The 57,671-nt window shown below is 33.6% G+C and carries 52 protein-coding genes and 1 tRNA gene (2 of these 53 cut by a window edge); 19 read left to right on the top strand and 34 right to left on the bottom strand.

Annotated features, from left to right (window positions below; all coding sequences use genetic code 11):
• The 6 genes from DM397_RS21490 to DM397_RS21465 form a co-directional block, all read right to left on the bottom strand.
• Window positions 1–604, bottom strand: the 5' portion of a protein-coding gene (locus DM397_RS21490) for a cyclase family protein (RefSeq protein WP_111379602.1). 146 nt of this gene lie to the left of the window's left edge; the window shows 604 of its 750 coding nt (coding positions 1–604); it begins with the start codon at window positions 602–604; its stop codon lies beyond the left edge, outside the window.
• 54 nt (window positions 605–658) lie between these two features.
• Complete coding sequence (locus DM397_RS21485) at window positions 659–1,036, bottom strand: GxxExxY protein (RefSeq protein ID WP_111379600.1); 378 nt, start codon at window positions 1,034–1,036, stop codon at window positions 659–661.
• A gap of 119 nt (window positions 1,037–1,155) precedes the next feature.
• Complete coding sequence (gene hemW, locus DM397_RS21480; RefSeq protein ID WP_111379599.1) at window positions 1,156–2,286, bottom strand: radical SAM family heme chaperone HemW; 1,131 nt, start codon at window positions 2,284–2,286, stop codon at window positions 1,156–1,158.
• A gap of 54 nt (window positions 2,287–2,340) precedes the next feature.
• Window positions 2,341–2,712, bottom strand: a complete 372-nt coding sequence (locus tag DM397_RS21475; RefSeq protein ID WP_111379597.1) for a four helix bundle protein — start codon at window positions 2,710–2,712, stop codon at window positions 2,341–2,343.
• Window positions 2,713–2,820: 108 nt separating this feature from the next.
• Window positions 2,821–3,375, bottom strand: coding sequence for a crossover junction endodeoxyribonuclease RuvC (ruvC, locus tag DM397_RS21470; protein WP_111379596.1), 555 nt, complete (start codon window positions 3,373–3,375; stop codon window positions 2,821–2,823).
• 5 nt (window positions 3,376–3,380) lie between these two features.
• Window positions 3,381–5,144 (bottom strand): WG repeat-containing protein, encoded by a 1,764-nt coding sequence (locus tag DM397_RS21465; RefSeq protein WP_142479075.1) that lies wholly within the window; start codon window positions 5,142–5,144, stop codon window positions 3,381–3,383.
• A 103-nt stretch (window positions 5,145–5,247) separates the two neighbouring features.
• Here DM397_RS21465 and DM397_RS21460 point away from each other — a divergent pair, with 103 nt between their 5' ends.
• Both DM397_RS21460 and DM397_RS21455 read left to right on the top strand, forming a co-directional pair.
• Entirely contained in the window at window positions 5,248–6,192 is a 945-nt protein-coding gene (locus DM397_RS21460) for a lysylphosphatidylglycerol synthase transmembrane domain-containing protein (RefSeq protein ID WP_111379593.1), read from the top strand.
• Complete coding sequence (locus DM397_RS21455) at window positions 6,189–7,292, top strand: glycosyltransferase family 2 protein (protein ID WP_111379591.1); 1,104 nt, start codon at window positions 6,189–6,191, stop codon at window positions 7,290–7,292. Before DM397_RS21460 ends, DM397_RS21455 begins: the two co-directional genes overlap by 4 nt.
• A 94-nt stretch (window positions 7,293–7,386) precedes the next feature.
• Here the strand turns inward: DM397_RS21455 and DM397_RS21450 are convergent, their stop codons facing one another.
• Window positions 7,387–7,872, bottom strand: coding sequence for a hypothetical protein (locus DM397_RS21450; protein WP_111379590.1), 486 nt, complete (start codon window positions 7,870–7,872; stop codon window positions 7,387–7,389).
• Between the two features lie 154 nt (window positions 7,873–8,026).
• Between DM397_RS21450 and DM397_RS21445 the strand changes: the two genes are divergently transcribed.
• Window positions 8,027–8,527 carry a DUF456 domain-containing protein gene (locus tag DM397_RS21445; RefSeq protein ID WP_111379648.1) on the top strand — a complete coding sequence of 167 codons (501 nt, stop codon included), beginning with the start codon at window positions 8,027–8,029 and terminating at the stop codon, window positions 8,525–8,527.
• 284 nt (window positions 8,528–8,811) lie between these two features.
• Window positions 8,812–9,414 (top strand): DUF937 domain-containing protein, encoded by a 603-nt coding sequence (locus DM397_RS21440; protein ID WP_008466405.1) that lies wholly within the window; start codon window positions 8,812–8,814, stop codon window positions 9,412–9,414.
• A 63-nt stretch (window positions 9,415–9,477) separates the two neighbouring features.
• Here DM397_RS21440 and DM397_RS21435 read toward each other — a convergent pair whose 3' ends face one another.
• The 7 genes from DM397_RS21435 to DM397_RS21405 form a co-directional block, all read right to left on the bottom strand.
• Entirely contained in the window at window positions 9,478–10,386 is a 909-nt protein-coding gene (locus DM397_RS21435) for a pseudouridine synthase (protein ID WP_111379589.1), read from the bottom strand.
• A 200-nt stretch (window positions 10,387–10,586) separates the two neighbouring features.
• Window positions 10,587–11,543, bottom strand: a complete 957-nt coding sequence (locus DM397_RS21430; protein ID WP_111379587.1) for a geranylgeranylglycerol-phosphate geranylgeranyltransferase — start codon at window positions 11,541–11,543, stop codon at window positions 10,587–10,589.
• A gap of 62 nt (window positions 11,544–11,605) precedes the next feature.
• Window positions 11,606–12,196, bottom strand: a complete 591-nt coding sequence (locus tag DM397_RS21425; protein WP_111379586.1) for a DUF502 domain-containing protein — start codon at window positions 12,194–12,196, stop codon at window positions 11,606–11,608.
• 74 nt (window positions 12,197–12,270) lie between these two features.
• Complete coding sequence (locus DM397_RS21420) at window positions 12,271–13,209, bottom strand: mevalonate kinase family protein (protein ID WP_111379584.1); 939 nt, start codon at window positions 13,207–13,209, stop codon at window positions 12,271–12,273.
• Between the two features lie 3 nt (window positions 13,210–13,212).
• Window positions 13,213–13,518, bottom strand: coding sequence for a type II toxin-antitoxin system RelE/ParE family toxin (locus DM397_RS21415; protein WP_111379583.1), 306 nt, complete (start codon window positions 13,516–13,518; stop codon window positions 13,213–13,215).
• The gene (locus DM397_RS21410) at window positions 13,518–13,730 is read right to left on the bottom strand and encodes a hypothetical protein (RefSeq protein ID WP_239457891.1); all 213 of its coding nucleotides are present in this window, start codon (window positions 13,728–13,730) and stop codon (window positions 13,518–13,520) included. The genes DM397_RS21415 and DM397_RS21410 overlap by 1 nt, the downstream gene beginning before the upstream one ends.
• 36 nt (window positions 13,731–13,766) lie before the next feature.
• The gene (locus tag DM397_RS21405) at window positions 13,767–14,849 is read right to left on the bottom strand and encodes a diphosphomevalonate/mevalonate 3,5-bisphosphate decarboxylase family protein (RefSeq protein WP_111379580.1); all 1,083 of its coding nucleotides are present in this window, start codon (window positions 14,847–14,849) and stop codon (window positions 13,767–13,769) included.
• A 253-nt stretch (window positions 14,850–15,102) separates the two neighbouring features.
• Between DM397_RS21405 and DM397_RS21400 the strand changes: the two genes are divergently transcribed.
• Window positions 15,103–15,579 (top strand): TspO/MBR family protein, encoded by a 477-nt coding sequence (locus DM397_RS21400; protein WP_111379578.1) that lies wholly within the window; start codon window positions 15,103–15,105, stop codon window positions 15,577–15,579.
• 4 nt (window positions 15,580–15,583) lie between these two features.
• Here the strand turns inward: DM397_RS21400 and DM397_RS21395 are convergent, their stop codons facing one another.
• From DM397_RS21395 to DM397_RS21325, 15 genes are all read right to left on the bottom strand, one after another.
• Window positions 15,584–16,339, bottom strand: coding sequence for a hypothetical protein (locus DM397_RS21395; RefSeq protein ID WP_111379576.1), 756 nt, complete (start codon window positions 16,337–16,339; stop codon window positions 15,584–15,586).
• 82 nt (window positions 16,340–16,421) lie between these two features.
• Complete coding sequence (locus DM397_RS21390) at window positions 16,422–17,090, bottom strand: MBL fold metallo-hydrolase (protein WP_111379575.1); 669 nt, start codon at window positions 17,088–17,090, stop codon at window positions 16,422–16,424.
• A 61-nt stretch (window positions 17,091–17,151) separates the two neighbouring features.
• On the bottom strand, window positions 17,152–17,733 hold the full coding sequence (locus DM397_RS21385; protein WP_111379573.1) for a Crp/Fnr family transcriptional regulator: 582 nt from the start codon (window positions 17,731–17,733) through the stop codon (window positions 17,152–17,154).
• A gap of 23 nt (window positions 17,734–17,756) precedes the next feature.
• The gene (locus DM397_RS21380; protein WP_111379571.1) at window positions 17,757–19,124 is read right to left on the bottom strand and encodes a YncE family protein; all 1,368 of its coding nucleotides are present in this window, start codon (window positions 19,122–19,124) and stop codon (window positions 17,757–17,759) included.
• 72 nt (window positions 19,125–19,196) lie between these two features.
• Window positions 19,197–20,270 carry a hypothetical protein gene (locus DM397_RS21375; RefSeq protein ID WP_111379570.1) on the bottom strand — a complete coding sequence of 358 codons (1,074 nt, stop codon included), beginning with the start codon at window positions 20,268–20,270 and terminating at the stop codon, window positions 19,197–19,199.
• Window positions 20,271–20,330: 60 nt separating this feature from the next.
• The gene (locus DM397_RS21370) at window positions 20,331–20,978 is read right to left on the bottom strand and encodes an HAD family hydrolase (protein WP_111379568.1); all 648 of its coding nucleotides are present in this window, start codon (window positions 20,976–20,978) and stop codon (window positions 20,331–20,333) included.
• 6 nt (window positions 20,979–20,984) lie between these two features.
• Window positions 20,985–22,193, bottom strand: a complete 1,209-nt coding sequence (locus tag DM397_RS21365) for a BaiN/RdsA family NAD(P)/FAD-dependent oxidoreductase (RefSeq protein ID WP_111379566.1) — start codon at window positions 22,191–22,193, stop codon at window positions 20,985–20,987.
• Between the two features lie 157 nt (window positions 22,194–22,350).
• The gene (locus tag DM397_RS21360) at window positions 22,351–23,028 is read right to left on the bottom strand and encodes a glycerophosphodiester phosphodiesterase (RefSeq protein WP_111379565.1); all 678 of its coding nucleotides are present in this window, start codon (window positions 23,026–23,028) and stop codon (window positions 22,351–22,353) included.
• Between the two features lie 184 nt (window positions 23,029–23,212).
• Window positions 23,213–24,874, bottom strand: coding sequence for an alpha-amylase family glycosyl hydrolase (locus DM397_RS21355; protein WP_111379563.1), 1,662 nt, complete (start codon window positions 24,872–24,874; stop codon window positions 23,213–23,215).
• A 107-nt stretch (window positions 24,875–24,981) separates the two neighbouring features.
• The gene (locus tag DM397_RS21350) at window positions 24,982–26,847 is read right to left on the bottom strand and encodes a glycoside hydrolase family 13 protein (protein WP_111379561.1); all 1,866 of its coding nucleotides are present in this window, start codon (window positions 26,845–26,847) and stop codon (window positions 24,982–24,984) included.
• Window positions 26,848–27,020: 173 nt separating this feature from the next.
• Complete coding sequence (locus DM397_RS21345; RefSeq protein ID WP_111379560.1) at window positions 27,021–29,135, bottom strand: glycoside hydrolase family 97 protein; 2,115 nt, start codon at window positions 29,133–29,135, stop codon at window positions 27,021–27,023.
• A 26-nt stretch (window positions 29,136–29,161) separates the two neighbouring features.
• Window positions 29,162–31,465, bottom strand: a complete 2,304-nt coding sequence (locus tag DM397_RS21340; protein WP_111379558.1) for a glycoside hydrolase family 65 protein — start codon at window positions 31,463–31,465, stop codon at window positions 29,162–29,164.
• Between the two features lie 139 nt (window positions 31,466–31,604).
• Entirely contained in the window at window positions 31,605–32,258 is a 654-nt protein-coding gene (gene pgmB, locus DM397_RS21335) for a beta-phosphoglucomutase (protein WP_111379557.1), read from the bottom strand.
• Between the two features lie 18 nt (window positions 32,259–32,276).
• Entirely contained in the window at window positions 32,277–33,632 is a 1,356-nt protein-coding gene (locus DM397_RS21330) for an MFS transporter (protein WP_111379555.1), read from the bottom strand.
• A gap of 175 nt (window positions 33,633–33,807) precedes the next feature.
• The gene (locus DM397_RS21325; RefSeq protein WP_111379553.1) at window positions 33,808–34,839 is read right to left on the bottom strand and encodes a LacI family DNA-binding transcriptional regulator; all 1,032 of its coding nucleotides are present in this window, start codon (window positions 34,837–34,839) and stop codon (window positions 33,808–33,810) included.
• 236 nt (window positions 34,840–35,075) lie between these two features.
• Between DM397_RS21325 and DM397_RS21320 the strand changes: the two genes are divergently transcribed.
• The 4 genes from DM397_RS21320 (at window position 35,076) to DM397_RS21305 (ending at window position 43,497) form a co-directional block, all read left to right on the top strand.
• Window positions 35,076–38,057: a SusC/RagA family TonB-linked outer membrane protein gene (locus DM397_RS21320; RefSeq protein ID WP_111379552.1), complete on the top strand. Its 2,982-nt coding sequence runs from the start codon at window positions 35,076–35,078 to the stop codon at window positions 38,055–38,057.
• 36 nt (window positions 38,058–38,093) lie between these two features.
• Window positions 38,094–39,701 (top strand): RagB/SusD family nutrient uptake outer membrane protein, encoded by a 1,608-nt coding sequence (locus DM397_RS21315; RefSeq protein ID WP_111379550.1) that lies wholly within the window; start codon window positions 38,094–38,096, stop codon window positions 39,699–39,701.
• A 24-nt stretch (window positions 39,702–39,725) separates the two neighbouring features.
• Complete coding sequence (locus DM397_RS21310) at window positions 39,726–40,541, top strand: SusE domain-containing protein (protein WP_111379549.1); 816 nt, start codon at window positions 39,726–39,728, stop codon at window positions 40,539–40,541.
• A 79-nt stretch (window positions 40,542–40,620) separates the two neighbouring features.
• Window positions 40,621–43,497, top strand: a complete 2,877-nt coding sequence (locus tag DM397_RS21305) for an alpha-amylase family glycosyl hydrolase (RefSeq protein WP_111379547.1) — start codon at window positions 40,621–40,623, stop codon at window positions 43,495–43,497.
• Between the two features lie 110 nt (window positions 43,498–43,607).
• Here DM397_RS21305 and DM397_RS21300 read toward each other — a convergent pair whose 3' ends face one another.
• A complete protein-coding gene (locus DM397_RS21300; protein WP_111379546.1) occupies window positions 43,608–43,841 on the bottom strand; it encodes a DUF6814 family protein in 234 nt (77 codons plus the stop codon).
• 10 nt (window positions 43,842–43,851) lie between these two features.
• Window positions 43,852–45,345 carry an MFS transporter gene (locus DM397_RS21295; RefSeq protein WP_111379544.1) on the bottom strand — a complete coding sequence of 498 codons (1,494 nt, stop codon included), beginning with the start codon at window positions 45,343–45,345 and terminating at the stop codon, window positions 43,852–43,854.
• A gap of 111 nt (window positions 45,346–45,456) precedes the next feature.
• On the opposite strand from DM397_RS21295, the gene DM397_RS23835 reads away from it, so the two are divergent.
• A complete protein-coding gene (locus DM397_RS23835) occupies window positions 45,457–45,630 on the top strand; it encodes a hypothetical protein (protein ID WP_185957083.1) in 174 nt (57 codons plus the stop codon).
• Between the two features lie 78 nt (window positions 45,631–45,708).
• Here DM397_RS23835 and DM397_RS21290 read toward each other — a convergent pair.
• A tRNA-Phe gene (locus DM397_RS21290) sits at window positions 45,709–45,781 on the bottom strand.
• 99 nt (window positions 45,782–45,880) lie between these two features.
• Between DM397_RS21290 and DM397_RS21285 the strand changes: the two genes are divergently transcribed.
• The 7 genes from DM397_RS21285 (at window position 45,881) to DM397_RS21255 (ending at window position 52,817) form a co-directional block, all read left to right on the top strand.
• On the top strand, window positions 45,881–46,615 hold the full coding sequence (locus DM397_RS21285) for a type III pantothenate kinase (protein WP_111379646.1): 735 nt from the start codon (window positions 45,881–45,883) through the stop codon (window positions 46,613–46,615).
• Window positions 46,608–47,837, top strand: a complete 1,230-nt coding sequence (locus tag DM397_RS21280) for a hypothetical protein (RefSeq protein WP_111379543.1) — start codon at window positions 46,608–46,610, stop codon at window positions 47,835–47,837. The genes DM397_RS21285 and DM397_RS21280 overlap by 8 nt, the downstream gene beginning before the upstream one ends.
• Before the next feature lie 51 nt (window positions 47,838–47,888).
• Window positions 47,889–48,446, top strand: a complete 558-nt coding sequence (gene lptC, locus DM397_RS21275; protein WP_111379541.1) for an LPS export ABC transporter periplasmic protein LptC — start codon at window positions 47,889–47,891, stop codon at window positions 48,444–48,446.
• 4 nt (window positions 48,447–48,450) lie between these two features.
• Window positions 48,451–48,645 carry a hypothetical protein gene (locus tag DM397_RS21270; protein WP_111379539.1) on the top strand — a complete coding sequence of 65 codons (195 nt, stop codon included), beginning with the start codon at window positions 48,451–48,453 and terminating at the stop codon, window positions 48,643–48,645.
• Window positions 48,646–48,647: 2 nt separating this feature from the next.
• Window positions 48,648–49,904, top strand: coding sequence for a hemolysin family protein (locus DM397_RS21265; RefSeq protein ID WP_111379538.1), 1,257 nt, complete (start codon window positions 48,648–48,650; stop codon window positions 49,902–49,904).
• A gap of 107 nt (window positions 49,905–50,011) precedes the next feature.
• Window positions 50,012–52,111 carry a peptidylprolyl isomerase gene (locus tag DM397_RS21260; protein WP_111379536.1) on the top strand — a complete coding sequence of 700 codons (2,100 nt, stop codon included), beginning with the start codon at window positions 50,012–50,014 and terminating at the stop codon, window positions 52,109–52,111.
• Window positions 52,112–52,376: 265 nt separating this feature from the next.
• A complete protein-coding gene (locus DM397_RS21255) occupies window positions 52,377–52,817 on the top strand; it encodes a hypothetical protein (protein WP_111379534.1) in 441 nt (146 codons plus the stop codon).
• An 18-nt stretch (window positions 52,818–52,835) separates the two neighbouring features.
• Here DM397_RS21255 and DM397_RS21250 read toward each other — a convergent pair whose 3' ends face one another.
• Window positions 52,836–53,744, bottom strand: a complete 909-nt coding sequence (locus DM397_RS21250; RefSeq protein ID WP_111379645.1) for a GYDIA family GHMP kinase — start codon at window positions 53,742–53,744, stop codon at window positions 52,836–52,838.
• Window positions 53,745–53,838: 94 nt separating this feature from the next.
• On the bottom strand, window positions 53,839–55,152 hold the full coding sequence (locus DM397_RS21245; protein WP_111379533.1) for a hydroxymethylglutaryl-CoA reductase, degradative: 1,314 nt from the start codon (window positions 55,150–55,152) through the stop codon (window positions 53,839–53,841).
• Window positions 55,153–55,332: 180 nt separating this feature from the next.
• Here DM397_RS21245 and DM397_RS21240 point away from each other — a divergent pair, with 180 nt between their 5' ends.
• Together DM397_RS21240 and DM397_RS21235 are read left to right on the top strand one after the other, a co-directional pair.
• Complete coding sequence (locus tag DM397_RS21240) at window positions 55,333–57,504, top strand: S9 family peptidase (RefSeq protein ID WP_111379531.1); 2,172 nt, start codon at window positions 55,333–55,335, stop codon at window positions 57,502–57,504.
• A gap of 39 nt (window positions 57,505–57,543) precedes the next feature.
• Window positions 57,544–57,671 carry the 5' portion of a peptide MFS transporter gene (locus DM397_RS21235; RefSeq protein ID WP_111379529.1) on the top strand. The gene runs 1,549 nt beyond the window's last position, so the window shows 128 of its 1,677 coding nt (coding positions 1–128); its start codon is at window positions 57,544–57,546; its stop codon lies beyond the right edge, outside the window.

Below are 57,671 nucleotides of genomic sequence, written 5' to 3'. Positions count from 1 at the left end.
TTAGATTTACAGTGTCTTTTACGTTCCAAAATGCTTTATGAGCCAATAATTTTCCTTCATCATGTTCTTTATCAACACTTGGAAGATCAATTAGTAAATGTTGAATTTCGCTTTCGCGGATGAAAATCGCAGCCTCTTCAGACAAATACGGCGGATTGGTATTGGAATATTTTCTTGATTTCTTTTCTTTTTGATTTGGAAGTGTGCGAATTATTAAGGCTTCAATTTTATTATTTACTAAAGCTGAAACTTGTTCTTGCGTAATCACAAAATCATCTCCAATTCTTTCAGGTTCAACTGTAATCAGTTTGGCAAAAAAGAAAAACTGTTTCAAAGATTGATTAATGCTATAAAAATCATTGGTAATATGCCCGAGACATTCCGTATGCGTTCCATGCCCATGCGGATTGAAGAAAATATTATTGAAATTAGTAGATGATTTTCCTTCCGAAACTTTACCTATCCAGTCGCCAAAAACTACTGGTTCAATAACGGGTTTTTCGATGTACCACGCAATTGGGTTTTCGTCAGTATTAGTTAATGGAATAGAGATATCGATTGGTTTAGATAAGTCGATTTCGAAGTTGTTGATTTTTGCTATCATGTTGATTTAACCGCAAGGGGCGCTAAGATTTACGTAAAGTTCGCAAGGATTTTATTAAAGATTGTTTGCTATTCTTTTAACTCCATGTTTTAGTAATGCAACATTAAAATTTATTAATAACCCTAGTTTGCAATTTGTTAATTTTAAGTAAGTCAATAGTTGAGCAAAATGAACTTCATTTAGACAATCTACAGACTTTATTTCCAAAATTAGTTTATTTTCCACTAAAATATCTAATCTATAACCAACATCTAATTTTACTTCTTCGTAAATTAATGGTAAAGCCTTTTGTTTTTCAACTGTCAAGTTAAATTTTTTCAACTCATAAAATAGACATTCTTCATAAGCACTTTCTAAAAGTCTAGGTCCTAAAGTTTGATGAACCTTCAAAGCCGAATGAAATACAATTCGAGATAAATCATTTTCTGACATAAAATCAATATTTAAAAGGTCAAATATAATGTTTGAAATTTAAATTATAATTTTATTCTTACAAAAAAAACAACAAATCGCGTTCTTTGCGTAACCCTTAGCGAACCTTGCGGTTAAACTTAAGGAGCCAGATAAAATAAATCTGAAGCAATTCCATCCGTTAAAAATTTTCCTTTTGGAGTTGGTTTTAAAATGTTGTTTTCGATCGAAAGTAAATCGTCGTTTAAGAATTTTTGAGATTGTTCCAATAAATATTTCAAATATTCTGACCCAAATTCCTTTTCAATTCTTTCTAAAGAAACGCCCCAAATCGTTCGTAATCCGGTCATAATATATTCATTATAACGATCTGAAATGGTTAAGACTTCTGTTTCAATAGGAAGTTCGTCGTTTTGAATTGCTTTCAAATACAGAGAATTATTTGCAATATTCCAGCCTCTTTTTTCGCCATCATAACTATGTGCCGAAGGCCCGATTCCGATATATTTTTTCCCCAGCCAATACGCCGAATTGTTTTTAGAGAAATAATTCTCTTTTCCAAAATTGGATAATTCGTAATGTATAAAACCGTTTTTCTGAAGCATTTCAACCAAAATCATAAAATGATTGGATGCTACTTCATCTTGCGGTTCAGCAATTTTTCCTGTTTGAATTAATTTGCTTAAAGCTGTTTTCGGTTCAACCGTCAAAGCATAACTCGAAATATGCGGAATACCAAAATCTAAAGCCGTTTGAATATTCTGTTTCCACATTTCGTCACTCATTCCTGGAATTCCGTAAATCAAATCCAATGAAATATTATCAAAATATTTTGTTGCTTCTTCCAAACATTTTTTGGCTTCCGCCGAATTATGAGCGCGATTCATCATTTTTAAATCGTCTTCATAAAAAGACTGAATTCCGATGCTCAGACGATTTATTGGACTTTGGGATAATTCTAAAATTCGTTCAGCAGATAAATCATCTGGATTGGCTTCAAGCGTAATTTCAGGATTTTCGACAACCTTATAGTTTTTATAAACTTCTGAAATTAAAAAGTTGATTTCGTCATTCGATAAAACCGAAGGGGTTCCGCCGCCAAAATAAATGGTTTCTACAATCTCATTCGCAAATTCGTTTTTGCGTATAGCGATTTCTTTAGCCAAAGCCAAAACCATATCGTCTTTCTTTTTCATCGAAGTAGAAAAATGAAAGTCGCAATAATGGCAAGCTTGCTTGCAGAATGGTATGTGAATGTAGATGCCGCTCATTTTTTTAGTGTTCAGTGTTCAGAATATTAGTGTTCAGATTTTAGTGATCACTGATCACTCTTTTCTGACTCCAAACTTCTCTGGGTTTAAAAGCATATAGTTTAATAATTTACCTATTTCAATACTTTCGGATAAAAGTTCATCATAAGTTTCATTTGAAATATATTTACAAGCAAAAGCAAATTCCAGCCAAGTTTGTGTTTCAGAATTTTCACCATCAGAATCGGTTAATTTGCTGTAAAAATGTTTTGGATAGATACGTTTTCTATAAGCTTCTGCAATAGTTACAGTAACACTTCTGGATGAGCGTCTAATTTGATCGGTTAATGAATAAGTTTCTTCTTTAGGAAACTGTTTTGTAATATTAAATATCTTCATTGCTAAAGAAAAAGATTTTTTGTAAGCTAATAAATCTTGAAATCTCATTATATTTTTTTAATCACAACGAAATATTTGTAAGAAAATTATCTTAAAACAAGATTGTTTTTTGGCAAGATCTGAATTAACTGATCACTAAAAACTGAACACTGAACACTACTTCTTAACTCGATCCTCGTTTTGTTTCACAAAAGCTTCCCAGCCCGAATAACTTTTTCCTGCGACAACTTTCCCAGAATTAAAGTGATGGCAAACTGCAGCTGCCAAACCGTCTGTGGAATCGAGATTTTTTGGTAATTCTTTTAAACCCAAAAGCTGTTGAAGCATTTTAGCAACTTGTTCTTTGCTGGCATTTCCGTTTCCGGTAATCGCCATTTTTATCTTTTTAGGCTCGTATTCTGTAATTGGAATTCCTCGCGAAAGTCCTGCTGCCATTGCAACACCTTGCGCGCGTCCTAATTTCAACATCGATTGTACATTTTTACCAAAGAAAGGAGCTTCAATAGCGATTTCGTCTGGACAATGCGTTTCGATTAATTCGATCGTTCGCTCGAAAATGATTCTTAGTTTTTGGTAATGATTGTCATATTTGGAAAGCTGCAATTCGTTCAATTGCAGAAATTCCATTTTTTTATTGATTACTTTAATCAATCCAAAACCCATAATTGTGGTTCCGGGGTCAATACCTAATATGATGCGTTCTTGTGTCAATTTTTTTAATTGTAATAATAAGAGAATTTATTTTCTACTTCATTTTTGGGAAGATCCGATTTAATTACTTCATTTTTATCATTTATTATCGAATATTTTCCATTCTTCAAGACGTAAAATTCAGTTTCTTTTTTCTTTGAAAAGAGACTCGGCTCCAAATAAATTTTTTCATATGCAAAAGGAATTATCTGTTTGTTTTGAATCGTAACAACACCGTATTTACCATTTTTAGATAGAATAATTATTTTATCACTATCATAAAAAAGACTGTCATAGATTACTGGGATAACGGTTTTTCCTTCTTTAGTAATTAAACCTTGTTTTTTATCTTTTGTTACGAAATGAAAGTTCGAGCCGGGACCATATTCTACCCAATTTGACATTTCGGTATACTGAAAAGGAATAATAATTCCACCCAATCTGTCTATAACACCATATAAACCATTCTGCTTGGCAATAAATTTATTAATCTGGTCATAAAAACAGGGTTGTAAATCTTGATAATCAAAATTTATCATTGTTTTTAATTCTTTATTAATAATTCCAACCTTACCATTTTTCTTTATGATATAAAAAGCTAAATCCCGACTATTTTGCTCGATTTCTTCGTTGTCAATAGGATAAGTGATTTTGTTGTTCAAATCAACAAGGCCAAATTTACCCTTATGTTTTACGATTGCATTGTTATTGCTTCTGAAATCTCGAAATTCATCGTACATAACAGGAATTACTAATTCTCCTTTGGTATTAATTGCGCCATATTTTCCATTTAAGTCCTGAATATGATAAATTTTTTGAGTCTTATTTCCTAATGATGCATGATCAAATGAAAAGTCTTTTATCTTGTCATAAATTTTCTTTCCATTCTTATCAAGTAAAATCAAATAATTACCCTTTTTTGCAAGAAAAATTTCAGATTCACGATAAGATTCTTCGGGATGTTCTATTGTGTCGTATTCAGTTTTTACAACTTCTTTTCCAAATTCATCAATGATGCCATATTTTTGATTTTTTGAAACGATTGCTATTCTATTTGAATTGAATCTGTCACCAGTTTCATATTTTCCAAACGCAACTACCTCTTTTAAATTTTTATCCAAATAACCAATTTGTCTATTTTTTCGAACTAAAATCAAACCATTTTTCCAGAACGTATCTTTATAATTGAAACTTGTTGCAGCAATTTCATCATAAATAAAATCTGTTTTTTGTTTTCCGAAAGAATCAAAAAAAGCCCATTTTCCTTGTTTCTTCACAGTGACTAAACTGTCAAGAATAACTTGATTTGCGTTTTGATATAAAAGTGGAATTATTTCCTTCCCTTTTTTATCAATAAAACCATAAAGATCATTTTTCTTCACTAAAGCCAAGCCATTTTTACGGAAAAAAGTTTCATTTTCAAATTGAATCGGAATTACAATTTTTCCTTTTCGATTAATAAAACCAAATTTTCCGTTCTTTTTTGCACAAGACAATTCCTGTGAAAAAACAGTTAAATCATCATATTCAAAAGGAACAAGTATATTTTCGTGAATATCAATATAACCGTATTTAGTTCCTTTGTTGGCATAAATCATCCCTTTTTCATCAATTGGATTTAGAAATTTATATTTTCCTAGGGGAATAACAACGTTCCCTTTACCATCATTATATCCCCACGAATTTTGCCCCATAATTCGTTCGTACAATTTCGTAGAATTGTTCTCAATCTTACTGCATGACGTTATTAGCAATAAGAGAAAGCCTAATATGATGCGTTCTTGTGTCAATAGATTGTTGTTTCAAGTTTAAAGTTTCAAGTTAGAAAATTGACTCATTTTCTAATTGGCACATTTTCATTGCCACATTATCAAATTGATTTACTTTTGCGGCATGATTTCAATTCCTCACAAAGCTAAGCAATTCCTAGTTCTTCTGGCCAAACTTTTAATTGTTGGCGGTGCATTTTATTTTATTTATAATCAGCTCGCAAACAACGACAAATTAGATTGGCAGAAGTTTATTGTTCTGTTCAAGAAAAACCAATCAGTTTTGGGAATTTCGTTTATCTTGCTTTTGAGTATTTTGAATCGTTATTTCGAGATTTTGAAATGGCAAAATTTAGCACAGGTTATTCATAAAATCTCGGTTTATGAAGCTACAAAACAGGTTTTAGCGGCTTTGACAGCTGGAATTTTTACGCCAAATGGAGTGGGAGAGTATGCGGGGAAAGCTTTGTATTACCCAAAATCTGAAGCTAAAAGAGTTGTTTTCTTAAACTTAATCTGCAACGGAATCCAGATGATTTTGACTATCATTTTTGGGATTTTCGGACTACTGTATTTTAATGCTGAATTCAATGTAATTACAACCAAAACGGTTCTGATTCTTTTTGGTGGATTTGCACTGATTTTAATTCTATTATTCTCCATTAAAAAGATAAAAGTAAAAGGATATTCAATCGAAAAACTGATTCATAAAATCAATGAAATTCCGAAATCGATTCATCAGAAAAATATCTTTTTAGGAATTTGCCGTTATTTGGTTTTCTCGCATCAATATTACTTTTTGTTTTTAGGTTTTGATGTCGACTTGCCTTATTTGACTTTAATGGCGGCGATAACATCGGTTTACTTTTTGGCTTCGTCTTTACCGACATTTCAGTTTTTAGACTTTGCTGTAAAAGGAAGTGTAGCAATATATTTCTTGGGGATTTTGGGTGTCAACGAATGGATTGTAATTTTCATCAGCACTTTAATGTGGTTTTTGAATGTTGTTTTACCAGTTGTTTTAGGAAGTTATTTTGTACTGAATTTTAAAACCAAAACAGCAGAATGATTTTCGGATTGTTCGCAATATTAGCCATTTATATTGTTAGCATTTCTCTGCTGATTTATGGCTTTTTCAAAGTGAAAAAACATCAGAAAACAGATTTAGAACCGAAGACCAGTTTTACCATTATAGTTCCGTTTCGGAATGAAGAAGAAAATCTGCCTATACTTTTAGAGAGTTTTTCAAACTCAAATTACCCAGCAGATTTATTTAAAGTGATTTTGGTTGATGATGCTTCAATTGAAAAGTTTCAGGTTTCAAGTTTCAGGTTTCAAGTTTCAATAATTGATAATATTAGAACTTCCAGTTCTCCCAAAAAGGACGCCATTACAACGGCAATGCAGCATGTAAAAACCGATTGGGTTATTACAACCGATGCTGATTGTATTGTTCCTGAAAACTGGCTTTTGACTTTTGACAATTACATTCAACAGAATAAAGTTTCTATGCTAGCGGGTGCTGTAACGTATCAATGTGAAAACTCATTTTTAGATCATTTTCAGCAATTGGATTTAACGAGTTTGCAAGGTGCAACCATTGGAAGTTTTGGTTTGAATAAAGGATTTATGTGCAACGGAGCCAATTTTGCATACACGAAATCATTGTTTGAAAGCTTAAACGGCTTTGAAGGAAACGACAAAATTGCCAGCGGAGACGATGTGTTTTTACTTCAGAAAGCAACTGAAAAATTCCCTGACGAAGTTCATTATTTAAAAGCTCAAGAAGCAATTGTAGTTACAAAACCAGCTGAAAATTGGAAAGCATTATTTCATCAAAGAGTGCGCTGGGCTGCAAAAACAAGTTCGTACAAAAGCGCTTTTGGAAAGTTTTTAGGACTTATTGTTTTCTTCGGGAATCTAACTTTGGTTATTTGCTTTTTCTTATTTCTTTTTGGAGTTCTAAGTTATCCGATTCTAGTTTTATTTGCCTTTTTAAAATTTATAATCGATTTTGGTTTGCTTTCTGTAACCAATCAATTTTTGACAGAAACACGAGTTAAAAGTCTTTTATTGAGCAGTTTGTTTTATCCATTTTTTAGTTCTGCAGTAGCATTCTACAGTTTGTTTGGTTCCTATGAATGGAAAGACCGACACTTTGTAAAATAAATTAACCATTTAAGTTATATAAGAAATTTAAGTTAAGCGAAGCGGTAAACACATCCCAATTTTAAATGAACTTACATTACTTATATGGTGTAAATTATTTATCGTCTTTTGCTTTTAGAATAACAGGCAGGATAAATTGTGTTTTTACTGGAATTCCACGTTTTATTGCGGGATTTACTTTCGGGAAATCAACTAGACGGGCATGTAGGATACTGTCAATCTTTATGGTGTCGTAAGCCACAGAGTCTTTTGGAAACTGAGGTTCAAACTTCATGGTTGAATTTGGGAAAACAGTTACTTTCACCTCAATAGTATCCAATTCTGGATATAATATAGACAGAGTATCAACGTTTAGTTTTTCTTGTATAAGACTTGACATGACCTCAAAAAAGCATTGCTGGCGCAGTTTTTTATCGGCAATTTTATCGCAATTAGGAACAGAAGGATATTCGTCAACTTCTTTCCAATTAATTGATTTTAGCTCTTTTTGAAGTAACTCTTTTTCAGACGGAACCTGCTTCTCAAAATATTGACAAGAATTAAAAAGAATACATATAAAAAAAGGGAAAAACTGCCTCAAAGTTTTAAAATTGAATGAATGAACAAAAATACGATTTTTTTTGCGAAGCTTGCCGATGTTTGTGAATCTTCAATACTTTAAAGATACATATTTTAAGGTTTGTGAAGAAAAAAATAAAGTAGTAATTTGTAAAAATAAATTGATAAAAATGAATTTGGATTTACTTTTAGTTTTGTTGGGTTTTATATGTGTAATTGTTGGTGTTTTTGGGAGTTTTCTTCCTGTTTTGCCTGGATTATCAAGCTGCTGGGTAGGGCTTTTATTGCTGTACCTTACCAAGGCAGTAGAGAACAACTATTGGATTTTAGGAATCACTTTTGTTTTGATGGTCACGATTACAATTTTGGATTATGTGATTCCATCTAAGGGAACCAAAAAGTTTGGAGGAAGTTCATATGGAGTCTGGGGAACCAATATTGGTTTGATTGTTGGGATTCTGGTGCCTATTCCGTTTGGAATTATCATTGGACCGTTTGTCGGAGCGCTCGTAGGCGAGTTATTATACGATTCTCAAAATCATAAACGTGCATTAAAAGCAGCCACGGGTTCTGTTCTCGGATTCTTGGCTTCGAGTTTTGTGAACTTCTTTTTCTCAGTAATTTATCTCGGGATTTTTCTGACTATCCTCTGGCAAAATAGACAGCTTATTTTCTAAATGGTAATTTTGACCTTAAGCTTTTTCTTATATTTTTGATTTTTTTAGAGAAACTCTTAAAATTTTAAAAATAAGTTTTGTATCTTATAAGTTACGCTAAGCTTTATATTTCCTCATTTTCCTATTTTTTAAGGCTAAATGCTTGAAAATCGACCACCTAAATTTTTAACTTAATTTTTGGAAATGTTAAAATATTTTATATTTTTATCACGATAATCGATAAAAAGCCTCACTTTATCGGTTATTTTAAACAAGTATAAATAATCATTTTTTAAGTTATGAGTATGACCCCAAACCTACAAATTGAACTTAGACGCTTTATTTCTTCTAATGTTGTCTCCAAGTTAAACAAGTTTTATTTTGAAAATGATGCACTTTTAATCAAGGGAATAGACGTCTCGATCGGCACAATTTTGATGGGACTCTACAACAAAGCCGAAGAATCTGATTTTTACTCCGAAATTGTTTCACTAATCCAAGAAGATTCCACTTTTTACCAAGAAGTAGATTTTAATGCAGGCAGAATTTTATCAGTCGATGACTGTTACCGTTTAGAAGGCAATGTTTTGCTAAAAGAATTGTTCTCTAACAAAAAAGGCAGAATTTCAGAAATGGTTTCTAACGAAGTTGGCATTAAAAGCGAAACAGCCAGAGAAATACTTAACTTTTCAGCATTACTTGTAATGTCTTATTTAAGATATAATCTTCAATTAATAGAAAGTTTAAAACTCCTTTTAGAAGATCAAAAAAGAGATATTTTAAACAGCATTCCGCCCGGAATCAAAATCATCCTAGGTTTTTCAAATTACGAAACAGTAGAAGATAAAAACCAATCTATCGGAAGATCTATTTTTACCCTTTTCGGACATAATTTCTTTAGTTTTTAAAAATAAAAAATCCCATTTTCAAAAGAAAACAGGATTTAGTTATGACTTAAATTTGAAAAATGCTTATGTGTTTTTCAAATTGATAATTTCTTGATCGGTCAAAAAGCGCCAGTTTCCGCGAGGAAGATTCTTTTTGGTCAATCCAGCAAACGAAACACGGTCAATTCTTAAAACATTATATTCGAAAGATTCAAAAATAGAACGCACCACTTTTACGTTAGCAGTACGCAATTTAAGACCAACTTCGCTTTTTGGTTCGTTATCAATATAGCTTACTTCTTCAACAAAAACGCGGTGTCCGTCAAGAACAAGACCTTTGCTGATTTTTTCTAAATCTTCAAACTTCAAGTTTTTATCTAAAGATACCTGATAAATCTTAGACGATTTCTGATTCGGCAATGTAAATTTACGAATCATATCAGTGTCATTTGTAAACAATAGCAAACCGGTTGTATTCTTGTCCATTCTTCCTACAGCAGCAATTTTTGCATTTGTAGCACCACGAACAAGTTCTAGAACGTTACGATATTCCTGACCTTCATCAAAGGCAGTTGTAAAGTTTTTAGGTTTGTTCAATAAAATATATTCTTTCTTTTCGGGAGTTAATGTAACACCGTCAAAGTTTACAACATCATTTAGTTTTACCAAATAACCCATTTCTGTCACTACAGTACCGTTAACTTTTACGTTTCCAGACTGAATGTAAATGTCGGCGTCACGACGAGAACAAACGCCAGAATTAGAGATGTATTTGTTAAGACGAATTTCATCTGAAGCCTTTTGTCTCTTAGCCGGCTGATTTTGTTTTCTAAATTTTTCAGCAGCAGCTTCCTGAGCAGCTTTAACTTCAGGTTTTACTTTTTTAGGCCCTTGCGCGCGCTTAGCCATAGGAGGTTTTGGCTTGTTAGAGTTTGGTCGTGAGCTGTTTGGTCTCGATCCGCCTCTTTTATTGTTGCCTTCCTTGTTGTTCATAGAATCATTAATTTGTGCAAAGATAGTTTTTTCCTGCTAATAAATCTTAAGTTCAATGTTCTTAGATTAATAGCGTTTTATTTTAAGATGTTCAGGAGCAATACAATTGGCTTTTTTTTAAATGGATTATTTCACGAGTTACACAAAAAGACTTTGCGAATCTTCGTGAAATTCTTTGTGAATCTCTGTGGAATAAAAACTTAATAATTAGAAATCAATTCGCGACCATGCCATAAGACGCTCGGATTAATAAGAACAATACAGCAAACGCCTGATACAATCAAGAATTTAAGAACATTATGAAGTCTTAAGTACTGCTCTTTAGAGTCAGATTTCCATAAATAGATCAAGAAAAAAAGTAGGATTCCAAAACAGACATAAAAATAAATGTCCATATAACCCACATCATAAATGTTAACCAAAACATATACAGGTAAAATGGTTAACAAAGTCAAAAGCGTTATAATTTGCTTAGAAATTTTTTCTCCGTATAAGACGGGAATCGTTCTATAATCACTTACCAAATCGCCTTTGAGGTTTTCTAAATCTTTTATCATTTCGCGAATCAATAAAAGAAGAAACAAAAAAACCGCATGTGCCGAAATTACCACAAAATGGCTCATGTGATTCTCAATTTCTTCAAACGAAATCTTATTATAGAAATAAAGTAAAATGGCAAAAAACGGCGTCACAGCAAGCAATGCAGACATTAAATTCCCAACAATCGGATACTTTTTAATTTTATGAGAATAAAACCAAATCATGAAAATGTAAGCAGAAAAGAACAAAAAAGCTCTCCATGAAACTATAAAAGCCATTAGAACAGCAAGAAAATTCAAACTGAAATAAACGTTCAATTTGGTCTTCTGACTTACCAAACGATCCAGCATCGATTTATTTGGACGATTAATCAAATCCTTCTGACTGTCGTAAAAATTATTGATGATATATCCTGACGCGATCGTAATAGCCGATGCGAATACAATTAAAAATAAATGAAAATCAAGTAAGATATCTAGCGCTCTAATTTCTGGAGCCAAAATAAAAATAGCCGACAAGTATTGGGCTAAAACAATGATCGGAATATTGTAACCTCGAACTACAGAGAACAGACTAACAATTTTCATTACTAAAAGTTTTTGCTGTCTGCTTAACATAGATGATAGGGTGGTATTGATTTGATTTAGGGAAGTTAAAGTATATTTTTTGATTTTAAAAACTAGAGTTTGTTTTTTAACAATTCTTGAGACCCGTAACCTAATTTTCGAATACAGGCCAAAGCTTGCTTTTGTGTAATATCGATTTCTGTAATATCTTTTTTGTCCACAAAAACCACCGATCCACTCCACGGATTTGGAGCATCGGGTATAAAAACTGTAAATTTTTCATCACTGACTTGCTCTATTAAAAAAGCAAATTGCAAACCAGCATCAGTAGGAACTAAAATTACTTTTAAATCGTCTTTAGATTCTAAACCTAATATATTTTCATTCATGCTTTTCATAAATGAATAGCCAGGAACAAAACTTAAAATTCCATCTTCTAATTTCTGAACTAACTTTTCAGCGGCTGTAGTTTTTGCCAATAATCCAGCAATAAAACAAATTAGGATTATAATAAATATTCCAACAAGCTCCTGAATTGCAAGTCCTAAAACGCTTACTTTTGGCAAAGTGCTTACAAGTGGCAGTGTGGTTTTTTGCACAAGTCCATATCCTTTTTCCAAAACAATTAATAGTACAACTAACGGTACTAAAAATAGAATTCCTCCTAAAAAAGTTGCTTTGAGAATCTTTAAAATACTTTTCATAGGCAATAATTTTTTAGGATTAGATGTTTAGGAAATGGTATTCAATAAATAGCAGTATTTTAAGAGGTTTAACTTTAGAACTGGTAAACTACTTCTAATTTATAGTCTTTCAAGGATGCTTTAGCTCTTTCTAAATCTTCGGTAAAACCTAGAATGTAACCGCCACCGCCAGAACCACAAAGTTTTAAGTAATAATCGTTTGTGTCAATTCCGTGTTGCCAAATTCCGTGAAACTGTTCTGGAATCATTGGCTTAAAATGGTTTAAGACAACTTTAGAAAGCTTTTTAGTATTGGTAAACAAAGACTTCATGTCTCCATGTAAAAAGTTCTCTACGCAAGCATCTGTATATTTCACAAACTGATTTTTAAGCATTGCACGGAAACCTTTATCTTTTAAGTTTTCCATAAAAATGCTAACCATTGGAGCTGTTTCTCCAACAATTCCTGAGTCTAACAAAAACACAGCACCTTTTCCGTCAAAACTTTGAGTCGGAATTCCAGTTGCTTCAATGTTATCTTTTGAATTAATCAGGATTGGAATACTCAAATAGCTGTTTAAAGGGTCTAAACCAGAACTTTTTCCGTGGAAAAAGCTTTCCATTTGAGAAAATATATTTTTTAAGTGTAATAATTTTTCACGAGTCAGATTCTCCAGAACAGTGATTTTGTTGGTCGCATATTTATCGTAAATAGCAGCAACAAGTGCACCGCTGCTTCCAACACCATACCCTTGCGGAATACTAGAATCGAAATACATTCCAGTTTCAACATCGTTCTGAAGTGTTTCTAAATCGAAAGTAACCAATTCTGGCTGCTGTGTATGCAATACTTCAAGGTAAGAAGCAAAACTTCTTAAACTTCTGTTTGATGAAATCGCTTCTTCTGTAGGCTCTTCAGATTTTTTTAAAGCGCCATTGTAAAAGTTATAAGGGATAGAAAGTCCTTTAGAGTCACGGATAATTCCGTATTCTCCAAAGAGTAATATTTTTGAGTAAAATAGTGGTCCTTTCATGATTTATTTAATGTCTTTCTTTATTTTATTTGGGTTTTGTCTGGTGTCGAAAAATGCAATTATTTCAATTCTTTTTGTGTTGAATTTATAATAAATTGTTGTTTGTTTTGACAAGACACATTTTCTATAATTTTTATTTAATTCCGATTTAGGGAAAATTTCAGGATCAATTTGTATTAGATAAATTACTTTGTCGAGATTTGATATAAATTTATTTTTTATTCTTTCAGACCATCGGTTTTCTAAATATTCAAATAATTCAGATAATTTTTTTTCGGCATTTTGTGAAAAAACTATTGTTCTTTTCATTAACGAAATTTTTTCATCATTTCTTCATACTCAACAAATTCACCACGTTCAATTTGTCTTTCTCCTTCTTCAATTTCCGCCTTTTGCTCGTCGGTCAAATCATCCCACCAATCTTTCTGTTCTTTTTTGAAAATTTTTCGAATAGATTTTATGATGTTAGGATTTTCTGTTTCAGCTAAAAGCTTTATCAGTTCTAATTTTTCTAATTGCATGTCCATAACCAAAAATTTAACTAAAGATACGCAAAATTATAATGCAATCGCACCGTGTCCAATTTTGTCGCAAATGTATTGACTATTCTGACAAAATACAACTAATTCGTCTTGAATAAATTGAAGTACTTTTTCTGTAACGTTTTCGGGATAAAGTGCATGCACATTTGCTCCAGCATCAAGCGTAAAACACACAGGAATCTGAGTTTCATTTCTAAATTTCCAGATTGCATTTATGATTTGCAGCGTATTTGGCTTCATTAAAATGAAATATGGCAACGATGTCATCATCATGGCGTGTAGCGTTAATGCTTCACTTTCTACAACTTTGATGAATTCGTCTAAGTTTCCACTTTCAAAAATGGCAATTAATTTATCTAGATTTTCGTGTGCTTGTGTAAAACGTCTTTCAGCATAAGGATGATTGTGCATTAAATCGTGTCCAACGGTGCTAGAAACTTGTTTTTCGCCTTTATCAACCAATAAAATAGTGTCTTGATAATTCTTGAAATTTTCATGAATCGTATACGGAAATTCTACTCCAAATAAATCCGTACTTCCCTCAATATTTTCCTGATTTCCCCAAACGACAACATTTCCTTTTACGCTTCGGCAAGCACTTCCAGAACCTAAACGAGCCAAAAATGAAGCTTTCTGATAAAAATATTCGTCAGTCATTTCAGGATTCAGTTGTTTTTCTAAACTCATAAAATTCATTGCCAAAGCTGCCATTCCAGAAGCTGAAGAAGCAATTCCCGAACTGTGCGGAAATGTATTCTGAGTATCAATTGTAAAATGATAGTCTTTCAAAAACGGCAAATAAACCTCAACTCTTTCTAAAAACTTCTGAATCTTTGGTTTGAAATCTTCTTTTGGCTTTCCTTCAAAAAGTAAATCAAAAGAAAAAGCATTTTGGTTTGCTCTTCTTTCAAAAGCCAATTTCGTAATCGTTTTACAATTATTCAAAGTAAAACTTACAGAAGGATTTGCTGGAATCTGGTTGTCTTTTTTTCCCCAGTATTTCACTAACGCAATGTTGCTTGGAGCGCTCCATTCAAAGTTTCCGTTTTCGATTGTTGAAGTATATGGATTTGGTATAAAATCAGCTGCTGTTAACATGAATTATAAAATTTTGGCAAAGATAACTTTTTCATTTTTTCACCATGTAAGTTATATAAGAAATTATAAGCACGGTTTACTAAAAATGAACTTTGACATGATTATCATCCTGAGCGGAGTCGAAGGCTTATGAATTGGAAAGGGCTTCGACTCCGCTCAGCCTGACACAGAATTAAATCCTTCAAATGAACTTATATAACTTATATGGTTTAAACTTTTCTTTTGACTATTTTTGAATCCAAAATTAGAATTCATGAATAAGTTCGTAAAAATCGCTATAGCTTTAGTAATTTGTTTAACAGTAGGATATTCTGCCGGAGTAGTTACAAAACCTAGTATTGAAACTTGGTATATAATGCTAGAGAAGCCAGTTTTTAATCCGCCGAATTGGGTTTTTATGCCAGTTTGGACAGTGATTTATATTCTAATGGCAATTGCAGTTGCGTTGGTTTGGGACAGAATAAAAGAAAATACAGAAGAAGTTAAAAAAGCATTGCTGTTTTTTATTATTCAATTAATTTTAAATTCAATTTGGTCGTATTTATTCTTCGGATTAAAAAATCCGATGTTAGCTTTAATCGAAATTGTGCTTTTATGGCTGATGATTTATGAAACGTATTTGAAATTCGTCAAAATCAATAAAACTGCAGGTTATTTATTGATTCCATATTTAGCTTGGGTTGGATTTGCGACTGTTTTGAATGCTAGTATTTGGTGGTTAAATAAGTAGTTTTTTAATTTTTAATCTCCGTTTTCAGTTTCTTAAATTCTTCATTTTTAGCATATAAAAAATCCATTGTATAAAGTAGATTTTTTTGTTTTAGAATAATTTCAGATTGCGGATCGGCGGAACAAAATTCTAGAAAAAGAGCCTTTTCATTTGGATTTAATTTTAAGTCTTTTGTAAAGAAATCCAGAGGACAGGTTGCTTCCGCAAATGTTTTGAAATCTAATTCGGGAGTTTTCTTTTTAGGCTTTTTATTGCTGTTTTCTTCCTTTTTAAACAAACCTAAAAGACCTGCTCCCATAGTACCAAAATTCATTCCATTTGAAATGGTGCCATCATAAACGCCAGTATATTTCTGTAAATTACGGGAAGCTTTTATTAATGCAATCGAATCTGAAACTTCTTGTGTCATACTTACATGGGGAAATTTTATAGTTGTAATTAAAACTTCATCCAATTCTTCAGGTTTTAGAATCATATTTACAATAATATTGTTCTGATCTATATTTTCCTGAGAAATTTTTAGTCTTTTAAAAAAGTAATCTTTAGAGAAAAACAACACACTATCTTGTGGTCGTACCAGAATCGAAAATTCGCCAAGTTCGTTTGTTCTCGTGCTGGTCTTGGCAGTTTTATTAATTACTTCTACTTTATTGAGCGGAATATTCTGTGAAAGAACTTTTCCGTTTAATAATTTTTCATTTTGAGAAATACTAAGCTGATAGGTGAAAATAGAAATTGTGGTAAGTAATTTTACTCTCATATAGGATTAATTAGTTGAGAGTAAAATTATTAGAATAGTCTTAACGAAAACTTACAGAACATGTAAATTCTTGTTAATAAAATTACCTGATGTTTTGGGTAAATTTTTCGAATTCGCCATTACGAAACAAAACAGGTCCGTGACCAAAACACAGTATTTTTGGTTTTAGAAAAGCTAGTTTTTGAATGGATTTTCTATTGGTTTCTTTATCAGCGGTAAACAAATTCGGAGGTTCATGCAAACCGACTTTTGTTGTTAGAAGATTCATATTGGTCATAACATCTCCAACAATTAAAACGCCATCTTTTTCTCTAAAAAATGAGATGTGACCCCGTGAATGTCCTGGAGTTTCAATAACCGTGAATCCGCCAATTTGATCGCCTTCTTTTAAAGTATGAGAAACAAAATGTCCTTTTCCTGCCCAGAAGTTTTTCTGAAATTTTGAAATTAAATGATTCGGGTTTGGGTATTCTGTGACTACATTTCCGTTTTCGGCAAACTCTTTTTCGGGTTCACTGCATAAAAGCGGAATGTTTAAAGTTTCGCAGATTGTTTTGCTGCTTCCCTGATGATCGGCATGTGCATGGGTTAAGACATGTTTACTAATTGGTTTCTCGTTTAATGCTTTAAAAATTGTATTTGCAGAACTACGAATTCCAGCATCAATCAAAACATCTTCAATTAGATAACAATTAATGGCATTTCTTGGAAACAAAGGAATCTGGTAAACGTCTTTGGCAATATTCTTCATCTTTTTCAAATTTTATTTTGACAAAGATTCGAATTCCGTTTTTCAACTCACTTGATAAATGTTAAGAAATGTCCTGACGGATTCTGCTCAATGATTCGGGCGTAATGCCGAGAAAGGAAGCGATGTAAATTAAAGGTGTTCGCTGCATTATTTTGGCTGGAGCCGATGATAAAAAAGTCTGGTATTTTTCTTTGGCTGGAATCATTTGTAATTTTAAAACTCTGTCTGCCATGCAGAGGTAATTCTGTTCGGCGAGAATTCTTCCAACACGTTCCCAATTTGGAATTTCGTTATACAAAAACTGCATTTTCTCGAAAGTGATAGAAAGGACTTCGCAATCTTCAATACATTGAATATTTTCAAAAGAAACCGATTGATTTATAAAACTGGAATACGAGGCAATAAAACCTTCATCACAGCTTAAATAAGTGGTAATTTCTTTTCCGTCTTTGAGATAATAAACACGAGCAAGACCTTCGACAATAAAGAAAATCTTGTTGCTAGTTTTTCCCATCGACGAAAGGTATTCTTTGGCATTGAACTTTTCATATTTAAAACAAGAAGTAATTGCCTCCATTTCATTTTCAGAAAAAGAGGCAATTGCTAAGATTTGTTTTTGTAATAAAGAATATGTTGATTTCATTTACGCTTAAACGTAATTGATTATTATTCTATATTTATTTTTTCAATTGCCCATTCTTTGGCTAAACCTGCTCCGGTTGCTTTTACAATTACAAATAAATTATTTCCAGCAGAATTACTAAATACAAAATAGGGTTCTGCATCGTAAAATACTTTATTCGATTCACTTTTTGATACAAGAAACTGCTCTAGCGGAATCTTGCTTTTAAAGCTAAGATTGGAGTCATTATAAACATAAATATTAGGAAGTTTCTTTTGATTCCAATTATCATCAGCTACAAGTAATAGATAGAGATTGTTTTTTACTGATGAATGATCTAACCATTGAATAGGTGTGTATGGGTTCGTTTCAGTAGTGATTGTGCCATTATATAACATATCCTGACTTCTAAGTTCAGAAGTTTTAAAAACGGTTTTTCCTCTCGTAAATATTCTATTTCCATCTTCAGAAAACCATAGGTTTCCGTTCATAATATAATCTCCATGATAGGGAGAATCGTAGCTGTATTCTGCATTTCCATTTTGAATGTCATATTTCTCTATATCCATTGGTGATAAGTTATTTTCTGCTCCATAAATATATTTACCTGAAGGGTGTAATCGCGCTTTATTTCCTTCGTAAATTCTTTCACCAATGTGTTCGTATTCATTATCGGTTGTCAAGCTTAAATTTATGGATCTTATAAAAGTCGATTGACCTTTGGCAGGGAAAACATATGCCCATTTATTGTTTCCAAGTACAATATCATTTGCGTAACAAGATACTGGATATGTTTTTATAATAGTTTTGTTGATTAGATTGATATAAGAAATATATCGATCATGTCCGGTTACTGCGGTTTTTCCATCAGGAGATATTGAGACACATGTTGGGGCATATGGTAAAGTTATACTTTCAATTGAACCTGTATTTGCTGATAAAATATTTACAGCAGAAGGACTTGCGGAGACATATACAAGCTGATTGGTAACTTTAGAAAATTCTGCATCAACAACATCAGAATTTAAAGTTACTTTCTGCTCTACAAAATTGGTTACACTTACAACTATAGAATCTTTTTTATTATTGATATTTAGATATAATTTTGAATATGATTTGCCATTTGGTAAGTTTTGTTTATCAACAGTAACCGTAATTTCATCATGATTTAGTGAAGTTACAGCTCCTTCTTTTTTAGAAAGCGCAACATAGTTTTTTGAACTTGTTATGGTATAATTTAAAGCTGTTTCTCCTTGATTTTCAATATTAAGGACAAGTTTGTTATTGAAAATAGTAAAATTTAATGTGTCTGGTACTGAATAATTTGCTTCTTTGTTTTTTTCGTTTGAATCATTATTAGAACATCCAACAATGGTTGACAATATTATTAATGATAAAATAATTTTTTTCATAATTTTTAATAGTGTTTTAGAACTATAGTATAATGGAAATAATTAAGAGGTTTTAATTAAAAGAAATAGTGATTAGTTAATATTGATTTTTTGAATTGCCCATTCATTAACCAAATCAGAATCAAGTGCCTTTGTTATTACAAATAGATTTTTTCCAGTTGAGTTGCTAAAAGCAAAATAAGGCATAGCATCAAAAGTTTCTACATTGTTTCTTCCCGTTTGATTGAAATATTTTTCCAATTCAAGTTTATTTACATAACTAAGATCTGCATCGTTAAAAACATAAATGCTATTCGATTTAATTAAATCCCATTGATCGCCACTTGAAAAGATTACATATAATTTTCCTTTTAAAGAAGAATGATCAAGCCAATCAATCTTGTAATTATTTTCTGAAGGAATTCTGCCATTATATACCCCATCTAAACTATTAAGTTCAGAGGTTTTTAAAACACTTCTTTCTCTAGTAAAAAGTCTATCGCCGTTTTCTGAAAACCATATGCTTGGAATAGTGTAGTTTTCTTCTTCAAAGTTAGATTCGTATCTATCATCGATATCTCCATTTTTAATTGTTAGACGTTGAACTTGCCCTCTTGATAGTGGACTTTGCATGTAAATATAATTACCTGAAGGATCTAACCGTCCTTTAGCTCCAGCGTGTAATTGATTGTATATACTTATGGGCATTTCATAATTATATTCCAAATTCATGTTAACACTTTTTATGTATGTCCATTGATCTTTTTCAGGAAAAACATACGCCCATCTATTTTTTCCAAGAACAATATCAAGTGCAGAGCAAGAAATGTTGTAGGTTTGGATTATGGATGGATTTTTTAAATTAACATGTGTGATGTGGCCATCATGACCTACAACAGCTGTATTGCCATCTTGCGAAATAGAAATACATGTTGGGGCATAAGCCAATGAAATTTTTTGAAATGTTTCGGTGTTGGAGTTAAAAATGTTTACTTGAGAAGGATTTGATGAGATAAAGACTAATTGATCTGTCTTTTTGGAATATTCAGCATCTATAACATTCGTTTTTAATATTATTTTTTCTTCTTTATTTTTTGGAGAATCGTTGTCGTTTTCACAACTATAAATTGTAAACAAAAGTATAGCTGCTAATAATATTTTCTGCATTTTTTTTGTAAGTTTTGCCCTGTTTTTGGAGGCAAATATATACAAGTCTTTTGTAAATAACTATAGAATTGCAATTAATTCAGAGGCATTATTAATAACCGCTTTTGCGCCACTGTTTTTCAATTCATCTTCGGTTCTATAACCCCAAGTTACGCCAACAGGAAACATATTAGCATTTACAGCTGTTTTCATATCAATATCAGAATCGCCGACAAAAAGGATTTCTTCGGGTTTTAAATTCCATTTTTTACTGATTTCAATTGCTTCAAACGGATTCGGTTTTTTCAGTTCTTCTGTGCTCAGACCAACTGCTGCGTCAAATTGTTTTGGAAATAATTCATAAGCTATTTTCTTCGTCAATTCATCAGCTTTGTTTGAGAAAACAGCCATTTTGATGTTTTGTGAAGTCAGATTTTCAAGCAATTCAACAATTCCGTCATAAGGTTTTGTTTTCAGCGTACAGATTTTAGTGTATTCATCGACCATACATTCAAAACAACTTTCGATTTCATCGTCAGAATTGTTTGTGGCTGGCAATGCTTTACTAACCAAATTTCGTAAACCACTTCCGATAAAATATTGGTAAGTATCGTAATCATGTGTTGGGTAACTTAGAGCGGTAAGTACTTTATTCATTGCATCTGAAATGTCATGTAATGAATCTACTAGCGTTCCGTCTAAATCAAAAATAATTCCTTTAAATTTCATTTTGTGTTAAATATTTTGAGCCAGAATAAACCCGCTCGTCCAGGCATTCTGAAAATTAAATCCGCCGGTAATAGCGTCGATGTTTACAATTTCACCAGCAAAATAAAGCTTTTCGTGAATTTTACTTTCCATGGTTTTAAAGTTGATCTCTTTTAAATCGATTCCACCAGCAGTTACAAATTCTTCCTTGAAAGTACTTTTTCCGTTGACTTTAAATTCGGCTTTTGTGAGTTGTGAAGTCAAGTTCTGTAATTGGTTTTTAGATAAATCTGCCCATTTGGTTTCTGAATCAATTCCTGAAGCGAGAACCAGACTTTCCCATAAACGGTTAGGGAAGTCAAAAGGCGATTTTTTAGAAACTGCTTTTTTAGCGTGTTCCTGTTTTAAGTCTTTTAGGATTTTTTCGGCATCTTCAAAATCAACATCATTTAGCCAATTAACGAAAATGGTAAACTGATAGTTTTTGTCATGCAAAATACGAGCGCCCCAAGCCGAAAGTTTTAAAATTGCTGGTCCGCTCATTCCCCAGTGCGTAATCAACAAAGGACCTGTCGATTCTAGTTTAGTATCTTTTACATTTACGGTAACTTGTGCAGCAACGCCTGGTAATTCTTTAATTCGAGAATCTTTGATATTAAAAGTAAATAGGGAAGGGACAGGGCTCACAATTGCATGTCCGTGTTCCTGAAGCATTTCCCAGATTTTGGGATTGCTTCCTGTTGCCATAACTAATTTTTCGGCAGCATAATTGTCACTTTGTGTATCAATTTTCCAATGGTTTTCTTTTTTGAAAATAGATTGTACACTTTGTCCTGTCAAGACTTTTATACCTAATTTTTCAGTTGCTTTTAAGAAGCAATCGATAATAGTTTGTGAAGAATTGGAAACAGGAAATAGTCGCCCGTCTTCTTCAATTTTTAATTCTACGCCATGTTTCTCGAACCATTCAATTGTATCGCCAGAGCAAAATTGATGGAAAGGCCCTCGAAGTTCTTTTTCTCCGCGAGGATAAAATTTAACCAATTCATTGGGTTCAAAACAAGCGTGCGTAACGTTGCATCGTCCGCCTCCAGAAACGCGAACTTTAGAAAGCACTTCTTTGCCTCTTTCTAAAATGGCGATTTTAAGTTTCGGATTTTTCTCTGCAATATTAATTGCGGTAAAAAAACCTGCAGCGCCTCCGCCAACGATGATTATATCGAAATTTTTGATCATATTTTTTTTGGTTGCCACTAATTACACGAATTGGCACTAATTTTTTTATTTAACCACAAATTCCACAAATTTTCACAAATTGATTTTCGCATTTAATTTGTGAAAATTTGTGGAATTTGTGGCAAAAAAAACTTTTAATCTGTTGCTATTTTAAACTTTATATTTTGTCTGGATTATCAGAGATAATTCCGTCTACTTTATAGCTTTTTACTTTTTGAATGTCTTCTTTTGAATTAACTGTCCACGGCAAAACCTGAAATCCTTTTTCCTGAATTTGTTGAACATTTTCTTCATTCAATAAATTAAAATCAGGATGAATTGCTTTTGCTTTTATTTTTTCGGCGAAAGCCAAAGCTGTATCAATATTTTCTTCTGTTAAAACGCCAATTGAGATATTTGAGTTTAGATTTGATGTTTCTTCTAACATATCCCAATCAAAACTTGAAATGATGAAATGATCGTAATTCCAGTTTTTTTCTGAAATATATTCCTCAATAAGCTGGACAACTTTGCTAGGAGTTCCTAAACCTTTTAATTCGATATTGATTAAACATCTTTTGTCAACTAAATCAAAAACCTCGTTTAAAGTTGGAATTTGATATTTTCCATCAATTAAAAATGATTTTAATTCTGCTAGAATAAAATCATTTACTAAACCTTTTCCGTTTGTTGTTCTATCGATGGTTTCGTCGTGAATTACGATGATATGCCCGTCAGAGCTTAAATGAACATCAAGTTCAATTCCGTCTGAATTTAAGTCTAACGCTTTTTGAAAAGCTTGTAAAGTATTTTCAGGTTCGTAGGCTTTGGCGCCTCGATGTGCAATTTTTAGCATTTTGCAGTTTTTTTTCTAACCGCAAAGGTCGCAAAGTTTTACGCAAAGCACACAATGATTTGTGAAAATTAAATAGCCACGAATTCACGAATTATTTTTTTACAATCTTTAAGAATAAAAAATTCGTGAATTCGTGGCTAACAAAACTTAGTGCACTTAGCGTAAATTTTAGCGTGCTTTGCGGTTAAATTATCTCCAGTAAAACAATATCAAAATCATTGTCGATAATCACTTTTCCATCAATAACTTCAACTTCTTGATTCGAGTAAGCATCTTTTAATTTTGTTCCGTTTGGGAAGAGATCGCCAACTGGAAGTTCTTTTCTCCCTTTTGGTAAATCTACTCCCATAACAACTTTATCTGTAAAAGAGCCTTTTGTAAAAGTTCTGGAAAAAGTATAAGGATAAGGATTAATCAGTTTGTGAACGCCAGCACCAACTGCAGGATGATTTCGTCTAAATTGACCTAATTTCTGCCAGTGCAAAAGCGTTTTTTGCGTTTCGGGATTGTTCTGAATATCATCCCAATTCATGTTAGAACGCAAAGTAGCATCACCTTGAGTGCCTTCAACAACTAAAGATCTTGCCGATTCGTCGCCGTAATAAACCTGAGACATTCCTGGGGAAAGTAAGAGTTTGTTTGCTGTTTCAATGCTTTTGATTCTATTGGCATCAAAAGGCTGGCCGTCATCGTGAGAAGACATATAATTAAGGACAGAATAGCCTTTTAAATCATTGTTTAACGCATTCGAATATTTAGAAAATAAACCTTCATAATCGTTTTGGGCAGCATTCCATTTAAATTCAAAATTGATCATGCTGTTAAAACCATTTTGGAAATAATTGACTTTTCGATCGCCAAAATCATAATCCTGTCCACCGCTGATTCCGTAACCGTAAACTTCGGCAATGGTGTAAAACGGATTCTGATCTAAAACCTGTAAAGGATGATGTTTTTTCCAAGTTTCAAAAGCGTACTCACATTCTTTTTTGAAATCCGCCCAAACCTTTTCGTCGGTATGTTTTACCGTATCTCCTCTGTAGCCATCAATTCCGAATTCTAAAATATAATCCGTCAGCCATTTTATGATGTAATATTTTGGCGTTCTTGGGTAACCAGTTCTTTTGAAGAATTCATCCAAAGAAGATACTTCTTTTTCGTACCGACCTTCTTTTTTCCATTTTTCAATTAAAAAAGGAGGGAGCGCTACTTCCTGAGTACTTTCTGTTCTAACATCTGGAAGATTGTCAACCAAAGTACACATGGTTGTATTTTCGAACGATTTGTAATCGCAGACAACGCCAGTTCTAACCCAATCAGATGGCCAAACAGGATCTTCTGGAGTTACTGGACCGGTATGATTGATAACTCCGTCGAGAATGATTCTGATTCCTTTTTCGTGTGCTTTTTTTACTAAATTGGCTAAATCTTCTTTGGTTCCGAAGTTTGGATCTAAAGCCGTCCAATCTTTTGCCCAGTAGCCGTGAAAGCCATAACTCAACCCAGTTCCTTCATCAACGCCATCATGGATTTGCTCTACAATCGGCGTAAGCCAAATGGCATTTATTCCTAGTTTTTCAAAATATCCCGATTCGATTTTTTTAGTGATTCCGATGATGTCACCGCCTTCAAATCCGCGAAGTTTTCCGGGAGTTTTGGTTCGGTTAAAATTGACGTCGTTTGAAGTGTCTCCGTTGTAAAAACGATCTGTAAGTAAAAAATAAACATTTGCTCCTTCCCAGACGAAAGGTGTTTTTGAGGTATCATTCATTGTAACTGATTTTGAGCCAGAACAACTCATTGTTAAGTATACTAAAGATAAAAAAAGGAAAGTGTATTTTTTCATAACATATCTATAAATTTCCGCCACGAATTCACGAATTATTTTTTGACAATCTTTGAGGATAAAAAATTCGTGAATTTGTGGCGGAAAAAATTAAACGTATTTTGTTTTTATTCCAATTCTAAAACCAAAGCTGATTTTGGTTCTAACGTAATTTCAGAAGCCAAATCGAATGTTTTTCCTGTTATAACATCTTTACCAGATTTGTAGTTTTTGATGCTTTCTTTAAAACGAGCTGTTTTAACAACCTGTTCTTTTGCATTGTTATTGAAAACTACCATTACCGTTTTAGCATCAGTATATCTGAAATATACATAAGTGTTATTTTCAGGAATATAATGTGTCATTTTTCCGAAATGAACCGCTTCGTTTGTTTTTCTCCAGTTGAATAATTTCGAACTGAAATCAAAGTAAGCTGCTTGTTCTGGAGTTCTTCCTTCTTTGGTGAAAGCGTTGTTTTTGTCGCCAGCCCATCCGCCTGGAAAATCCTGACGAATATCGGCATCTCCGCCTTTGCCTTTATCACCGCCCATTCCGATTTCTGAACCGTAATAGATTTGCGGAATTCCGCGAACTGTTGCTAACAAAGTCATTGCCAGTTTGTATTTTGGCAAATCATATTTGAACTTTTCGTTCATACGATCTGTATCGTGATTTTCTGCAAAAACTAAGATATTATTGGTATTTGGATATAGAAAATCCATTGCAAAATTGTTGTAGAATTTTATCAATCCATTGTCCCAGCTTGGTTCATTTTCGTTAAAAGCAGAAGTAATCTGACTTTGAAGCGTAAAATCCATTACAGAAGGAAGGTTTGAATTGTAGTTTTCAATCGCACCAATTTTACTGTCTTTTTGCCAAAAAGCTAAATTCGCCTGATTGTGCATCCAGATTTCTCCCACAATATTAAAATTAGGATATTCATCTGTAATGGCTTTCGCCCAATTTGCCATCGCAGTTTTATCAGAGTAGTTATAAGTATCTACTCTAAATCCGTCAAGATTAGCAAATTCAATCCACCAAATGGCATTTTGAGTTAAATATTTTGCAACAAGTGGATTTCTTAAATTTAAATCTGGCATTGAAGGGACGAACCAGCCGTCAACACAAACTTCCTGATCGATTTTTGAAGCGTGAATATCTGTAATTACTTCACGTCTGTGGTGTGTTTGAGTGTAGTTTTCAAATTGATTAAGCCATGATTTTGTTGGTAAATCTTTAACCATCCAATGCGTAATTCCCCAGTGATTGGTCACATAATCCATAACCAACTTCATGTTCTTTTTGTGCATTTCTGCCGATAAACGAGCGTAATCGTCGTTCGTTCCGTAACGTGGATCGATTTTGTAAACATCAGATTGTCCGTACGTATGATAAGAATGCTGTTTGTCGTTATCTTCGCATAAAGGCGTGCTCCAAATCGTCGTTGCACCAAGAGAGGAAATATAATCTAAATTTTTGATGATTCCTTCGATATCTCCGCCGTGACGTCCGCTTGGATCTTGACGGTTTCCTTTTTCAGTTAAAGAAGCATCGCTGTCATTTTTCGGATTTCCGTTAGCAAAACGATCTGGCATAATTAGGTAAATTAGATCAGATGCATCATAACTTTTTCTTTCTGCCGAATTTGCTCTTCTTTCTTTTAGAGTATATTTTTGAGTAAAAGCGACTTTGTTTTTGTTTTTGAAAGAGAAAACCAATTCAGAAGCTTTTACGTCTTTTGTATCGATTGTTACGAAAAGGTAGTTTGGATTTTCTGTTTTCTCAACGTTTTTAATCGCAACATTATTAGAAACCGAAGCTTCGTATTGTGCAATATTTTTTCCGTAGAACATAATCTGAAGTTCCGTGTTTTTCATTCCGGCATACCAAAATGGTGGCTCTACTTTTTGAATTTGCGCTTTCGCGGAAGCGGAAAACAGCAAAGCCAATAATGCTAATTTATAAATAAGGTGGTTTATTTTTAGGTAGTTCATAGATTTCTTTTTGTTCGATTTCCTGCAAGGTTTTCAAAACCTTGTAGGTATGAATTGAATTATAAATTTTTAGATAGATGACCTACAAGGTTTTGAAAACCTTGCAGGACAGCTCTAAAAGATTAAAAAAAAGACAAGTAATCTATGGGGGAAATTACTTGTCTTTAAAAAAATTACTTAGTTTCAATAATGCTTATTGCATAACCTCCTCCAGGAGCAGAAAACTGAGATAATTTTGATTTATTCGTTACAGCAATTTTCTTGATGGTGTAAGCTTGCGGATTTGTTTTGTAATGCGCATCTTTTGCATCAGCGTAAATTGTAGCTGTATATTTTTTACCTTTTTCAAGGAAACTGAAATCGATGTTTGAGGTACGCGGAGTTTCTCCGTTTACATTTCCAACAAACCAGTTGTTTGTTCCTTTTGCTTTACGGGCAACTGTGATAAAATCTCCTGGCTCAGCCTCGATATATTTACTTTCTGACCAATCTACAGCCACATCTTTAATGAATTGGAATGCATCTGGAAAACGGTTGTAGTTCTCTGGAGTATCAGCAGCCATTTGTAAAGGGCTGTACATCGTAACATATAAAGCCAATTGATTACAAATTGTGCTGTTTACATGCGATTTATTATCAGGATTCATTTTGCTGATATCCATTTCGAAGATCCCAGGAGTATAATCCATTGGACCACCAATTAAACGTGTAAAAGGCAATACTGTAACGTGATTTGGTTTAGAACCTCCAAACGCTTGGTACTCTGTTCCTCTTGCTGCTTCGTTTCCGATTAAGTTTGGATACGTTCTTGCAATTCCTGTCGGGCGAACTGCTTCGTGAGCGTTCACCATAATTTTATAATCAGCAGCTTTTTCGATAGCGTATTGGTAATGGTTTACAATCCATTGGCTGTAGTGGTTTTCACCTCTTGGCAAAATATTGCCTACATAACCGCTTTTTACAGCATCGTATCCGTTATCGTTCATGAATTTGTAAGCAGCGTCCATATGACGCTCATAGTTACGAACAGATCCAGAAGTTTCGTGGTGCATGATGATTTTTACGCCTTTAGATTTAGCATATTCGTGCAAACCTTTTACATCAAAATCTGGGTAAGGAGTCAAGAAATCAAAAACATAATCTTTAGAATGTCCAAACCAGTCTTCCCAGCCTTCGTTCCATCCTTCAACTAAAACAGCGTCAAAACCATTTGCAGCAGCGAAATCAATGTATTTTTTTACGTTAGCGTTGTTTGCTCCGTGTGTTCCGTTTGGTTTTGCTTTTGAAAAATCAGAAACACCTAATTGAACTGTTGGGAAATCATTTGTGTACGACCAAGAGCTTTTTCCTGTAATCATTTCCCACCAAACACCAACATATTTTACTGGTTTAATCCAAGAAGTATTTTCAATTTTTGATGGATCGTTTAAGTTATAAGTCATTTTTGAAGCTAAGATTTCTCTAGCATCGTCGCTCACAATAATCGTTCTCCAAGGAGAATGATTTGGCGCTTGCATATGACCTTTGTTTCCTTTTGCATCTGGCGTTAACCAAGATTCGAAAACTAAGTTTTTGTCATCTAAATTCAAGTGCATACAAGAATAGTCAATCAAAGCTGCTTCGTGTAAGTTGATGTAGATTCCGTCAGCAGTTTTTAACATCAAAGAAGTCTGAACTCCTGTTGGAGAAAAAGATTTTTGAGAAACGTTTGACGTATATGCTTTTTGAGATAAACCTCTAATTTCAGATAATTTAGATTTTGTATAATCGTATTCTTGAGTGTCATAATCTCCTGGAATCCAGAAAGCAGTATGATCTCCAGTCATGGCAAATTGAGATCTTTCTTCTTTAATTACAAAATAAGTAAGATTCTTTTGTGCTGGAAATTCATATCTAAATCCTAAACCGTCATCAAATAAACGAAAACGGATTACGATTTGTCTGTCTGTACTTTTTTGGTTTAAAGTAACAGCCAATTCATTATAATGATTTCTGATGTGATCAACTTCTCCCCAAACTGGTTTCCAAGTTTCATCAAAAGTCGAAGTTTTCGTATCAGTAATTGTAAAGTCATTCAATAAAGATTTTTTATCATCTTTAAGTTCAAGACCTAGTTTGCTGGTTTTTACAACTTCGTTGTTTTTGTATTTTAAATTGTACGTTGGAGTTCCGTCGTTTTGAAGAGAAAATTCCATTACGAACTTGCCTTCGGGTGATTTTAATTGCTGCGCTTTTGCAACGGTGCTAAACGCAAACAAAATTAAACTTGCGAAAAATAAGTTTTTCATGTTTTTTGATTTTTAGAGTATTGTATTTAATTTATTTGTACAAATTTACTTGCAGTTACAGGATTTCCATTTACGATAATTGTTAAATCTTGATCGCCGTCTACCGTAAAAGTTGTTTCGTTGTGATTTACAGCTACTTTTAAAATTTGGTTTCTGAAATTAATTTTAAAAGAGTAACCGTTCCATTCTTTTGGGATTTTTGGAGAGAAATGAAGCTGGTCATTTTTAACACGCATTCCTCCAAAGCCTTCCACGATACTCATCCATGTACCGGCCATTGACGTGATATGACAACCTTCTTCCACTTCTTTATTGTAATCGTCCAAATCTAAACGAGAAGTTCTTAAATAAAATGTATATGCCATGTCCATTTTATCTAATGCTGCAGCCTGAATCGAGTGTACGCAAGGCGAAAGCGAACTTTCGTGAACCGTAAATGACTCATAGAATTCGAAATTGCGTTTTAATTCTTCTTTAGAAAAATGATCTTCGAAGAAATAAAAACCTTGTAAAACGTCAGCCTGTTTAATGTAAGGCGAACGCAATACGCGATCCCAAGACCATTTTTGGTTAATAGGACGCTGTGATTTGTCTAAATCTTTTACCGGAACTAAATCTTTGTCTAAGAAACCATCTTGCTGTAAGTAGATTCCAAGTTCTTCAGAAATAGGGAAGTACATATCGTCTGCTACTTTTTTCCATTCTTTGATTTCTTCAGCAGAAAGATTTACTTTATCCATAACTCTTTTGTGGTCTGCAGGATATTCTGAAGCTACTTTTTCAATTTGTTCAGCAGCAAAATCAATACACCATTTCGCAATATAATTGGTGTAGAAATTATTATTGATGTTGTTTTCGTATTCATTTGGACCAGTAACTCCAAGGATTACATACTGATTTTTATCTTTAGAAAAAGATGCTCTCTGATGCCAGAAACGTGCAATTCCGATTAAAACTTCTAAACCTTTTTCTGGAATATAAGAGTAATCTCCCGTGTAACGGTTGTAGTTGTAAATAGCAAAAGCAATTGCTCCATTTCTATGAATTTCTTCGTGTGTGATTTCCCATTCGTTGTGACATTCTTCACCATTCATGGTAACCATTGGGTATAAAGCTGCACCGTTTTTGAAACCTAAATTATCTTTAGCATTTTCAATTGCTTTATCCAATTGGTTGTAACGATACGTTAATAAGTTTCTTGCCACTTGTTGATCTTTTGTAGCCATATAAAATGGAATACAATAAGCCTCAGTGTCCCAGTAAGTTGATCCGCCGTATTTTTCTCCTGTAAATCCTTTTGGACCAATGTTTAAACGAGAATCTTTTCCTGAATAGGTTTGGTTCAATTGGAAAATGTTGAAACGAATACCCTGTTGTGCTTTCACATCGCCTTCAATGGTAATATCTGACATTTCCCAGATTTTTGCCCAAGCATCAATTTGGTTTTGAAGTAAAGTATCATAACCTAAAGCAACAGCAGATTTGATTACTTTTTCGGCTCCAGCCAAAGTATTTTCGTGGTTTAAAGAAACCGTGTAACCTCCAATTTTTTGAATTGTTGAGGTTTGTCCTTTTGCAATTATAGTTCCGTAAGTATATTGAACTTTATCTACCGTTGAATCGATTGTTGATGGCGAAACATTAATATTTTCTCCATTTGCCAAAATTGTATTGTGCATGAAAGTCGTAACCTTAAAATGCGTTTTGAACGTTTGAGCGGTTACAAAAGCTTCATTTGTGCCTTTTTTAACTTCAAGCGGTTCCCAGAATTTTTCTTCCCAGTTCGCATCTTCATTGGTTACACCAGCGTCAATATAAGGTTTGTAAACGATTTTAGCATCTTTGTTTAAAGGAGTAATATCGTATTTGATAACTCCGGCTTCGTCTAAATCTAATGAAAGAAAACGACGAACATTTACAGCGATTTCAGTTCCGTTTTTCAAAACTGCTTCAAAAGAACGATTGTACCATCCTTCTTTCATATTCAATTCTCTACGGAAATTTCTAACCTCAGTACATGTATTTAAATCAAGATTTTCTTCGTTGATTTCGATGTCAATTCCAATCCAGTTTGGAGCATTTAGAACTTTGGCGAAATATTTAGGGTAACCGTTCTTCCACCAGCCCACTTTTGTTTTGTCTGGATAGTAAATTCCTGCGATGTAACTTCCCTGAAAAGTTTCTGCTGAATAGGTTTCTTCAAAATTGGCACGTTGTCCCATAGCACCGTTTCCGATACTAAAAAGACTTTCAGATGATTTTACTCTTTCTGCATCAAATCCTTCTTCGATAATAGACCAATTGTCTGGTTTTATATAATCTTGGTTCATCTTCTAAATTAGATAATTGGGCAATTTGATAATGAGATAATTGCCTTGTTTTTTAATAACTTTTTTACATTCATTTCAATAATTAGAGTCTTAGAATATTTGTCAGAGAGCATGATTATCTCATTGACACATTTTCTAATTATCCAATTAACTGCTCTATAAAGCTTGTTTCGATTTGGGTAAAATCTTTAAAAATATAGTCAGCTTCATGTAAAATTGTTTCCTCACCAATTCCCACACTTACCATTTCTCCTATGTTTGCTGCCTGAATTCCGGCAACAGAATCTTCAAATACGATTGAATTTTTGGGATCAATATTTAATAATTGAGCCGCTTTTAAGAATACTTCAGGGTCTGGTTTTGCATTGCTGACATCGTTTCCGTCAACAATAACATCAAAGTAAGACAGCACTCCTGTTTTTTCTAGAATTGGTCTTGCATTTTTACTCGCTGAGCCTAATGCAATTCCTTGATTTTTCTCTTTTAATAGTTTTAGAATTTTTAAAACTCCTGGAAGAACCTCACTTTCATCCATGTCAACTAAATAAGATAGGTAATCTTCATTTTTTTGAATTAACCATTGATCTTTCTGTTCCTGAGTAGCCTGAACATTTCCTAACCCAAGTATAATGTCTAGCGAACGAACGCGGCTAACACCTTTCAGAAGTTCGTTGTCTTCGTGTGTAAAATTTATATTTAACGATTTGGCAATTTTCTGCCAAGCCAAAAAGTGGTATTTAGCGGTATCAACGATCACTCCGTCAAGATCGAATATGAATGCTTTTTTGCTCATTGTGTGGAAAATTCTTTATTATGATTTTTGAGTAAAGTCGTCTACGTCTTTTACTTTAGAAACTAAAGCTGCGGCGATTAAGAAACTAACACCGCTTGTAACTAAGGCATAAATTGCGTCTCCGTTGTAAAGGTATTTTACAATTGGACCACCAATTAGAGCATTTACAATTTGAGGAATAACAACAAAGAAGTTGAAGATTCCCATGTAAACTCCCATTTTTTTAGGTGTAATAGAACCCGCAAGAATAGCGTATGGCATTGCTAGGATACTCGCCCAAGCAACTCCGATTAAGATCATTGGAAGTACAACCCAGTCTTCATTTGGCATGAAATAAATGGAGATTAAACCTATTCCTCCAATTATTAGCGAAAGGGAGTGTGTTGCTTTTCGGCCAATTTTTTTAGCGATATACGGTAAGAAAAACAAAGCAACGATAGCCGAAACTAAGTTGTAAACACCAAACAGTATTCCGACCCAGTCACCAGCGTCTTGATATTGCTGGCTTGACGTATCTTCTAATGGCAAACCGTAAATGTGGTGTGCGATTGCTGGAGTGGTAAAAACCCACATTCCGAATAATCCGAACCAAGAGAAAAACTGTACCCAGCTTAACTGACGCATTGTAACAGGCATTTTTGCAAAATCGGTAAAGATGTCTGTGATTTTTGATTTTTCTTCAGAATCAGGAATTGCATCATTTTGTGGATCTTCAAATTTTGCTAATTCTTCTGGCGAATATTCTTTTGTTGTGAATAACGTAACTAAGATTGAACCAATTAAAACTGCTGCACCAATAATAAAAGACAACGTTAGATTTAACGGAACGCTTCCAGGAACTGTGCTGTTTGGTACGCCAAAATATTTCGTAAGAATGTATGGCAATGCAGAACCAATTACGGCTCCAAAACCAATTAATGAAGTTTGAATACTAAATCCTGCAGTACGCTGGTCTGTTCTTAAATTGTCTCCAACAAGAGCACGGAAAGGTTCCATTGCAATGTTGAAGGAAGCGTCCATAATCATTAACATTCCCGCTCCAACCCATAAGGCAGGTAAAACAGAAATGAAAATGTTAGCCTGCGGCATTAGAATTAATCCCACCGAAGCTAAAACGGCTCCTACTAAAAAGAAAGGTTTTCGTCTGCCGAATCTTCCCCAGGTTTTGTCGCTATAATGACCAATGATAGGCTGAACTATTAATCCCATAAGGGGAGCAATAATCCAGAACCACGAAAGTTCATGTACATCAGCACCAAAAATTTGAAGAATTCTGCTGGCATTTGCATTCTGAAGTGCAAACCCCATTTGGATTCCTAAGAATCCGAAACTCATGTTCCAGATTTCCCAGAAACTTAATTTACGCTTTTCCATTATCGTAATTTGTGAAAATTATACGATAAGCGCTTTGCTTATCAAAACTTTGTTCCTTTCGAAGTAAAACTAAAAGCCTTGACGGGCGTAAAATTATAAATTATTTTTTTATATATGCTAATAAAAAAGTCATAAATATTTTTTATGGCTCTAGAAATTATTGATTTTAAGTGTTTTAGTCAGTAGATTCTCTTTTTATAAGGTGAGTTTCTATGACTTCTGTAATATAATTTTCATTGTGTTCTTCGTCGTCATCTTCTTCGGCTTCTATTCTTTCTATAAGCATTTTAGCTGCTTTATTCCCCATTTTTTCTCCACTCTGACTAACAGTTGTAATGGTTGGAGTAGAGTATTTTGAAATAATTCCGTCAGTAAATGCGATTACAGCTAAATCTTCAGGAACTTTTAATCCCATTTTATTTGCGGTTTTGATAATGGTTACCGCAAAAAGCTCATTTACAGCAAAAACAGCGTCAAAAGCTCTGGCGTGTAGAAGTTCAGAAATGGTTATTTCGCAGGTATCTACATCTTCAATTTTTATAATTAAATCTTCATTGAAAGGAAGTTCGTTATCTAGTAAAGCTTTTTCGTAACCGTCTGTTCGCAGTTTTCCAACGCTTACATAATCTACAGTTGTAACTAAAGCAATTTTTTTACGTCCGCTGTCAATTAAACTCTGAACTGCTTCATACGCTGCAGATTTATCATCAATAATCACTTTATCGCATAAAATATCGTTGGTAACGCGGTCAAACATGACTACGGGCATTCCTTGATTGATAACTTCTGTAATGTGATGAAAGTCGCCTTTATACTGCGTTTCTTTAGAAAGAGACATGATAAAACCATCGATGCTTCCGTTGGCTAACATCTCCATATTTAGAACCTCTTTATCAAAAGAATCATCAGATACACAGATGACAACACTGTAGCCATATTCGTTCGCAACCTGTTCAATTCCGTTGATTACAGTGGAGAAAAAGTAGTGCACAATTTCGGGAATAATGATGCCGATACTCTTAGTTTTTCGGTTTTTTAAACTAAGGGCAATATTGTTTGGTTTATAGTTATAAAACTTTGCAAAAGCCTGAACTTTTAGGCGTGTTTCTTCACCAATTTCAAGACTGTTTCTGAGTGATTTTGAGACAGTTGAAATGGATACGTCAAGTTCCTTTGCAATCTGTTTGAGGGTTATTTTACGTTTCATGGAGTTAATCGAAAAAAATCTAATTAATAATAAAGGTGTATAATATTTTTGGTATTTGCAATTTTAACACTGAAAGATTACAAAAAATAGAAAGTTTTCAACACTACCACGTTTTCGTAAAGCAATAAAAAGTGCCTGCTGTCGAGCATGTTAATAAATTCATAATTTTGAAATTCGAAGTAAAATTAAAAACTTAACTAACATTCAAAAACTCAAAACTAATTTAAACAAAAAGTATGAAAACAATTTACAAAAAGTTGTTATTTTTATTCCTATTGTTGCCTTTTACAGTGTTGGCTCAGAACACTTTAAAAGGGACTGTTGTTGATAAAACAACAGGTCAGCCAATACCAGGAGTAAATGTAAATGTACAAGGTGCTCCAAATGGCGCATCAACTGGATTTGATGGAAATTACCAGCTATCAAATGTTAAAAATGGTAACAAAATTGTTGTTTCTTTTATTGGTTACAAAACAGAAACAATTGAGTACACAGGTCAAAAAACACTTAACGTTACTTTAGAAGAAGACACCAATCAGCTTAAAGAAGTTGTGGTGCAAGTTGGTTACGGAACTGTGAAGAAAAAAGACGCAACAGGATCTGTTTCTCAAATTGCGGCAAAAGACTTTAATAAAGGAATTAACGTAACTCCTGAAACATTAATCAGCGGACGTATTGCTGGTGTTAATGTTGTTGGGGGAGGAGCTCCAGGAGCAAAAGCCGATATTAGAATTCGTGGGGGATCTTCTTTAAGTGCTTCTAATGAGCCATTAATTGTTATTGACGGACTTCCAATGAGTAATTCAGTTCCTGATGGAGCAACAAGTGTTTTGTCAACAATTGATCCTAATGATATTGAATCTTTCACTGTTCTTAAAGATGCCTCTGCAGCGGCAATTTATGGTTCTCGTGCTGCAAATGGAGTAATTGTAATTACAACTAAAAAAGGAACAAAAGGTGGTGTGAAAGTAAACTTTAGCTCTCAAGTTGGTATCAATACTGTTGCTAACACTGTAGATGTGATGAGTGCTGATGAATATCGTGCAATTGTAAATGCAAACGGTACTCCAGCTCAAAAAGCTTTACTTGGTACAGCAAATACTAATTGGCAGGATGAAATTTTTCACACGGCCCTAACAACAAATAATAACATATCGGTAAGTGGTTCATTATTTAATAAACTTCCTGTGCGTTTATCTGTAGGTAATGTGGATAATCCTGGAATATTAATGAATACTTCTTTTGAGAGAACTACGACATCGTTATCGTTAAATCCAGTTTTATTTGATAATCATTTAAAAATCGATATTACAGGAAATTTAGCTTTTGGAAAAAATCAATTCCAAAATGAAGGAGCAGCAATTAGTAGTGCTATTATATTTGATCCAACACAGTCAGTTTATCAAGAAGGTTCTAGATATGGAGGATACTTTGAATGGCTAGAAGCAAATGGAAATGTGCCATTGTTGCCAGCGAGAAACCCTGTGGCAAGAATAAATCAAGAAGACAGAAGAGCGACATCTACTAGAAAGTGGGGTAATATTAGATTAGATTATAAATTTCATTTCTTTGAAGATTTAAGAATCGTTGCCGAAGCAGGTATCGATAAATTTGATAGTGATGGTTATAATGCAATCAGTACTGAAAGTATTTTAGGATACCAGCCTAACACATTTGATAAAGGTAACTGGGTTAATTTAGGAGGGTATACTCATTATACAGATACTCGTCAGAACAAAAACTTAAACACATACTTTAATTATACTAAAGATATTGGTAAGTTTAAAATTGATGCTACAGCTGGTTACAACTATCAGCTATTCCAGAGAGAAGGATTTAACTCAGGAGATATTAAACAGCCTAATCCACCTGCGGATGTTACAACAGACGCAGACGTTAACTTGCAGTCGTATTTTGGACGTTTGAATTTAGGATATGACAGTAGATATTTATTAACTGTGAACTATAGAAGAGACGGAACTTCACGTTTCTCTAAAGAAAACAGATGGGGTAATTTTGCAGGAGGTGCTTTTGCATGGAACTTGGCAGAAGAAGCATTCTTAAAGGACAATGAAACTTTATCTAGTTTAAAATTAAGAGTTGGATACGGAACTACTGGGCAGCAAGATATTCCGCGTGCATACGATTATTTGCAGCGAGTAACATTAGGAACGCTAAATACACAATATGTTTTTGATGGTGTTATTTATAGAGCTGCAAGACCTGAAGGATATAACAAAGATATTAAATGGGAAGATTTAGCAGAAATGAATATTGGAGTAGATTTTGGCTTTTTTAACGAAAGACTAACAGGTACTCTTAACTATTTTGATAAAAAATCTAGTGATTTATTGGCAGATATCCCAGTTCCTGATGGGGCAAACATTCGTAACCAAGGATATAGCAACATTGGAAGCGTTAGAACAAAAGGGGTTGAGTTTAGTCTTCAATCAGATATCATTAAAAATGATAAATTGACATGGAATGTTGCCGCTAACGTAACATATATTGATCAAAAAATATCTGATTTGGGTGTAACAGTTCCAGGATTCCAAGGATATATTACTGGAGATGTAATTGCTGGTGGTACAGGAAATCAGGTGTTAATTCACTCAGAAGGATATGCACCAAATTCATTCTTCGTATTTGAGCAATTGTATGATGCGAACAAAAGACCTATTCAAGGTGCTTACGCTGATAGAAATGGTGACGGTGTAATTACAGATGCTGACCGTTATAAATATCATAAACCAACAGCAGACTATACTTTTGGACTGTATTCTACATTGAATTACAAAAAGTTCGATTTTACAATGAACTGGAGAGCTAGTTTAGGAAATTATATTTTCGATAACGTAAGTTCTGATAAAGGATATTTACAAGCTGGTTTAAGAAGAGATTCAGATTTGGCAAATATTACTACAGATTATTACAATACAGGTTTTACAACTGAAAGTAACTCTAATGGAACTCAACGTAATTACTCAAATTATTATGTAAAAGATGCTTCTTTCATTAAGTTAGATAACATCGTATTAGGATATACATTTGACAAAACATTATTAAAAGCTGCTTCATTAAGATTTACAGCTGGAGTTCAGAATGTTTTGGTATTTACAAAATACAATGGTTTAGATCCTGAAAAATTCAACGGAATAGATAATAATGTTTATCCGAGAGCGAGAACATTCTTGTTTGGAGTAAACGCGAATTTCTAATAGTACATTGAAAATTAAATTTAAAAAATAAACAAAATGAAAATATCATTTAAATATATATCTTATTTTCTCCTATTTATATTAGGATTAAGTATGACACTTACTTCATGTACGAGTGACTTAGATGTGAAGCCAACAGATGATGATGAGTTTCTTTCTGATGACTTTTTTCAAGATCCAGCATCATATAAGCAAGTAATGGCAAAATTATATGCAGGTTTGTATGTAGGGGGTAATGATGGTGACGGACAAGCTGATATTTCTGGACTTGGAGGAGATTTTAGTAGTTACCTTAGACTACTATTTGTAACTCAGGAGTTTCCAACAGACGAGGCGATTGTAGCGTGGAGTGATGATGGTTTGCCTGCAATAAATGGGCAAAAATGGAGTCCAAGTAATCAATTCTTGTACGGAATCTTTTCGCGAGCTTTTTATGAAATTAGTGTTGCTAATGAATTTTTAAGACAGACGACAGATGAAAAACTTACGCAGAGAGGTGTTGATGCTAAATTAAAAGCAGAGGTTACTACTTTACGAGCAGAAGCACGTTTTTTAAGAGCTTTTTCTTATGTTAATTTGATGGACTTGTTTGGTAATGTGCCAATTACAACTGAAAATGACCCTGTAGGATACTACTTTCCAGAACAAAAAACAAGAGCAGAAGTTTTTGCTTTTGTAGAATCAGAATTAAAAGATATGGATGCTACTTTAGCTCCTTCTGGATCTAATGAATATGGTAGAGTTGATAAAACAGCTGCTAAATTTTTATTGGCGCAGATTTACTTGAATTCTAAGGTTTATACAGGAACAGAAAGATATAATGATGTAGCTACAATATGTAATGAAATTGTAACAGGTTCTGCATATACTTTTGCAAATGTTCCTTACCGTTATTTATTTTCTGCAGATAATAATAGAAATGGAGCACAAAGCGAAGTTATTTTCCCAATTGTTGGTGATGGAAATGCAATTAGAGCAATTGGTGGAGGTATGAGTTTTATTTTGCACGCATCTATCGGAGGAAAAATGGTTAGTGCAGATCAAGGAATGGATGGAGGTTGGTCTGGTATCAGAACAAGACCAGAATTTGTTCAATTATTTCCTGACGTAAATGCTGCTTCTGATAAGAGAGGAACATTTTTTACTGATGGACAAACTTTGGATATAGCTGATTACGGAGTATTTTCTAACGGTTATGCAGTTACAAAATTTACAAATGTAAATTCTGATGGTTCTAAGGCACAAAGACCAGATATGCCAGACACAGATTTTCCAATGTACAGATTGTCAGACGTATATTTAATGTATGCTGAAGCTACACTTAGAGGTGCATCGTCAGGTAATATGACATTAGCTTTAGAGTACGTAAATAAAATCAGAGCAAGAGCTAATGCTGGTCTTATTACAAATTCTGAATTAACATTAGATTTTCTTTTAGATGAGAGAGGACGTGAATTGTTTTGGGAATGTCATAGAAGAACAGATTTGATTCGTTTTGGCAAATTCACAGGATCGTCTAAAATCTGGCAATGGAAAGGTGGCGTTAAAAATGGTAGCGGTACAGACTCATTCAGAGATTTGATGCCTATTCCATCACGTACTATCCAAGCAAACCCAACTTTAAAACAAAATCCAGGATACTAACTAACCCCTATAAAAATAAATAAAATGAAAAATATATATAAAATTTTAATCGCATTCATTGGTGTATTAGCGGTGTCATGTAATGCAGATGATGTAGAAGAAAGACCAGTAATTACGCCAGAGTCAACACCTGTTTTACTTAGTCCACAAAATGACTTTAACATTGTTCTTACTAAAGAAAATGAAAAAGAGATTGCAACTACAGTAATTTGGGATTACGCAAAATATGCAGGTACAGCTACTGTTATTAATTATACTATCGAAATTGCAAAAGCGGGTACAAAATTTGCTGCACCTATTGCAGTTACTACAACTACAGAGCGTTATAGAGCATTAACTGTAGCTGAACTAAACTCTGCTTTGATTAATGGGGGTTTTATTGAAAAAGAAGAAAACAATGTTGATATTCGTATCAAAGCTACAGTTGGTACTGGAGCTGAAGCGCAATATTCTAACTTCTATACTTTTAAAGCAACTCCTTATCACACTCCATTAGCAACTTCTCACTGGTTAGTTGGTGCTGCTACTCCAGGAGGATGGACTTGGGATGGCGATGCTGAAACTGAGTTTCCATTAGTAGTTGGTAAAACAGATGTTTACCAAGTAACTGTTGTTCTTAAAAGCGGGGAAGCATTTAGAGAATTCTTAGGAAATAACTTTACAAGCAATGGTAACTGGGATGCAAGTCATAACTATTCTTACTACTCTGGATTAGGTTATACTATTGATGACGAATTAGTAAACGCTGGAGATGGTGACAGCAACTTTAAATATACTGGACCAACAGGACCAAGAGTTTTAACTATTGACAATGGTGCGAAGAAAATAACATTAGACTAGTTTTTAATGTAATTTACAGAAAGGGCTATCTTCAAGATAGCCCTTTTTTAATCAAACTAACCATACAAACCACGAGATTATGAAAAAAACATTACTTTTTATTTTCTTTTTATTGTCGATTATTGCTGAAGCTCAACAGATAACAGTGTCTCCAGCTGTGTTTCAGGTTAATCAACAGATCAAAATAACAGCTTCATTTGCATCGAGTACATGTAATACAATGGGAACAAGTCCTACTAAAGTATATATGCATGCAGGTATAGGTAACGAAGCAAATCCTTGGCAAGTTGTAAAGGGAAATTGGGGAGCTGATGACGGTGTTGGCCTAATGACAAAAGAAACAAACGGAACATGGAGCATTACCATTACACCGAGCGTTTATTTTGGATTGACAGCTACACAGCAAACTGCGGCGACAAAAATGGGAATTGTATTTAGAAATGCAAATGGAAGTCAGACTTTAAAATTGGCGCCATCATGTTCTGATTTTTTTGTTAACGTCGGATCTTTTCAAGTAACCTTGACTTCTCCAGCCGAAAACAGTACTACAATTATTAATTCTGGTTCAAGTTTTGCCATTAGTGCGACCAATTCGGGTGGAGCTGGTAGTTACACTTTGAAATCCAACGGAACAACAATTAATACAAATGCCAGTACTTCAAGTTATTCTTATACGCATACCAATATTACGGGGAATCAGAGTTATGAACTAATTGCAACTCAAGGAACAACTACAGTTTCTAAGAAATTTGCAGTGGTCGTAAATCCAAATACTATTTCAGAAGCTATGCCCGCAGGTTTAGTAGATGGAATTAATTATAATCCTACCGATTTTACAAAAGCAACTTTGGTCTTAGATGCTCCGCTAAAAGACTTTGTTTATGTTGCTGGAAGTTTCAACAATTGGCAACCAACATCGGCTTATGCCATGAAAAAAGATCCAGCGACGGGTAAATTCTGGTTGGAATTGACTGGATTGGTTTCGGGCGTAAATAATACCTATCAATATTGGGTTGTAGATACTACGCCTATCGCCAATTCGCCATCAATGGTAAAAACGGCAGATCCATATTCTACTCTAGTATTGTCTCCTTATGATGATCCCTCAATTCCTGCTTCAAAATATCCAAATATGCCTGTTTATCCAATAGGACAAAATTTTGAGGTAACGGTTTTGAAAACGGGACAGACTCCATACAATTGGCAGGTAACCAATTTTGAAAAACCGGAAAAAGAAAAACTAGTTGTTTATGAAGTATTAGTTCGTGATTTTGATGCGTCAAGAAGCTATCAAAGTTTAATTGATCGAATAGATTATTTTAAAAATCTAAAAATCAATGCTATTGAATTAATGCCGGTAATGGAATTTGAAGGCAATGAAAGCTGGGGCTATAATACTTCATTCCACATGGCCCTAGATAAGTTTTACGGAACTTCGGATAAATTAAAAGAGTTTATTGACTTGTGCCACCAAAACGGAATTGCGGTGATTCTTGATGTAGCTTTAAATCATGCTTTTGGAAGAAATCCAATGGTGAGAATGTGGATGAATGATCCAGATGGAGATGGTTTTGGATCGCCAACCGCAGAAAATCCATATTTTAATACAGTAGCAAAACATAGTTATAGTGTAGGGGAAGATTTTAATCATCAATCACTAAAAACGCAGTATTACGTAAATCGAGTTATCAAACAATGGATTCAAGAGTATAAAATTGATGGTTTCCGTTGGGATTTAACCAAAGGATTTACTCAATCATGTACAGCTGGCGATAATGCTTGTACAGATGGGTATAGACAAGATCGTGTTGATATTCTAAAGAAATATGCTGATTTTTCTTGGGCAGTAGATCCGACACATTACACCATTTTTGAACATTTAGGAACTGATGCAGAAGAAAAAGAATGGGCCAATTACAGAGTAACAGAAACACCAAGTAAAGGTGTTATGATGTGGGGTAAAATGACAAAAGAGTACAATCAATTGTCGATGGGATATGCTTCTGAAAGCAATATTTATAGAATGAATAGTGCAAATCGTGGTTTTGCTGCCAATCGTTTAATGGGTTATGCTGAAAGTCATGACGAAGAGCGTTTGATGTATAAAAATGTACAGTACGGAGCTGTAAATGGTTCTTACAATGTAAAAACATTAAATACAGCTTTGTCTAGAATGTCTGCCATTGGAGCAGTTTCTTTGCTAATTCCTGGTCCAAAAATGATTTGGCATTTTGGAGAACTAGGAATGGATGATTCTATTTTTAGCTGTAATAACGGAACTGTAAATGATGAAACAACAACAACTCCAGGTGATTGTAAATTAGATACAAAACCACAACCACAATGGACAGAAAATTGGTTGGGTGATTCTAATCGAAATAAAATTTATAACGATTGGGCTAAGATGATTACGCTTAAAAAAACTGAGCCAGTATTTTTAGGAACAGCAACAATGAACAATGCGGCTACTTTAGCAGTAAACATCAAAATTACCAACAGCAGTTTAACTTCGGCACAGTTAAAAGACGTTTTGATTCTAGCCAATTTTGGCACTACGGCTCAAAACATTGCAACTGGTTTTCCGTACGCTGGAACTTGGTATAATTTAATGGACAATACTACAATTACGGTAACAGATGTTAATGCTCCTGTAAATCTTCCAGCTGGAGAATATAGAATTTACGGTAACAAAGTGGCAAATTTAGCAATAGAAGATTTTGAAAAAGGGAATTCTGTTAATCTGTATCCAAATCCAGTATCAGATTATTTTACTTTAAATGCTGGTTTTGTAAAAGTTCAAATTTATTCTGTTTCTGGACAATTGGTAAAAAGCTTTAATTCAAATGGCACTTCCGATTCTCAATTTGGCGTAAGCGAATTACAATCAGGATTATATATTGTAAAAGCTTCTGACGAAAATAACAAAACTCAGGTGATGAAGTTTATTAAGAGATAAACTTGAAAATAAATCTTAACAGATTAAAAATTTGGTTAGGTTAGTAATGACAAAGGGCTGTTCTGCATATTGCAGGCAGCCCTTTTCTAATTTTTCAAGATTGGGTTTATTTATTTTTTTCTTTTTGTATCGTTGTATTCTCCAATTAGAGAATAATATCCAAATGTTCCTAGGCCCATAACAATAAGCGGTGTAAGTATAAATAGAATGATGGCGCCAAATACCAAATCATCCTGCTGGTCTGAAAGCAGTTTAGGCAAACCAAATTCAAAGACACAGAAATAAGCCGCTGCAGCCGCTAAAGCAATCCATAAAGCCCCTAAAACTTGTTTAATCGCATTCATTTTTTAAATTTTAAAGGTGAGTAGTTTTGTTTTTGTTGTCAATATAAATCATTCCAATTACAAAGCAGATTCCTGCAATAATTATCGGATACCATAATCCGTCCAAATAAAAATCGGTTTTGCCTGCTGTTTTGGCATGTGATACAAAGTAAGTTGATATGGCAGGGAGCAATCCGCCAAAAATGCCATTTCCTACATGATAAGGAAGAGACATGGAAGTATATCTAATTTTGGTTGGAAACATTTCCACCAAAAATGCCGCAATAGGACCATAAACCATGGTTACAAATAGTACCTGAATAAAAACTAAGAAGGTCAATGTCCATTTATCGCTTGAATTGATTAGTATTGATACACTAGTTTGAGTATCTTTTTTGTTCAAATACGTTTTTTTCTCCACCACGGATGTACCGTCTGTATATTTTTTTTCAGTAATTGTAACCGAACTTCCATCAGCTTTGTTTTCAGTTGAAATTCTTGGAGTTTCAGGAATTTCTGTTTTCTTGCTTATGTCAGTCGTATCATACATTACCTTATAAATGGGTCTATAGGATAGTATCGCAATCAGCATTCCGAACATCATAATGTATTTACGGCCAACTTTGTCGCTCAACCATCCGAAAACAATAAAAAATGGAGTTCCAATTAAAAGAGCAATTCCTAATAATTCATCAACTTGCGAAGAGTCAATATTCATCACCGTTTTCATAAAGCTCATGGCATAAAATTGTCCCGTATACCAGACAACTCCTTGTCCCATAGTAGCGCCAAATAAAGCTAAAAGAACAAATTTTAAATTGTATCGGTTTCCAAAACTTTCCTTTAACGGATTTGTGCTTGTTGTCCCTTCTTTTTTAGCTTTCGCGAAAACAGGAGATTCATCCATGTTTTTTCTAATGAGATACGAAACCCCAACCATGGCAATCGAAACCCAAAAAGGAACACGCCATCCCCATAAATCAAAAGCTTCTGCAGAAAGTATACTTTTGGTTGCTAGAATAACCATTAGCGAAATAAACAAACCAACTGTAGCAGTAGTCTGAATCCAAGAAGTCCAGTATCCTTTTTCTCCTGCTGGCGCATGTTCGGCAACATACGTCGCTGCACCACCATATTCGCCTCCAAGAGCAAGACCTTGAAGTAAGCGTAAAATTAAAACCAATAAAGGAGCCAGAAAGCCAATTGTTTCATAACTTGGAATACAGCCTATTAAAAAGGTTGAACCACCCATTAATAATAAGGTAGCCATAAAAGTATATTTGCGTCCAATAATGTCCCCAAGCCTTCCGAAGAATAGAGCTCCAAATGGGCGAACTACAAATCCGGCAGCAAATGTGGCTAAAGTAGATAAAAACGCAGCAGTGGGATTGTCACTAGGAAAAAATTTTGTCGAAATAACGACAGCCAAGCTGCCAAAAATATAAAAATCATACCATTCAATCATGGTGCCCATAGAAGAGGCCGAAATTACTTTCCAAATGCCCTTAGTAGAAGTTTTGCTCATAAAACTGCTTTGAGATCTTATTAATGAATGAAATATAAAAATACAGTTTTACGAATATAGAAGATATTTTTTTATTCAGTCAATACTTTTTTAACAAAAACTATTTATTTGTTGACTTTTGAATTTAACCGCAAAGACGCAAAGAAAAAGCGCAAAGGTTCGCAAGGTTTTTTTGAATTGGCTCACAAAAGAAAATTTGAAAAGGATTTAACTGCAAAGGGCACAAAGAAAAAGCGCAAAGGTTCGCAAAGTTTAATTGTTAAAACTTTGCGAACCTTTGCGTAAATCCTAGCGCTCTTTGCGGTTAAAAAAACCGAAAAGTATTAAAAAACAAAAAACCCGAATATTTCTATTCGGGTTTTGTGGTACCTCCAGGGATCGAACCAGGGACACATGGATTTTCAGTCCATTGCTCTACCATCTGAGCTAAGGTACCGTGCTTGTTGCGGGTGCAAATATATAATCATTTTTGGTTTGTGCAAAACATTTTTTAGAAAAAATCAATTCGTATCTTCGCAAAAGCAAAAAAGGAAATATGATTTTAACGGTCGATGTTGGAAATACCAGAATTAAAGCATCTGTCTTTGAGGATAATACTGCTCTCGAAAATTTTGTTTTTGAGAAAAACGAACTCGAAAAAAAAATTGAAAAAATTTTAGAAAAATATCCAAAATGCTCCGATTTGGTTGTTGCTTCGGTAGGAAATATCGAAAAACAAGCCTTTTTAACTTTTGAAAATAGACTCAAAGTTCATTTTTTTACCCACGAAGATGTTTTTCCTTTCCATAATAAATATGCAACGCCAAAAACTTTGGGAATAGACCGAATGATTTTGGCAGCAGGAGCAACATTGCAATTTCCTAAACAAAACCGTTTAGTTATAGATGCCGGAACTTGCATTACCTACGATTTTATCGACGAAAATGACAATTATTTAGGAGGAGCCATATCTCCAGGTCTTCGTTTGCGATATGAATCACTGCATAATTTTACAGCCAGACTGCCGTTACTAACCTTAGAAGAACCCGATTCTTATGTAGGAAACTCTACGGCACAAGCCATACATTCTGGTGTTGTCAATGGTTTCGTCTATGAGATTGACGGTTTTATCGATGAATATCGCAAAGAGTTTTCAAATTTTATCATAATTTTAACGGGAGGTGATGCAGATTTTTTGGCTAAACGATTAAAAAATACCATATTTGCCAATTCAAATTTCCTTCTGGAGAGTTTGAGCCAAACATATCAATATAAAATCGACAATGATTAAAAAAGTAATACTAAGCGCTTGTTTGCTTATATCGTTCGTTTCATTCGCTCAACAAGGTACTGCTTCACCTTATTCTTTTTTCGGAATAGGAGATGTGAGATTCAAGGGAACTCTTGAAAACAGATCTATGGCAGGAGTTGCAATAGAACAAGATACGATTCACTTAAATTTAGAAAATCCGGCAAGTTATGCCAGCTTAATTCAAACAACTTTTACAGTTGGAGGAACATTTGCGACTTCAAATTTAAAAACAACTTCTGCGTCAGAAAAAGCACAGCGTTCTACTTTTGATTATTTAGCATTAGGAATCCCAATGGGAAAATTTGGTGCTTCATTTGGTTTGATTCCTGTAACTTCAGTAGGATACAAAATTCGTAACGACAATTCTGCAACAGAAGGGGCAACGAGTTCACAGCTTGATGGAAAAGGTGGTGTAAATAAGGTATATTTTGGTTTATCATATAAAATAATGAACGACTGGAATATCGGAGTAGACGCGCAGTATAATTTTGGAAAAATTACTACAACAAGTATCGAAGCTGTTACAGGAGTTCAAAATGGAACAGCAGAAGTAAATACTTCAGAACTGTCTGGTATGGCATTTAGTTTCGGGACCATGTACCAGAGAAAGATCTATAAAAAGATGAGCCTATTCTCAAGTTTGAGTTATTCTTTTGCAAGTGATTTAAATTCAGATAATACACGAGTTATTTCAGTTCAAGGAGATCCAGATCCTTATGTAGTTCCAACAGAATCGACAAAATTAAAACTTCCAAATAAATTAAGTATTGGATTTGGAGTTGGAGAAGCTAGAAAATGGCTTGTAGGAGCAAATATGACTTTTCAAGGAGATGGACAGTTAGGAAATTATTATAATGCGGCTGATAATGTAAGGTACGAAAGCTATTCTAAATACGCTCTGGGAGGATATTATCTTCCAAACTATACTTCTTTTACAAGTTATATGAGCAGAATTACGTATAGAGCTGGTTTGAAATATGAAAAAATTGGCTTAATTGTAAATAACGAATCAATTAAAGATATCGGAATGTCATTGGGAGCAGGAATTCCAATTCCAGGATCTTTTTCAAATGTAAATTTCGGAATTGAATTTGGTAAACGTGGTACAACTGCAGCTGATTTGGTGCAAGAGAATTATGTTAATTTTAGCCTGAGTTTCTCTTTCAACGATAAATGGTTCGTGAAGAGCAAATACCAATAATCAAAATATAATATCTTTTAGAAGCTCATTACAATTTATTACATTTGGCAAATGAATTTACCAAAAAGATATAGTCTCATAGCTGTCACAGTTTTTGCTGTGACACTATTTTTTGGATGCGAAAGTAATTTTAAAGAAGTTCAGAAAATTAACTTCTCAGAATTTGTTCCTGCCAGCGATGCCGATACTGTAAATATTAAATACACAGATTCTGGGCACATTACAGGTATTTTGATAAGTCCAAAAATGCTGGATTATTCAAATCTTGATTTTCCTTTTACAGAATTTCCGAAAGGAATTGATGTTACTTTATATGATAAAAAGCAAAAGCGTACCTTTATAAAAGGTAATTATGCTGTTTCGTATAAAAATACTGGAATCATTGATTTGATAGGAAAAGTAAAAATCACTTCAGAAGCGGGACAGATTTTAGAGACCGAACAATTGTATTTCGATCAGAAAAACGAGTGGTTTTATACAGAAAGAAAATTTAAATTGACCGATATAAAAGGCGTTTCCTATGGTCAAGGAATAGATTTTAGCAAAGATTTTAAAGTGATCAATTCGCAGCGAATAAGTGGCGAAATTGAATCGAACGAAGAATTATAATATTATGGGGTATTTAAAATATACACAATACGTTTACATCCTTTTTGCAGTTTTCTTTACTTACGATGGTATAGTAAAGCTAAATGAAGGAGATGAGAGCTATCCTTTTTATTTTGTAATTGCGGGAATGGCTGTTTTTATGTTTTTCTTTAGGAGAAGATTTCTTAATAAGCATAACGATCGAAACAAAAACCAATAAAAATGGGAATTAGTATTATAATAATATGTTTAATACTAGCAGCCTTTTTCTCTGGGATGGAAATCGCTTTTACATCCGCAAACAAAATTTATCTTGAGATAGAAAAGAAACAAGACGATTTTCTGTCTCGAATCTTAACCAAACTAACCGAAAATCCATCCAAATTTATTGCTGCCATGCTTATTGGCAACAATGTGGCCTTGGTGATTTACGGTTTTTTTATGGGCGATCTCATTTTAGGTTGGATGGCTTATTTTGGATTGGTTTTTTCTGATTGGTGGAATATTCTCATTCAGACTCTTCTTGCCACATTTGTGGTTTTGCTTACTTCGGAGTTTTTTCCGAAAGTGTTTTTTCAGATTTATGCCAATTCCTTAATTAAAATTCTGGCGCTTCCAGCGTATTTATTCTACCGATTGTTTTATTATATCTCGACTTTCTTTATTTGGATAGCCGATTTTGTGTTGAGTAAATTCTTTAAAACCGAAGGGAATCAAATCCATTTGTTTAGTCGTATAGAGTTGGGAAATTATATAACGGAACAAATGAGTACTGTTGAAGAAGATGAAGAAGTAGATTCTGAAATTCAGATTTTTCAGAATGCTTTAGAATTTTCAAATGTAAAGGCGCGCGATATTATGACGCCTCGAACAGAAATTGTAGATATAGATCTGTTTGATACAGTTGACGATCTTAAAGCTCTGTTTATAGAAACGGGTTATTCTAAAATTATAGTAAGCCAAAATTCATTAGATGATATTGTGGGGTATGTTCATTCGTTCGATTTGTTTAAAAAGCCTGCAACAATAAAATCGGTTTTAATGACAGTTGAGTTTGTTCCGGAAACCATTTTAATTAAAGATGTTTTGAATTTATTAATCAAAAAACGAAAAAATGTTGCTGTTGTTTTAGATGAATATGGAGGGACTTCTGGAATTGTTACCATTGAAGATATTGTAGAAGAGCTTTTTGGTGAAATTGAAGACGAACACGATTTGGATGAGGAATTGATCGAAGAAGAAATAGGGGAAGGCAAATATTTGTTCTCAACCCGATTAGATGTTGAGTATCTGAACGAAACCTATAAATTGATGATTCCAGAAGAAGATTCTTATGGCACATTAGGAGGTTTTATTGTGCATCATACAAAAGAAATCCCACAAAAAGGGGATAAAATTGTAATAGATAAGTTTCATTTTTTTATTGAAGAGGCTTCAAATAAGAAAATAGAACTAGTCAAATTGACAATTAAAGAGTGATTTTTTAAATTAATGAAAAAAAATGTTGAAAATAAAACGCTAGTTGTATTGTTATTAACTAGATAATTGTATTTTCGCAAACTGAATATAAAATTAACGATAATAAAATGGCAGTTTTAGCAAAAATTAGACAGCGTTCCGCTTTATTGATAGGAGTTATTGCACTTGCATTATTTGCATTTATAATACAAGATCTATTCACAAGAGGAACATTCGGTCAAAGTTCAAAAGATGTAGGAAGCATCGATGGAAAAGATATTTCATTTGAAGACTTTAGAGTTAAAGTTAGTAATGTTGAAAAAAGTGGGCAAGGGATAACTTCCACTGAAGCTGCAAACCGAGTTTGGGATCAAGAAGTTTCAATCGCTTTATTGTCATCACAATTTGATAAATTAGGATTGAGAGTTGGTGAAAAACACATTTTAGAGGTTTTAAAATCAGATCCAAATATTGGTAAAAATCCAATGTTCTTAAACGCAGCAGGAATGTTTGATGTTGTTAAGTTCAAAGATTATTTTAAATCAAATCCAGAAGCAGCGCAATACATTTCTCAAAAAGAAAAAGATGCTGAATTGAACGCAAAATTTCAAATCTATAATACTTTAATCAAATCAGGACTTTACACAACTGCTAGTGAAGGAAAATTAAAGTATGAAATGGAAACTAATAAAGTAAGTTTTGCTTTTGCAGCTGCTCCTTATTCTTCTATAAAAGATAGTGAAGTAAAAATCTCTGATGATGAGATTGTAGCTTACATGAAGAAAAACGAGAAAAAATTCAAAGCAGATGCAACTCGTGAAATCCAATATGTATTAGTTGAAGATAAAGCTTCTAAAGAAGATGAAGCTGAAATTAAAGCTAAATTAACTGCATTATTATCTGGAAGCGTTGTTTACAATGCAAAAACGGGTAAAAACGATTCATTGCCAGGATTCAGAAGCGCTACAAACATTGCTGAATTTGTAAACGCAAATTCTGATGTTCCTTACGATTCTACTTATGTTCCTAAAAATGCATTGCCAGCTGTTGATGCTGACAAATTATTCAGCCTACCTGCTGGAGCAATCTACGGACCATACGTTTACGGAAGATACTATGCAATTTCTAAATCTCAAGGATTTAAAGCTGGTGTTAATGCAAAAGCTAGTCACATCTTAATTGGTTATGAAGGGTCTCAAACTCCAAATCCAAAAGAGAAAAGAACAAAAGAAGAAGCTAAAGCTAAAGCGGAAGAAATTTTAGCACAAGTTCAAGCTAATCCAGATAGTTTTATGATGTTGGCTTTTACAAGTTCTGATGATTCATCTGCACAGCAAGGTGGTGATTTAGGATATTTTGGTCCTAACCAAATGGTAAAACCTTTCAATGATTTTGTATTCAGCAACGGAATTGGTAAAGTTGGTTTAGTTGAAACTCCTTTCGGATTTCACATTATCAAAATTACAGATAAACAAGACGGAATTCGTTTAGCTACAATTGCTCAAAAAATTGAGCCATCTGAAGCTACTTCTGATAAAGTATTTACATTAGCAACTAAATTTGAAATGGATGCTGCTGATAAAGACTTCAATGCTGCAGCAAAAGAATTAGGATTAAAAGTTGCTCAGCCAGTTAATGCAAAAGCTATGGATGAAGCGTTTGGATCATTAGGAAACCAACGTAACATTGTAAGATGGGCTTTTGATAAAGAAACAAGCAAAGGTGACGTAAAACGTTTTGAAATTGCAAACATTGGACACGTTATCGCACAATATAAAGGTGAAAACAAATCAGGTTTAGTTTCTGTTGATATGGCAAGACCTTATGTAGAGCCAATCTTGAAAAACAAGAAAAAAGCAGAATTATTGAAAGCTAAAATGCAAGGATCAAGCCTTGAAGCTATCGCTAAAGCTGCTGGAGTTGCTGTTCAGCAAGCTGCTGATGTGACTCTAGATAATCCAGTTTTACCTGGTGGAGTTGGACAAGAGCCAAGAGTGGTTGGTAATGCATTTGCTTTAACTGCAAACAAAATCTCTGCTCCAATTGAAGGAAATACAGGAGTGTATGTTGTAAAAAACATCAAAACTGTAAAAGCTCCAGCAATTGCTAATCATGCAGCTTACGTAGAGAAAGTAAAAGCTCAAAGCGCATCTGATGTAAACAGAGTATTACCAGCGTTGAAAAACAATGCTAAAATTGAAGATAACAGATTGCAGTTTAATTATTAATTAGAAAGTAATCCATCTTATAAAAACCCGAAACGCTTTAAGTGTTTCGGGTTTTCTTTTTTTGAAAGTTAGAAATTTGGATATGATTTTTTACTGTTAATTTTCTAAAAGTATATAGGAATTATCGAAATTTAATTTAAAAAACTTGTGATTTTCAAAATATTACAGTTAATTTGCTCGTTTTTTAATTTTAACATATTTTTGGCTTTTACCACACAATAAAATAGTAATATCCAAAACAAAAGCTTTAATAATAAATCATTTAATGTTTTTTACTTTTAAATTTTTTAGAAAGAAGCCAAGAGTATATACCAAAATAGAAAGTCATATCTATGGTATTATTACTGAGCTTTTAAAAGTGAGCAGCACCGACATCAATGTTGATGAATTGGGTGGGAAGTATTATTTGAGTAATGAAGAGCAGCATTTTAAAGTTACTATTTTGAGTAACGATTATGTAATCAGGTTAACCAATACACATGATTCTGTTGCCGAAAAATATGATAAAGTTTTTGTCGAAGATGTTTTGAAAGCTGTAAAAGAAGAAAAACACCGACGTATGGAAGTGGTTTATGACTCTATTACCAACAGCATCGAAAAAATGGCTGAGCGCTTGCATAATAGACTTATAGAGTCAAATGAGCAAGACAAATCTGTTCGTCGTTTGGAGACAAAAGAAGTTAAAAGCAGTAAAAAAGTAAACTAATAGCTTTTTTGAAATGATTTATAAGATCATTTCTTCGTAAGTCAGAATAGTCTCGTATCCTTTATTGAAGAAATATTCTTTGGGATCTTCTTTAGAAACTACCAGAATAAAATCGCCACCCCAAGCTCCAAGGCTTTTAATCACACCATTAAAATCAGGAAAAACAGCTTCTTTTATGGTCTGCATTTCTAAAACCTTGCTCAGATGAATTTCATGTTTCTGAATTGCTGCAGCAAATTCTTTTAATGTTTTGGCGTGAAGAATTTCATTTGTGATTTTATTGTTTTCTGCAATATTAGCCGCTAGATGATTGCCTTTGTGGTTGTTGTAGGAGTATATGGCAGATTTACTGTTTTGTTTTTTGTTTAGATAAACAAAATAAAGGTGTTCTTTAAAGTCAGGATTAAATTCAACTTGTTGTACAAAATTATCCTTTATTCGATACAAAACAGGAGTATTGTTTTGCGCGCATGCAATATCGTAACCGCTTCCGCCAAAACTGTTTTTCAGTAGTGTAAAAGCATTAATTTCAGTCCATTGTGCAATATTGTTGATAAGAGTAGAAGATGTTCCTAATCCCCAATTTCTTGGAAAACTCAAATGTGTGCTTACTTTATATCCGTTAGCGTTATCAATAAATTTTGGATTTAAAATATAAGCCTCATGTAGAATATTGACTAGAGTTGATTTTACTGTGTCAATTTGTGGATCTGAACCTTTTATAACTTCATCAAATAAAATAGTCTCTTCAAACCATAAATGTTTGTCGTAATCATAACTTTTCCATTCAATTTGTTTGTCTTCTGAATCTTCAATTACTAAATTCTGACCAAATTTTGTTGGTAGCGCAAATGCATCTGCTCCATCCAAAACTAGATATTCTCCAGCAATAAATAATTTTCCGTTGCTATAAAAGGTTGTTGGCATACTTGTTTTTATTATAAATTCCAAATCTGAAATTCCAAATTCCAAGAACTAACGTTGGAATTTGGAATTTAAAATATTGGATTTTTGAACTAGGTTATTTTCTTAAACTTTCAATAAATTCTACCACAGCACTGTGAGAAACGGCTGTTTTTTTGAAGTGAGATTTGATTAAATGACGCTCTTCATCAGTAGCTTCAAATTGATTGATAATGTTGTTAAGGTGCATTTTCATGTGGCCTTCTTGGATTCCTGTTGTAGTTAAGGAACGCAATGCGGCAAAATTTTGTGCTAAACCTGCAACTGCTACAATTTCCATTAACTCTGGAGCAGAAGGTTTTTCTAAAATTTCGAGACACAATTTTACTAAAGGATGCAAAGAAGTTAAACCGCCAACAGTACCAACTGCTAAAGGAATTTCAAGCCAAAAAGTGAAAATTCCGTTTTCGATTTTAGCATGTGATAAACTTGCGTATTGGCCATTTCTGGAAGCATAAGCGTGTACGCCAGCTTCTACAGCTCTAAAATCATTTCCTGTTGCTAGAATCACGGCATCTACGCCATTCATGATGCCTTTATTATGTGTAACGGCTCTAAAAGGCTCAACTTCTGCAATTTGTACTGCTTGAACAAAACGCTCTGCAAATTCTTGTGGATTTGTAATGTGTTTTTCAGCTAAATCTTCAATAGGGCAAGAAACTTCTGCTCTAACAAGACAATGAGGCACATAATTCGAGAGAATGCTCATTATAACTTCTAGTTTTTCGCCATTTTGACATAAGTCAGAATTTTGACCTTCTTCTTTTAAAGTAGTAGCAAATTGCTCTAAACAAGAGTTTATAAAATTGGCTCCCATGCTATCTTTGGTTTCAAAAGTAGCATGAAGCTGATAGTAATTTTCTAGTAAACTTCTTTTGTCTTTTAGTTTGATGTCTAAAATACCACCGCCACGCTGCTGCATATTTTTGGTAATGCTTTGCGTTTCTGAGAAGAATTTTGGTTTGATTTGGTTAAAAAACTGAGTTAACTTTTCTGCGTCTCCACTATAAGTAAAGTGAACTTGGCCAATTTTTTCAGTATCTATAATTGTAGCTTTAAATCCACCTCTTGTTGACCAGTATTTTGCGGCTTTAGACGCTGCTGCAACCACAGAACTTTCTTCAATTGCCATCGGAATGGTTTTGTATTTTCCGTTTATCAAAAAGTTAGGCGCAACACCAAGCGGGATATAAAGGTTTGTAATGGTGTTTTCTATAAATTCATCATGAAGCTGCTGAAGCTTTTCGTCTGAATTCCAGTAATTTCTTATAATATTTTGCGCCTCTTCAGGATTTGAAAAATATTCATTTGCAATCCAGTTAATTTTTTCTTTTTTGGATAATTTAGAAAATCCGGCAACAGCGTTGTTCATTCTCAATGTATTAAATAATAATGTTGCGGCAAAGATACTATTTTAAGAGTTTTGATTGCAATCTATTTCAGACATGTAAGTACGCAATCGTTATTTTTTTTAACATTTAACACTTAAAATGTGTATTATGTTTATTTTTTTTACTAAAATTGGGCTCTTTTTATATTTAAAATAATTCTAATGAATACAAGCAAATTTACTGCAGTACTTTTATTCTTAACTGCAGTTGTTTTTGGGCAGCAGAAGATAACTGTCGAAAATGTTTTTAGCGGTACTTTCCGGGCAAAAGGAATGGATGAACTGCAATCGCTAAAAAATACAAATCAATATACTGTTTTAAATGTTGATCAAGCGAGCAGAAGTATGCAGATTGATTTATATGATTTTGCTACACTGAAAAAAGTATCAAATCTTATTGATACTAAAAGCTTTAAAGAACTTGCAGAAGGAATTGACAGCTATACTTTTGATGCTTCTGAAAAAAAGATCTTAATTGCTTGTCATTCTTCTAAAATCTTCCGTCACTCTTTTACTGCCGATTATTTCCTTTATGATATCGCAGCAAAATCCTTGACAAAACTTGTTGATTTTCAGATTCAAGAACCGACATTCTCACCTGACGGAACAAAAATCGCTTACGCAAGAGAAAATAACTTATATGTATATGACGTAGCTTCAAAAAAATCTACGGCTATTACAACAGACGGAAAGAAAAATGCGGTTATAAACGGTATTACTGACTGGGTTTACGAAGAAGAATTTGCATTTGTGCGTGCTTTCGATTGGAGTAAAGACAGTAAAAAAGTAGCTTATATTCGTTTTGACGAAAGCCAGGTTCCTGAGTTTTCAATGTCAATCTTCCACAAAGATTTATATCCTAAAATTGAGACTTTTAAATATCCTAAAGCTGGAGAAAAAAATTCAGATGTTTCGTTACATATCTATGATGTAGCTGCGGGAGCAACGAAAAAAGTTAATTTAGGAAACTACAATGATTTCTACATTGCTAGAATGCAGTGGACAAATGATGCCAATGTACTTTCAGCGCAGGTTTTAAACCGTCACCAAGACAATTTAGATATACTGTTCATTGATGGTAATACAGCAACTTCAAAAGTAGTTTTAAATGAAAAAGATAAAGCTTATGTAGATATAACTGATAATTTGACTTTCTTAAAAGACAACAGTTTTATCTGGACTAGCGAAAAAGACGGTTTTAATCATATTTATGTGTATGATAAAAACGGAAAACTTAAAAATCAAGTGACAAAAGGAAACTGGGAAGTGGTTTCATACTACGGTTTCGACGAAAAAACAAAAACTATTTTCTACCAATCTACAGAAAATGGTTCTATCAACAGAGATCTTTACAGAATTGGTTTAGACGGAAAAAATAAAGTGCGTTTGTCTTCAAAAACAGGAACAAGTGCAGCGACTTTCAGTCCAAATTTCCAATACTTCATTGCAACTTTCTCTAGTAATACGCAGCCAACAACATATACTTTGAATGAGGCTAAAACAGGAAAAGAAATTCAGGTTATAGAAAATAACCAAGCTCTTGCTGATAAATTGAAAGCGTATGATCTTCCGTCAAAAGAATACTTTGTTTTAAAAACGGCTAAAGGAAACGAACTAAATGCGTGGATTTTAAAACCAAAAGATTTTGACCCTTCAAAAAAATATCCTGTTTTCATGTTCCAATATTCAGGTCCAGGATCTCAGCAGGTGGCAAATCAATGGAATAATTCTAATGATTACTGGTTCGCTTCATTAACACAGCAAGGTTACATTGTAGCTTGTGTTGACGGAAGAGGAACAGGTTACAAAGGAGCTGATTTCAAAAAAGTAACTCAAAAAGAATTAGGTAAATACGAAGTAGAAGACCAGATTGATGCGGCAAAAGTAATTGGCGCTTATCCTTATGTTGATGCTTCAAGAATCGGAATCTTCGGATGGAGCTATGGTGGATTTATGGCATCTAACTGTATTTTTCAAGGAAACGATGTATTTAAAATGGCAATCGCGGTTGCACCAGTTACAAACTGGAGATTTTATGACAGCGTTTATACAGAAAGATACATGCAAACTCCGCAAGAAAATGCAAGCGGATATGATCAAAACTCTCCTATAAACCATGTTGATAAATTGAAAGGAAAGTTCTTGTTGATTCACGGTTCTGCAGATGACAACGTTCATGTTCAGAATACAATGCAAATGATGGAAGCTTTAATTCAGGCAAATAAACAATTTGATTCTCAAATTTATCCAGATAAAGATCATGGTATTTATGGCGGGAAAACGAGAGTTCAGCTTTATACTAAAATGACAAACTTTATCAAAGAAAATTTATAATCTAAAAATAATTAAAACCTAATTAAATAAACGAATAATATGGGAGAAACTCAAGTAAAAACAGCGCATCCAAAAGGACTTTGGGTATTATTTGGAACGGAGATGTGGGAGCGGTTCAATTTTTATGGAATGCGAGCTTTATTGACTTTATTTCTTGTAAATTCATT

Source organism: Flavobacterium nitrogenifigens (assembly GCF_003254565.1).
GTDB lineage: Bacteria > Bacteroidota > Bacteroidia > Flavobacteriales > Flavobacteriaceae > Flavobacterium > Flavobacterium nitrogenifigens.
Note: the sequence above shows the minus strand (reverse complement) of the source record. Positions and strands in the feature narration are given on the sequence as shown.

What these genes read in the sequence shown, in the direction of transcription:
- DM397_RS21295 (WP_111379544.1), bottom strand. Translation starts at nt 45,345, where the DNA reads ATGAGCAAAACTTCTACTAAGGGCATTTGGAAAGTAATTTCGGCCTCT.
- DM397_RS21330 (WP_111379555.1), bottom strand. Translation starts at nt 33,632, where the DNA reads ATGGAAAAGCGTAAATTAAGTTTCTGGGAAATCTGGAACATGAGTTTC.
- pgmB (WP_111379557.1), bottom strand. Translation starts at nt 32,258, where the DNA reads ATGAGCAAAAAAGCATTCATATTCGATCTTGACGGAGTGATCGTTGAT.
- DM397_RS21455 (WP_111379591.1), top strand. Translation starts at nt 6,189, where the DNA reads ATGATTTTCGGATTGTTCGCAATATTAGCCATTTATATTGTTAGCATT.
- DM397_RS21380 (WP_111379571.1), bottom strand. Translation starts at nt 19,124, where the DNA reads ATGAAAAAAATTATTTTATCATTAATAATATTGTCAACCATTGTTGGA.
- hemW (WP_111379599.1), bottom strand. Translation starts at nt 2,286, where the DNA reads ATGAGCGGCATCTACATTCACATACCATTCTGCAAGCAAGCTTGCCAT.
- DM397_RS21415 (WP_111379583.1), bottom strand. Translation starts at nt 13,518, where the DNA reads ATGAAAAGAACAATAGTTTTTTCACAAAATGCCGAAAAAAAATTATCT.
- DM397_RS21280 (WP_111379543.1), top strand. Translation starts at nt 46,608, where the DNA reads ATGATTAAAAAAGTAATACTAAGCGCTTGTTTGCTTATATCGTTCGTT.
- DM397_RS21375 (WP_111379570.1), bottom strand. Translation starts at nt 20,270, where the DNA reads ATGCAGAAAATATTATTAGCAGCTATACTTTTGTTTACAATTTATAGT.
- DM397_RS21460 (WP_111379593.1), top strand. Translation starts at nt 5,248, where the DNA reads ATGATTTCAATTCCTCACAAAGCTAAGCAATTCCTAGTTCTTCTGGCC.
- DM397_RS21360 (WP_111379565.1), bottom strand. Translation starts at nt 23,028, where the DNA reads ATGCTAAAAATTGCACATCGAGGCGCCAAAGCCTACGAACCTGAAAAT.
- DM397_RS21345 (WP_111379560.1), bottom strand. Translation starts at nt 29,135, where the DNA reads ATGAAAAACTTATTTTTCGCAAGTTTAATTTTGTTTGCGTTTAGCACC.
- DM397_RS21270 (WP_111379539.1), top strand. Translation starts at nt 48,451, where the DNA reads ATGGGGTATTTAAAATATACACAATACGTTTACATCCTTTTTGCAGTT.
- DM397_RS21475 (WP_111379597.1), bottom strand. Translation starts at nt 2,712, where the DNA reads ATGAGATTTCAAGATTTATTAGCTTACAAAAAATCTTTTTCTTTAGCA.
- DM397_RS21355 (WP_111379563.1), bottom strand. Translation starts at nt 24,874, where the DNA reads ATGAAAAAATACACTTTCCTTTTTTTATCTTTAGTATACTTAACAATG.
- DM397_RS21325 (WP_111379553.1), bottom strand. Translation starts at nt 34,839, where the DNA reads ATGAAACGTAAAATAACCCTCAAACAGATTGCAAAGGAACTTGACGTA.
- DM397_RS21300 (WP_111379546.1), bottom strand. Translation starts at nt 43,841, where the DNA reads ATGAATGCGATTAAACAAGTTTTAGGGGCTTTATGGATTGCTTTAGCG.
- DM397_RS21400 (WP_111379578.1), top strand. Translation starts at nt 15,103, where the DNA reads ATGAATAAGTTCGTAAAAATCGCTATAGCTTTAGTAATTTGTTTAACA.
- DM397_RS21265 (WP_111379538.1), top strand. Translation starts at nt 48,648, where the DNA reads ATGGGAATTAGTATTATAATAATATGTTTAATACTAGCAGCCTTTTTC.
- DM397_RS21250 (WP_111379645.1), bottom strand. Translation starts at nt 53,744, where the DNA reads ATGCCAACAACCTTTTATAGCAACGGAAAATTATTTATTGCTGGAGAA.
- DM397_RS21245 (WP_111379533.1), bottom strand. Translation starts at nt 55,152, where the DNA reads ATGAACAACGCTGTTGCCGGATTTTCTAAATTATCCAAAAAAGAAAAA.
- DM397_RS21370 (WP_111379568.1), bottom strand. Translation starts at nt 20,978, where the DNA reads ATGAAATTTAAAGGAATTATTTTTGATTTAGACGGAACGCTAGTAGAT.
- DM397_RS21385 (WP_111379573.1), bottom strand. Translation starts at nt 17,733, where the DNA reads ATGAAATCAACATATTCTTTATTACAAAAACAAATCTTAGCAATTGCC.
- DM397_RS21365 (WP_111379566.1), bottom strand. Translation starts at nt 22,193, where the DNA reads ATGATCAAAAATTTCGATATAATCATCGTTGGCGGAGGCGCTGCAGGT.
- DM397_RS21310 (WP_111379549.1), top strand. Translation starts at nt 39,726, where the DNA reads ATGAAAAATATATATAAAATTTTAATCGCATTCATTGGTGTATTAGCG.
- DM397_RS21435 (WP_111379589.1), bottom strand. Translation starts at nt 10,386, where the DNA reads ATGAACAACAAGGAAGGCAACAATAAAAGAGGCGGATCGAGACCAAAC.
- DM397_RS21440 (WP_008466405.1), top strand. Translation starts at nt 8,812, where the DNA reads ATGACCCCAAACCTACAAATTGAACTTAGACGCTTTATTTCTTCTAAT.
- DM397_RS21260 (WP_111379536.1), top strand. Translation starts at nt 50,012, where the DNA reads ATGGCAGTTTTAGCAAAAATTAGACAGCGTTCCGCTTTATTGATAGGA.
- DM397_RS21350 (WP_111379561.1), bottom strand. Translation starts at nt 26,847, where the DNA reads ATGAACTACCTAAAAATAAACCACCTTATTTATAAATTAGCATTATTG.
- DM397_RS21390 (WP_111379575.1), bottom strand. Translation starts at nt 17,090, where the DNA reads ATGAAGAATATTGCCAAAGACGTTTACCAGATTCCTTTGTTTCCAAGA.
- DM397_RS21395 (WP_111379576.1), bottom strand. Translation starts at nt 16,339, where the DNA reads ATGAGAGTAAAATTACTTACCACAATTTCTATTTTCACCTATCAGCTT.
- DM397_RS21405 (WP_111379580.1), bottom strand. Translation starts at nt 14,849, where the DNA reads ATGTTAACAGCAGCTGATTTTATACCAAATCCATATACTTCAACAATC.
- DM397_RS21285 (WP_111379646.1), top strand. Translation starts at nt 45,881, where the DNA reads ATGATTTTAACGGTCGATGTTGGAAATACCAGAATTAAAGCATCTGTC.
- DM397_RS21315 (WP_111379550.1), top strand. Translation starts at nt 38,094, where the DNA reads ATGAAAATATCATTTAAATATATATCTTATTTTCTCCTATTTATATTA.
- DM397_RS21430 (WP_111379587.1), bottom strand. Translation starts at nt 11,543, where the DNA reads ATGTTAAGCAGACAGCAAAAACTTTTAGTAATGAAAATTGTTAGTCTG.
- DM397_RS21305 (WP_111379547.1), top strand. Translation starts at nt 40,621, where the DNA reads ATGAAAAAAACATTACTTTTTATTTTCTTTTTATTGTCGATTATTGCT.
- DM397_RS21340 (WP_111379558.1), bottom strand. Translation starts at nt 31,465, where the DNA reads ATGAACCAAGATTATATAAAACCAGACAATTGGTCTATTATCGAAGAA.
- DM397_RS21420 (WP_111379584.1), bottom strand. Translation starts at nt 13,209, where the DNA reads ATGAAAGGACCACTATTTTACTCAAAAATATTACTCTTTGGAGAATAC.
- DM397_RS21255 (WP_111379534.1), top strand. Translation starts at nt 52,377, where the DNA reads ATGTTTTTTACTTTTAAATTTTTTAGAAAGAAGCCAAGAGTATATACC.
- DM397_RS21240 (WP_111379531.1), top strand. Translation starts at nt 55,333, where the DNA reads ATGAATACAAGCAAATTTACTGCAGTACTTTTATTCTTAACTGCAGTT.
- DM397_RS21425 (WP_111379586.1), bottom strand. Translation starts at nt 12,196, where the DNA reads ATGAAAAGTATTTTAAAGATTCTCAAAGCAACTTTTTTAGGAGGAATT.
- DM397_RS21410 (WP_239457891.1), bottom strand. Translation starts at nt 13,730, where the DNA reads ATGCAATTAGAAAAATTAGAACTGATAAAGCTTTTAGCTGAAACAGAA.
- DM397_RS21320 (WP_111379552.1), top strand. Translation starts at nt 35,076, where the DNA reads ATGAAAACAATTTACAAAAAGTTGTTATTTTTATTCCTATTGTTGCCT.
- lptC (WP_111379541.1), top strand. Translation starts at nt 47,889, where the DNA reads ATGAATTTACCAAAAAGATATAGTCTCATAGCTGTCACAGTTTTTGCT.
- DM397_RS21485 (WP_111379600.1), bottom strand. Translation starts at nt 1,036, where the DNA reads ATGTCAGAAAATGATTTATCTCGAATTGTATTTCATTCGGCTTTGAAG.